Origin of the sequence: Pseudomonas sp. P1.31, assembly GCF_001269815.1 — a bacterium.
Taxonomy (GTDB): domain Bacteria; phylum Pseudomonadota; class Gammaproteobacteria; order Pseudomonadales; family Pseudomonadaceae; genus Aquipseudomonas; species Aquipseudomonas rustica.
The window spans coordinates 1-56,330 of record NZ_LHVN01000033.1 but is presented as its reverse complement, the minus strand read 5'-3'; the positions used below and the strand labels follow the sequence as shown (position 1 = coordinate 56,330).

53 protein-coding genes (1 of these 53 running past the window's edge) are annotated in these 56,330 nt (G+C 58.5%); 24 read left to right on the top strand and 29 right to left on the bottom strand.

Annotated features, from left to right (window positions below):
- Both AD669_RS21425 and argF read right to left on the bottom strand, forming a co-directional pair.
- On the bottom strand, positions 1-1,013 hold the 5' portion of the coding sequence (locus AD669_RS21425) for an ABC transporter ATP-binding protein (protein WP_053123423.1). Its footprint begins 97 nt before the window's first position; only the first 1,013 of its 1,110 coding nucleotides appear in the window; the start codon lies at positions 1,011-1,013; the stop codon falls past the left edge of the window.
- Positions 1,010-1,930, bottom strand: coding sequence for an ornithine carbamoyltransferase (argF, locus tag AD669_RS21420; RefSeq protein ID WP_045123046.1), 921 nt, complete (start codon positions 1,928-1,930; stop codon positions 1,010-1,012). Before argF ends, AD669_RS21425 begins: the two co-directional genes overlap by 4 nt.
- A gap of 403 nt (positions 1,931-2,333) precedes the next feature.
- Between argF and AD669_RS21415 the strand changes: the two genes are divergently transcribed.
- The 3 genes from AD669_RS21415 to grxD all read left to right on the top strand — a co-directional run bounded on the left by AD669_RS21415 (position 2,334) and on the right by grxD (position 5,303).
- Positions 2,334-2,624, top strand: coding sequence for a hypothetical protein (locus tag AD669_RS21415; RefSeq protein WP_053123421.1), 291 nt, complete (start codon positions 2,334-2,336; stop codon positions 2,622-2,624).
- Between the two features lie 134 nt (positions 2,625-2,758).
- A complete protein-coding gene (locus tag AD669_RS21410) occupies positions 2,759-4,864 on the top strand; it encodes a molybdopterin oxidoreductase family protein (protein ID WP_053123418.1) in 2,106 nt (701 codons plus the stop codon).
- Positions 4,865-4,961: 97 nt separating this feature from the next.
- Positions 4,962-5,303 carry a Grx4 family monothiol glutaredoxin gene (gene grxD / locus AD669_RS21405; protein ID WP_007916674.1) on the top strand — a complete coding sequence of 114 codons (342 nt, stop codon included), beginning with the start codon at positions 4,962-4,964 and terminating at the stop codon, positions 5,301-5,303.
- Between the two features lie 213 nt (positions 5,304-5,516).
- On the opposite strand, the gene bfr is transcribed toward grxD, so the two are convergent.
- The gene (gene bfr, locus AD669_RS21400; RefSeq protein ID WP_042560739.1) at positions 5,517-5,990 is read right to left on the bottom strand and encodes a bacterioferritin; all 474 of its coding nucleotides are present in this window, start codon (positions 5,988-5,990) and stop codon (positions 5,517-5,519) included.
- Between the two features lie 201 nt (positions 5,991-6,191).
- Entirely contained in the window at positions 6,192-6,410 is a 219-nt protein-coding gene (locus tag AD669_RS21395) for a bacterioferritin-associated ferredoxin (RefSeq protein WP_003227725.1), read from the bottom strand.
- 314 nt (positions 6,411-6,724) lie between these two features.
- Between AD669_RS21395 and AD669_RS21390 the strand changes: the two genes are divergently transcribed.
- On the top strand, positions 6,725-7,327 hold the full coding sequence (locus AD669_RS21390) for a peroxiredoxin (RefSeq protein WP_003227723.1): 603 nt from the start codon (positions 6,725-6,727) through the stop codon (positions 7,325-7,327).
- 74 nt (positions 7,328-7,401) lie between these two features.
- Here the strand turns inward: AD669_RS21390 and rnt are convergent, their stop codons facing one another.
- A complete protein-coding gene (rnt, locus tag AD669_RS21385; protein ID WP_007916667.1) occupies positions 7,402-8,079 on the bottom strand; it encodes a ribonuclease T in 678 nt (225 codons plus the stop codon).
- A complete protein-coding gene (pyrC, locus tag AD669_RS21380; protein ID WP_008079419.1) occupies positions 8,076-9,122 on the bottom strand; it encodes a dihydroorotase in 1,047 nt (348 codons plus the stop codon). The genes rnt and pyrC overlap by 4 nt, the downstream gene beginning before the upstream one ends.
- Before the next feature lie 160 nt (positions 9,123-9,282).
- Between pyrC and AD669_RS21375 the strand changes: the two genes are divergently transcribed.
- The gene (locus AD669_RS21375) at positions 9,283-10,191 is read left to right on the top strand and encodes an OmpA family protein (protein WP_053123416.1); all 909 of its coding nucleotides are present in this window, start codon (positions 9,283-9,285) and stop codon (positions 10,189-10,191) included.
- A gap of 129 nt (positions 10,192-10,320) precedes the next feature.
- Entirely contained in the window at positions 10,321-11,538 is a 1,218-nt protein-coding gene (locus tag AD669_RS21370; protein ID WP_053123414.1) for an argininosuccinate synthase, read from the top strand.
- Positions 11,539-11,651: 113 nt separating this feature from the next.
- Here the strand turns inward: AD669_RS21370 and AD669_RS21365 are convergent, their stop codons facing one another.
- Positions 11,652-12,296 carry a hypothetical protein gene (locus AD669_RS21365; protein WP_053123412.1) on the bottom strand — a complete coding sequence of 215 codons (645 nt, stop codon included), beginning with the start codon at positions 12,294-12,296 and terminating at the stop codon, positions 11,652-11,654.
- 474 nt (positions 12,297-12,770) lie between these two features.
- On the opposite strand from AD669_RS21365, the gene AD669_RS21360 reads away from it, so the two are divergent.
- A complete protein-coding gene (locus AD669_RS21360; RefSeq protein WP_053123410.1) occupies positions 12,771-13,397 on the top strand; it encodes a response regulator transcription factor in 627 nt (208 codons plus the stop codon).
- An 88-nt stretch (positions 13,398-13,485) separates the two neighbouring features.
- Here AD669_RS21360 and AD669_RS21355 read toward each other — a convergent pair whose 3' ends face one another.
- From AD669_RS21355 to metG, 8 genes are all read right to left on the bottom strand, one after another.
- Entirely contained in the window at positions 13,486-13,668 is a 183-nt protein-coding gene (locus AD669_RS21355; RefSeq protein WP_053123408.1) for a PA3496 family putative envelope integrity protein, read from the bottom strand.
- A 107-nt stretch (positions 13,669-13,775) separates the two neighbouring features.
- Complete coding sequence (gene nth, locus AD669_RS21350) at positions 13,776-14,414, bottom strand: endonuclease III (RefSeq protein WP_053123406.1); 639 nt, start codon at positions 14,412-14,414, stop codon at positions 13,776-13,778.
- Positions 14,411-14,980 (bottom strand): Rnf-Nqr domain containing protein, encoded by a 570-nt coding sequence (locus AD669_RS21345; RefSeq protein WP_053123404.1) that lies wholly within the window; start codon positions 14,978-14,980, stop codon positions 14,411-14,413. The genes nth and AD669_RS21345 overlap by 4 nt, the downstream gene beginning before the upstream one ends.
- Positions 14,977-15,582, bottom strand: coding sequence for an RnfABCDGE type electron transport complex subunit G (locus AD669_RS21340; protein WP_053123402.1), 606 nt, complete (start codon positions 15,580-15,582; stop codon positions 14,977-14,979). Before AD669_RS21340 ends, AD669_RS21345 begins: the two co-directional genes overlap by 4 nt.
- Positions 15,579-16,562 carry an RnfABCDGE type electron transport complex subunit D gene (locus tag AD669_RS21335; RefSeq protein WP_053123401.1) on the bottom strand — a complete coding sequence of 328 codons (984 nt, stop codon included), beginning with the start codon at positions 16,560-16,562 and terminating at the stop codon, positions 15,579-15,581. Before AD669_RS21335 ends, AD669_RS21340 begins: the two co-directional genes overlap by 4 nt.
- Positions 16,549-17,754: an electron transport complex subunit RsxB gene (gene rsxB / locus AD669_RS21330; protein WP_053123399.1), complete on the bottom strand. Its 1,206-nt coding sequence runs from the start codon at positions 17,752-17,754 to the stop codon at positions 16,549-16,551. Before rsxB ends, AD669_RS21335 begins: the two co-directional genes overlap by 14 nt.
- A complete protein-coding gene (locus tag AD669_RS21325) occupies positions 17,751-18,320 on the bottom strand; it encodes an electron transport complex protein RnfA (RefSeq protein WP_053123397.1) in 570 nt (189 codons plus the stop codon). The genes rsxB and AD669_RS21325 overlap by 4 nt, the downstream gene beginning before the upstream one ends.
- A gap of 114 nt (positions 18,321-18,434) precedes the next feature.
- Entirely contained in the window at positions 18,435-20,486 is a 2,052-nt protein-coding gene (gene metG, locus AD669_RS21320) for a methionine--tRNA ligase (protein ID WP_053123395.1), read from the bottom strand.
- Between the two features lie 322 nt (positions 20,487-20,808).
- Here metG and apbC point away from each other — a divergent pair, with 322 nt between their 5' ends.
- Positions 20,809-21,903, top strand: a complete 1,095-nt coding sequence (gene apbC / locus AD669_RS21315; RefSeq protein ID WP_053123393.1) for an iron-sulfur cluster carrier protein ApbC — start codon at positions 20,809-20,811, stop codon at positions 21,901-21,903.
- 130 nt (positions 21,904-22,033) lie between these two features.
- Here the strand turns inward: apbC and AD669_RS21310 are convergent, their stop codons facing one another.
- Positions 22,034-22,792, bottom strand: a complete 759-nt coding sequence (locus AD669_RS21310; protein ID WP_053123391.1) for an SDR family oxidoreductase — start codon at positions 22,790-22,792, stop codon at positions 22,034-22,036.
- A 164-nt stretch (positions 22,793-22,956) separates the two neighbouring features.
- Here AD669_RS21310 and AD669_RS21305 point away from each other — a divergent pair, with 164 nt between their 5' ends.
- From AD669_RS21305 to groL, 4 genes are all read left to right on the top strand, one after another.
- Complete coding sequence (locus AD669_RS21305; RefSeq protein ID WP_053123387.1) at positions 22,957-23,688, top strand: HugZ family protein; 732 nt, start codon at positions 22,957-22,959, stop codon at positions 23,686-23,688.
- 65 nt (positions 23,689-23,753) lie between these two features.
- Entirely contained in the window at positions 23,754-24,230 is a 477-nt protein-coding gene (locus AD669_RS21300; protein WP_053123385.1) for an FxsA family protein, read from the top strand.
- 259 nt (positions 24,231-24,489) lie between these two features.
- On the top strand, positions 24,490-24,783 hold the full coding sequence (locus tag AD669_RS21295; protein ID WP_007916610.1) for a co-chaperone GroES: 294 nt from the start codon (positions 24,490-24,492) through the stop codon (positions 24,781-24,783).
- A 50-nt stretch (positions 24,784-24,833) separates the two neighbouring features.
- Positions 24,834-26,480: a chaperonin GroEL gene (groL, locus tag AD669_RS21290; protein ID WP_053123383.1), complete on the top strand. Its 1,647-nt coding sequence runs from the start codon at positions 24,834-24,836 to the stop codon at positions 26,478-26,480.
- A 174-nt stretch (positions 26,481-26,654) separates the two neighbouring features.
- Here groL and AD669_RS21285 read toward each other — a convergent pair whose 3' ends face one another.
- Positions 26,655-27,398, bottom strand: coding sequence for a phosphatase PAP2 family protein (locus AD669_RS21285; protein WP_053123381.1), 744 nt, complete (start codon positions 27,396-27,398; stop codon positions 26,655-26,657).
- A gap of 221 nt (positions 27,399-27,619) precedes the next feature.
- On the opposite strand from AD669_RS21285, the gene AD669_RS21280 reads away from it, so the two are divergent.
- The 5 genes from AD669_RS21280 (at position 27,620) to AD669_RS21260 (ending at position 31,343) form a co-directional block, all read left to right on the top strand.
- Positions 27,620-28,291: a response regulator transcription factor gene (locus AD669_RS21280; RefSeq protein WP_053123379.1), complete on the top strand. Its 672-nt coding sequence runs from the start codon at positions 27,620-27,622 to the stop codon at positions 28,289-28,291.
- The gene (locus AD669_RS21275; protein WP_053123377.1) at positions 28,291-29,565 is read left to right on the top strand and encodes a HAMP domain-containing sensor histidine kinase; all 1,275 of its coding nucleotides are present in this window, start codon (positions 28,291-28,293) and stop codon (positions 29,563-29,565) included. Before AD669_RS21280 ends, AD669_RS21275 begins: the two co-directional genes overlap by 1 nt.
- Positions 29,566-29,726: 161 nt before the next feature.
- Complete coding sequence (locus AD669_RS21270) at positions 29,727-30,395, top strand: class I SAM-dependent methyltransferase (protein WP_053123376.1); 669 nt, start codon at positions 29,727-29,729, stop codon at positions 30,393-30,395.
- Between the two features lie 4 nt (positions 30,396-30,399).
- On the top strand, positions 30,400-31,113 hold the full coding sequence (locus tag AD669_RS21265) for a lipopolysaccharide kinase InaA family protein (RefSeq protein WP_053123374.1): 714 nt from the start codon (positions 30,400-30,402) through the stop codon (positions 31,111-31,113).
- Between the two features lie 2 nt (positions 31,114-31,115).
- Positions 31,116-31,343: a hypothetical protein gene (locus AD669_RS21260; RefSeq protein ID WP_053123372.1), complete on the top strand. Its 228-nt coding sequence runs from the start codon at positions 31,116-31,118 to the stop codon at positions 31,341-31,343.
- Between the two features lie 137 nt (positions 31,344-31,480).
- Here the strand turns inward: AD669_RS21260 and AD669_RS21255 are convergent, their stop codons facing one another.
- The 7 genes from AD669_RS21255 to AD669_RS21225 all read right to left on the bottom strand — a co-directional run bounded on the left by AD669_RS21255 (position 31,481) and on the right by AD669_RS21225 (position 43,430).
- A complete protein-coding gene (locus AD669_RS21255; protein WP_053123370.1) occupies positions 31,481-34,507 on the bottom strand; it encodes a multidrug efflux RND transporter permease subunit in 3,027 nt (1,008 codons plus the stop codon).
- Positions 34,508-34,520: 13 nt separating this feature from the next.
- Positions 34,521-35,669: an efflux RND transporter periplasmic adaptor subunit gene (locus tag AD669_RS21250; RefSeq protein ID WP_053123368.1), complete on the bottom strand. Its 1,149-nt coding sequence runs from the start codon at positions 35,667-35,669 to the stop codon at positions 34,521-34,523.
- 246 nt (positions 35,670-35,915) lie between these two features.
- Positions 35,916-37,016 (bottom strand): DUF1513 domain-containing protein, encoded by a 1,101-nt coding sequence (locus AD669_RS21245; protein ID WP_053123366.1) that lies wholly within the window; start codon positions 37,014-37,016, stop codon positions 35,916-35,918.
- 14 nt (positions 37,017-37,030) lie between these two features.
- Positions 37,031-38,095, bottom strand: a complete 1,065-nt coding sequence (locus tag AD669_RS21240) for an imelysin family protein (RefSeq protein WP_053123364.1) — start codon at positions 38,093-38,095, stop codon at positions 37,031-37,033.
- 28 nt (positions 38,096-38,123) lie between these two features.
- Positions 38,124-39,551, bottom strand: coding sequence for a di-heme oxidoredictase family protein (locus AD669_RS21235; protein WP_053123362.1), 1,428 nt, complete (start codon positions 39,549-39,551; stop codon positions 38,124-38,126).
- Positions 39,552-39,812: 261 nt separating this feature from the next.
- Positions 39,813-41,159 (bottom strand): imelysin family protein, encoded by a 1,347-nt coding sequence (locus tag AD669_RS21230; RefSeq protein ID WP_053123360.1) that lies wholly within the window; start codon positions 41,157-41,159, stop codon positions 39,813-39,815.
- Positions 41,160-41,378: 219 nt separating this feature from the next.
- Positions 41,379-43,430 (bottom strand): bifunctional diguanylate cyclase/phosphodiesterase, encoded by a 2,052-nt coding sequence (locus AD669_RS21225; RefSeq protein WP_053123358.1) that lies wholly within the window; start codon positions 43,428-43,430, stop codon positions 41,379-41,381.
- A 491-nt stretch (positions 43,431-43,921) separates the two neighbouring features.
- Between AD669_RS21225 and AD669_RS21215 the strand changes: the two genes are divergently transcribed.
- The gene (locus AD669_RS21215; RefSeq protein WP_156316181.1) at positions 43,922-45,253 is read left to right on the top strand and encodes a hypothetical protein; all 1,332 of its coding nucleotides are present in this window, start codon (positions 43,922-43,924) and stop codon (positions 45,251-45,253) included.
- A 109-nt stretch (positions 45,254-45,362) separates the two neighbouring features.
- Positions 45,363-46,157 carry a hypothetical protein gene (locus AD669_RS21210; RefSeq protein WP_256218905.1) on the top strand — a complete coding sequence of 265 codons (795 nt, stop codon included), beginning with the start codon at positions 45,363-45,365 and terminating at the stop codon, positions 46,155-46,157.
- Between the two features lie 68 nt (positions 46,158-46,225).
- Here the strand turns inward: AD669_RS21210 and AD669_RS21205 are convergent, their stop codons facing one another.
- The 3 genes from AD669_RS21205 to AD669_RS21195 form a co-directional block, all read right to left on the bottom strand.
- Positions 46,226-46,822 (bottom strand): superoxide dismutase, encoded by a 597-nt coding sequence (locus AD669_RS21205; protein ID WP_007918933.1) that lies wholly within the window; start codon positions 46,820-46,822, stop codon positions 46,226-46,228.
- A 176-nt stretch (positions 46,823-46,998) separates the two neighbouring features.
- The gene (locus tag AD669_RS21200; protein WP_053123351.1) at positions 46,999-47,601 is read right to left on the bottom strand and encodes a LysE/ArgO family amino acid transporter; all 603 of its coding nucleotides are present in this window, start codon (positions 47,599-47,601) and stop codon (positions 46,999-47,001) included.
- 5 nt (positions 47,602-47,606) lie between these two features.
- Positions 47,607-48,008, bottom strand: coding sequence for an ACT domain-containing protein (locus AD669_RS21195; RefSeq protein WP_053123349.1), 402 nt, complete (start codon positions 48,006-48,008; stop codon positions 47,607-47,609).
- 96 nt (positions 48,009-48,104) lie between these two features.
- Here AD669_RS21195 and AD669_RS21190 point away from each other — a divergent pair, with 96 nt between their 5' ends.
- The 4 genes from AD669_RS21190 (at position 48,105) to AD669_RS21175 (ending at position 52,188) form a co-directional block, all read left to right on the top strand.
- Positions 48,105-49,004: a LysR family transcriptional regulator ArgP gene (locus AD669_RS21190; RefSeq protein WP_053123347.1), complete on the top strand. Its 900-nt coding sequence runs from the start codon at positions 48,105-48,107 to the stop codon at positions 49,002-49,004.
- Positions 49,005-49,101: 97 nt separating this feature from the next.
- Positions 49,102-50,094: an NAD(P)-dependent oxidoreductase gene (locus AD669_RS21185; protein WP_053123345.1), complete on the top strand. Its 993-nt coding sequence runs from the start codon at positions 49,102-49,104 to the stop codon at positions 50,092-50,094.
- A 116-nt stretch (positions 50,095-50,210) separates the two neighbouring features.
- On the top strand, positions 50,211-51,065 hold the full coding sequence (locus AD669_RS21180; RefSeq protein ID WP_053123343.1) for an ATPase: 855 nt from the start codon (positions 50,211-50,213) through the stop codon (positions 51,063-51,065).
- 274 nt (positions 51,066-51,339) lie between these two features.
- Positions 51,340-52,188, top strand: coding sequence for a cache domain-containing protein (locus AD669_RS21175; RefSeq protein WP_053123341.1), 849 nt, complete (start codon positions 51,340-51,342; stop codon positions 52,186-52,188).
- Between the two features lie 84 nt (positions 52,189-52,272).
- Here AD669_RS21175 and AD669_RS21170 read toward each other — a convergent pair whose 3' ends face one another.
- The gene (locus AD669_RS21170) at positions 52,273-53,790 is read right to left on the bottom strand and encodes an MDR family MFS transporter (RefSeq protein WP_053123339.1); all 1,518 of its coding nucleotides are present in this window, start codon (positions 53,788-53,790) and stop codon (positions 52,273-52,275) included.
- Positions 53,791-53,869: 79 nt separating this feature from the next.
- Positions 53,870-55,063, bottom strand: coding sequence for a 4-hydroxybenzoate 3-monooxygenase (gene pobA, locus AD669_RS21165; protein WP_053123337.1), 1,194 nt, complete (start codon positions 55,061-55,063; stop codon positions 53,870-53,872).
- 178 nt (positions 55,064-55,241) lie between these two features.
- Here pobA and AD669_RS21160 point away from each other — a divergent pair, with 178 nt between their 5' ends.
- Complete coding sequence (locus tag AD669_RS21160; RefSeq protein ID WP_053123335.1) at positions 55,242-56,126, top strand: helix-turn-helix domain-containing protein; 885 nt, start codon at positions 55,242-55,244, stop codon at positions 56,124-56,126.
- Positions 56,127-56,330: the final 204 nt, after the last annotated feature.

Sequence of the window (56,330 nt, the reverse complement as noted above, 5' to 3'; positions counted from 1 at the left end):
GCAACCCGAATCCCTACTTCCGCACCGACCTGATGATCAGCATGGCTCGGGAAAATCGATTCCAGCTGCGCCCCCGTCGGCAGTTGCAAGCGATACAGGGTCGAGGCCCCGAGGAACGTCTTGCCGACAATCCGCGCTTTCAACGAACTGTCCGGTGCATAAACAATGTCATCCGGACGCAGCAACACATCCACCGCCCCGCCAATCGGCCAGGTATAAGCCCGATTGCCGCGCAACTCACCCAATTCAGTCTGCACCGATTCCGGGCTGTCGAGCTGACCGCGAATGAAGTAACCCTGACCGATAAAACTCGCCACAAATGGCGTCGCCGGTTCGTGATACAGGTTGTACGGCGTGTCCCACTGTTCCAGGCGACCTTCCTTGAACACGCCAACGTGATCGCTGACGGCGAAAGCTTCTTCCTGATCGTGGGTGACCAGAATCGCGCTGGTGCCACGGGCCTTGAGAATGTCGCGCACTTCGTGGCTGAGCTTGCGGCGCAGTTCGCCATCGAGGTTGGAGAACGGCTCATCGAGCAGCAGCAATTGCGGCTCTGGCGCCAACGCACGGGCGAGGGCGACACGTTGTTGCTGACCGCCGGACAACTCGTGCGGGAAACGCTTGCCGAGATTTTTCAGGTTGACCAGTTCCAGCAGCTCTTCGGTCACGCGCTCTTTGTTCGGATGCTTGCGAATACCAAAGGCAATGTTGTCGGCGACGCTCAGGTGCGGGAACAGCGCGTAGTCCTGGAACACCATGCCGATCCGGCGTTTCTCCGGCGCCAAGGTGAAACCGGCGCTGGAAATGGTCTCGCCGCCAAGGGTGATTTCACCTTCGTGCACCGGTTCAAAACCGGCGATGGCGCGCAGGGTGGTGGTCTTGCCGCAGCCGGACGAGCCGAGCAGGCAGCCGATGTCACCGGCGTTGAGGTGCAGATTGAGGTTCTGCACCACGCGTTGATCTTGATAGCCGCAAGCGAGGTTGCGCAGGTTCAGCAGTAATTCATGGCTCATGCGTGGTGATATGCCGGTTCAACGAGGAACTCGAGCAGGGCCTTCTGTGCGTGGAGACGGTTTTCTGCCTGATCCCAGGCGACGGAGCGCGGGTCATCAAGCAGGTCGAGACTGATTTCTTCGCCACGGTGCGCCGGCAGGCAATGCATGAACAACACGTCCTCGGCAGCGAGGTCGAGCAGCGCACGGTTGACCTGAAACGGCGCGAACAGCTTGAGGCGCTTGGCAGTTTCCTCTTCCTGACCCATCGAAGTCCAGACGTCGGTGCTCACCAGATGCGCGCCGCGCACGGCGTCTTGCGGATCACGGACGATGGTCACGCGATCGCCGGCCTTGGCGACGAATTCCGGGTTCGGCTCGTAACCTTCCGGGCACGCGACGCGCAACTGGAAGTCGAACTGGATCGCCGCTTCTATATAGCTGTTGCACATGTTGTTGCCGTCGCCGATCCAGGCCACGGTTTTGCCCTGGATCGAACCGCGATGTTCGAGGAACGTCTGCATGTCGGCCAGCAACTGGCACGGGTGCAGGTCATCGGACAGGCCGTTGATCACCGGCACGCGCGAGTTGGCGGCAAATTCGGTCAGGGTGCTGTGGGCAAAGGTTCGGATCATCACCGCATCGAGCATGCTCGACATGACGATGGCGCAGTCACCGATCGGCTCGCCACGGCCCAATTGGGTGTCGCGCGGCGAGAGGAAGATCGCCTGACCGCCGAGCTGGATCATGCCGGCCTCGAAAGAGATCCGGGTGCGGGTCGAGGATTTTTCGAAGATCATGCCCAGCACGCGGTTTTTCAGAGGCTCGAACAGTACGCCGCGGTTACGCAGGTCCTTGAGCTCAACGCCTCGACGGATCACGCTGACCAGCTCTTCGGGCGTGCAATCCATCAGGGAGAGAAAGTGCCTTGCGCTCATCATTGACTACCTTTTTGCTACAAACCGCAGATGCTCAAAGCCTTGTTTAACGGAACAACGGGCGAGACCTGCGGCGTAAGCCGCACGGGGCGACGAAATAGGGGGAGGCGCGATATTGACACTAAATGTCGCGTTTTTCCAATAGGCTACGGTTTTGCAGGATTCGGAGAGCGGACAGGATGTTGCAGTCGCGCATTTGAAGCCGGGTTCAGGACAGCAGCGAGTCCCTTTGTACACTGGCCTCGCGGGGCTTGGCAATCCGCCGTGGCGGGGATCGGGTCGCTTGAGTCGGTTTACGACCGTGGCGGCATGCCATCACTTGGTCGGATGCTCAGGTTGAAACATTTGCTAAAGCAAAGTGCTGGGTTATAAATAAGTTTCGAGCGACGCAGGAAGCCTCCGCATGGAATCGAAAGAAAAATTGTTAATGGAATTGCTGGGCCACACGGCTCGCTCTCTGACCCATCTCACCGCGTCAATGACCTCAATGTCCTTTGAGCTGCTGCGCAGCGAAGACGACGTGGTCAAATCCGCCGGCCGCCATATGATTGACCGCATGGCGACCATCAGTGCCGGGCTCGACGAGCATTGGCGATTGATCGGCGAGCTCACCGGCGTACACGTCGCTCACGAGCAGATCGAAACCATCCAGGAAATCCAGCTGGCCGCGCCGCCGCAACTGCCCTCCAGTTGAGTGAGGCGGTCTATCGGCGCACCTGATAGCCGTCGATTCACAAGACGAACGTCGCTGGCGCCTGACCCGCGACGGGGCCATAGTTTTGTTCCCCCGGGCGTCATTGCCCGTCCAGAACAAGACAGAGACTGGCCATGACCAAGACTCTCCATCACCGAGCCTGCCACCTGTGTGAAGCCATTTGCGGCCTGACCATCGAGACCACTGAAACCGATGGCCACGTGGCGATCACCTCGATCAAGGGTGATGCGCTCGACACCTTCAGCCGTGGCCATATCTGCCCCAAAGCTGTCGCGCTGCAAGACATCCAGAATGATCCGGATCGCCTGCGTCAGCCGATGCGCCGCGTGGGTAGCGAATGGTTGCCGATCGACTGGGACGAGGCGTTTGCGCTGGTGGCGGAGAAACTCGCAGCGATTCAAGAGCGTCATGGGCAGAACGCGGTGGCGGTCTATCAAGGCAACCCGAGCGTGCACAACTACGGGCTGATGACCCACAGCAATTATTTCCTTGGATTGCTGAAAACGCGCAATCGCTACTCGGCGACCTCAGTCGATCAGTTGCCGCATCACCTGAGCAGCTATTTGATGTACGGCCACGGCTTGCTGCTGCCGATTCCGGACATCGATCACACCGATTTCATGTTGATTCTCGGCGGTAATCCACTGGCCTCTAATGGCAGCATCATGACCGTGCCAGATGTTGAAAAACGTTTAAAAGCGATCCAGGCACGCGGTGGTAAAGTCGTGGTCGTTGATCCACGGCGCAGCGAAACGGCGGCGATGGCCGATCAGCATTTGTTCGTGCGCCCCGGTGGCGATGCCGCATTGTTGTTTGGTGTGCTCAACACATTGTTCAGTGAAGGCCTGACACGCGACAGTCATTTGCCGGTCGATGGATTGGACGACGTGCGCGCTGCGGTGGAGACGTTCACCGCCGAGGCCATGAGCCCGCTGTGCGCCGTTCCCGCCGAGCAGATCCGCCAACTGGCGCGTGATTTTGCTGCGGCGCCGAGTGCGGTTTGCTATGGCCGGATGGGCGTTTCGACTCAAACCTTCGGCACTCTGTGCCACTGGGTGGTGCAACTGATCAATCTGGTTACCGGTAACCTCGACCGGGTGGGTGGTGCGCTGTGCACCGAGCCGGCCGTGGACTTGGTGGCGTCGACGTCGGGCGGGCATTTCAATAAGTGGCAAAGCCGTGTTTCCGGGCGTCCTGAATACGGCGGAGAGCTGCCGGTCTCGGCACTGGCCGAAGAGATGCTCACCGAAGGCGAAGGCCAGATCCGCGCGCTGATTACCGTGGCGGGTAACCCGGTTTTGTCGACGCCGAACGGGCGACAACTGGAGCAGGCGCTGGATGGCCTGGAGTTCATGGTCAGCATTGACCTCTATATCAACGAAACCACGCGTTACGCCGACCTGATCCTGCCGTCGACGTCGGCACTGGAGAACGATCACTACGACACCACGTTCAACTTGTTCGCGGTGCGTAATGTCACTCGCTTCAACCGCGCGATCCTTGCCAAGCCTGAGGGCGCGCTGCATGACTGGGAGATCTTTGTCGGTCTGGCCAAAGCATTCGCCGAGAAAACCGGCAAGGAGCTGAAACCGACCATGCCACCGGCGAAGATGATTGATATGGGTTTGCGGATGGGCATGTACGGTGACGCCTCCGAGCAGAAACTCTCGTTGGCGACACTGTTCGATCATCCTCACGGTATTGACCTGGGCGCGTTGAAAGCCAATCTGGCGCCGCGCCTGAAAACGCCGAACCAGCACGTGCAGGCCGCGCCGCCAGAGATCCTCGCTGACCTCGCACGGTTTGCCGCGCTGCAAGCTCCGGCCGCCGACGAGTTGTTGATGATTGGCCGCCGACATGTGCGCAGCAACAATTCGTGGATGCACAACTATCACCGGCTGGTGAAGGGCAAGCCGCGCCATCAGTTGCTGATGCACCCGGACGATCTCGCCAGTCGTGGGCTCAACGATGGTCAGTGGGTGCGCGTCAGTTCGCGGGTCGGGCAGATTGAAGTGGAAGTGCTCGGCAGTCTGGACATGATGAAAGGCGTGGTCAGCCTGCCGCACGGTTGGGGCCATGCGCGCCCGGGTGTGCAGATGACGATTGCCAGTGGCCAGCCAGGTTCGAGCGCCAATGACCTGACCGATGAGTGCCAGCTCGACGAATTGTCCGGGAATGCCGCGTTGAACGGCGTGCCGGTCACCGTGGCGGCGGCTTGAACGTGACCGTCGGGGAGACCGAGCATGGCGCTCGGGATTCCGTTACAATGCGTCACCGTGCCGACCCGTGAGTCGGAAAGTTCAGCCGAGGTGCTCCATGGATATCATCGAAACGATTAAAGAGCAGATTGCCAACAACACCATTCTGCTTTACATGAAAGGCTCGCCGAATGCCCCGCAGTGTGGCTTCTCCGCGAAAGCTGCGCAGGCTGTCATGGCGTGTGGCGAAAAGTTTGCGTACGTGGACATCCTGCAGAACCCGGAAATCCGCGCCAACCTGCCTAAGTACGCCAACTGGCCGACTTTCCCACAACTGTGGGTTGGCGGTGAGCTGGTCGGCGGTAGCGACATCATGACCGAGATGGCTGCAGACGGTTCGCTGCAAACCACCATCAAGTCGGCTGTTGAAGCGGCAGCGGCGAACAAGTCCGAAGCCTGATGCTTTTGTTGTAGGAGCAAAGCTTGCTCGCGAAAAACGATAACGCGGTGTGTCTGTAGCACCGCGGCGCTTTCTTCGCTGGCGAGCCATGCTCCTACAGAAAAGCCAATAAAAAGCCCCGCACCTCGAAAGAGGGCGGGGCTTTTTAGTGCGTCCGAAAAGTTATTGCGAGTTGCCGGTGCAATCTAAAAAGATCGCAGCCTGCGGCAGCTCCTACTCTTCGCCCATCTGCGATTGCAGATAGTTCTCAAGACCGACTTTGCCGATAAGACCCAATTGGGTTTCCAGCCAGTCGATATGTTCTTCTTCGGATTCAAGAATGTCTTCGAGCAGTTCACGGCTGCCGAAGTCACCGACGGTTTCGCAATGTGCGATCGCAGCTTTCAAGTCAGCGTGGCCGGTCTTCTCGATACGCAGATCGCACTCCAGCATTTCCTGGGTGTGCTCGCCGATGTGCAGCTTGCCCAGATCCTGCACGTTCGGCAGGCCTTCGAGGAACAGGATGCGCTTGATCAGCTTGTCCGCGTGCTTCATCTCGTCGATGGATTCTTTGTATTCGTGCTTGCCGAGCTTGTTCAGACCCCAATCTTCATACATGCGCGCATGCAGGAAGTACTGATTGATCGCGACCAGCTCATTGGCAAGGATCTTGTTGAGATGCTGGATGACTGTAATGTCGCCTTTCATGATCGGAGTCCTGCCCTGTATTCGCTGTATATACGGCAGAGTTTGAGCTTCGTATTTATAAGTGTCAAACCTAAGTTATTGAATAATATATGAAAATTAATCGGAATAAGAATGTTTGTGTTCCGCGTCTGGAGCCTAAGCAATTGATTTACAGGCATAAAAAAACCGGACATAAGTCCGGTTCTTTGAAATGGGGTGTTATTACGCGGCAGTAAATTCCACCGGATAGGGGATCGCAGCCTGAGCGGTTTGCAGCTTGGTCAAGGTTTCGCGAACGACTTCCTTGGCAAGGCAGGCACATTTGCCGCATTGGCTGGCGACGCCGGTGGCCTGGCGAACTTCTTTATAGCTGCAGCAACCTTCATAGATCGCTTCGCGGATCTGTCCGTCGGTGACGCCAGTGCAGAGACAAACATACATAAGTGAGAACCGTCGCTGGTTGTGACTCAATTGCGATGGATCTTAATGTTAACGAGAATGATTGTCAAAGTGCTTTCCGACCGCTTCAGCGGATTAACAGCTACGACTGACGAACGGTATTTACTGGCTATTTGCCTGGCCCTGTAAATGCAGCACGGTTCTGCGCCTGCTTTAAAAAACCGTTAAGGACAGGCCAAATTCGCAGTGTATGATGGTCGGCCCTTGCGAAGGGGGTTCGTGTCACAGGGCTGTCGTCTGAGGATGGCAGGCTGGCGCAAACCCTGAACTTCAAGTTTCTACACCAGGAGATATCAATGAGCGTACTCGTAGGCAAACAAGCCCCTGACTTCACCGTCCCGGCCGTACTCGGCAATGGCGAGATCGTTGACAGCTTCACCCTGTCCTCGGCCATCAAAGGCAAATACGGCCTGGTGTTCTTCTACCCACTGGACTTCACCTTCGTCTGCCCGTCCGAGCTGATCGCTCTGGACAACCGCATGGCTGACTTCAAGGCCCGCAACGTTGAAGTGATCGCTGTGTCGATCGACTCGCACTTCACTCACAACGCATGGCGCAACACTCCAGTGAACAATGGCGGCATCGGCCAGGTGAAATACACCATGGCTGCCGACATGAAGCACGACATCGCCAAGGCTTACGACGTTGAATCCGAAGGCGGCGTAGCGTTCCGTGGCGCGTTCCTGATCGACGACAAAGGCGTTGTCCGCTCGCAGATCATCAACGACCTGCCGCTGGGCCGTAACATGGAAGAGCTGATCCGTCTGGTCGACGCTCTGCAATTCCACGAAGAGCACGGCGAAGTTTGCCCTGCCAACTGGAAAAAAGGCGACAAAGGCATGAACGCTTCGCCAGAAGGCGTTGCGGCATACCTGACCGAGAACGCTGCTGCCCTGTAAGGCGCAACGTCGAGGTACAAAAAAACCGGCTCATTGAGCCGGTTTTTTTATGCGCGGGATTTACTCAGCGAGGATCAGTCGTCGAAATCTTCCCAGCCGCCCATCTGTTTCCAGCGGTTGACGATGCCGCAGAACAGCTCTGCGGTTTTCTCGGTGTCGTAACGCGCGGAGTGCGCCTCACGGCCGTCGAAGTCGATGTCGGCTGCCTGACAGGCTTTCGCCAGTACGGTTTGACCGTAGGCCAGACCGGCCAGTGTCGCGGTGTCGAAGCTGGAGAACGGGTGGAACGGGTTGCGCTTCATGTCCAGTCGCGCGACCGCAGCGTTGAGGAAGCCGAGGTCGAAGCTGCTGTTGTGGCCGACCAGAATCGCGCGCTTGCAGCCGTTGGCCTTCAGCGCTTTGCGAATGCCACGGAAGATGTCGGTCAGCGCGGTTTCTTCGCTGACGGCCATGCGCAGTGGGTGATCGAGCTTGATCCCGGTGAACTCCAGCGCTGCTGCTTCAATGTTGGCGCCTTCGAACGGCTCAACGCGGAAGAAGTAGGTGTGATCCGGGTAAACAAAGCCCTTTTCATCCATGGCGATGGTGGTCGCAGCAATTTCCAGCAACGCGTCGGTGGCCGAGTTGAAGCCACCGGTTTCTACGTCGACGACAACCGGCAGGTAGCCGCGAAAGCGTGCTGCCATCGGGTGACGGGAACCGCCGCCGCCACTTTGACCGTCCAGTTCGTCGTCGAAATGGTCTTCACTCACGCGTGTTCCTCCAGCAGGCGCCAGCGCAGTTTTTCACCGGCGCGCAGCGGGATTACGGTCAGCTCGCCGAAGGGCAGGCTGGTCGGGGCGGTCCATTCTTCACGAACCAGGGTGATGCGATCAGTGTTCGCCGGCAGGCCGTAGAAGCGCGGGCCGTTGAGGCTGGCGAAAGCTTCGAGTTTGTCTAGGGCGTTACGCTGTTCGAAGGCTTCGGCGTACATTTCGATGGCGGCGTACGCGGTGTAGCAGCCGGCGCAGCCGCAAGCGGCTTCCTTGGCGTGCTGGGCGTGCGGTGCCGAATCGGTGCCGAGGAAGAACTTCGCGCTGCCGCTGGTGGCGGCGTCGAGCAGGGCTTCCTGATGCGTGTTGCGCTTGAGGATCGGCAGGCAATAGAAGTGCGGCCGAATCCCGCCCACCAGCATGTGGTTGCGGTTGTAGAGCAGGTGGTGCGCGGTGATGGTCGCGCCAACGTTGGCCGAAGCCTCGTTGACGAACTGCACGGCGTCGGCGGTGGTGATGTGCTCAAACACCACTTTCAGTGTCGGGAAACGCTCGACCACGCGGCGCATGTGCTCATCGATGAAGATCTTTTCGCGATCGAACACATCGACGTCGCCACGGGTGACTTCACCGTGGATCAGCAGCGGCATACCGACTTCGGCCATGGCTTCGATCGCCGGCAGAATCTTGTCGATGCTGGTCACGCCGGAGTCGGAGTTAGTGGTTGCGCCGGCCGGGTACAGCTTGGCGGCGTAGACAAAACCACTGGCCTTGGCTTCACGAATTTCTTCGGGCTGGGTGCGGTCGGTGAGGTACAGCACCATCAGCGGCTCAAAGCGACTGCCGGCCGGGCGGGCAGCGAGAATCCGCTGGCGATAGCCGTCGGCTTCAGCGGCGTTGCGCACCGGAGGTACCAGGTTGGGCATGATGATCGCGCGGCCAAAAGTGCGCGCAACATCGGCAACGGTATTGGTCAACACGGCACCATCGCGAAGATGAATGTGCCAGTCGTCGGGACGCAGCAGGGTCAGGCGGTCGGACATGAGGGGATTCCAGGCGGGTCAAACTGAGGCGAATGCTACCGGAAAAGACTCTTGCAGGCACTCGCTATCAAGTTTTGCGGGAACCTTCCGATATCCCGTAGGTATGCCGTAAACATCGTGTGAATCGGTCTTTGTGTTTCAGAAGCCAATGGAGCCTCCCGTGCGCCAGCGTTATTTAGCCTTGCTCAGTGTGTTTGCCAGCCTCCCCGCGATGGCGCTCACGTACCAGACACGTCTGGAGAACATTGAGTGGACGGTCGCCGGCGACAAGTTCGAATGCCGCCTGACACAGCCGATTACAGATTTCGGCTCGGGTGAGTTCGTGCGCAAGGCCGGCGAGCAGGCGATATTCCGTCTAAACGCCTACAACGCCATGCTGGGCGGCGGTTCGGCGACGTTGCTCGCAGCGGCGGCGCCATGGCAGCCGGGACGCGGCGATATCAATCTGGGCAGCGTCAGGATTGGCAGCGGTAATGTCTTGTTTAACAGTTCGCAGTCCCAGGCCGGCGGTTTGATCAGCGGTCTGCTGGACGGTCGCAGTCCGGTCGTGCGTCGCGCGTCGAGTGATGGTCGGGTCTCGGAAGTGCGCCTGTTGCCGGTCAAATTCAGCAAAGCGTTTAACGACTATCAAACCTGCGTGGCGAAATTGTTGCCGCAGAATTTCGATCAGGTTAAACAGTCGCAAATCGGTTTTCCCGGCGAAGGCACCGATCTCGACGCCGCCGCCAAAGCCAAACTCGCGGTCATGCTGGAGTACATGAAGGCAGATCCGACGGTTAATCACATCGAGCTCGACGGCCACTCGGACAACAGCGGCAACCGTCTGACCAACCGTGAACTGTCGCGCCGCCGGGCGCTGGCGGTGGTCGACTACTTCAAGGCCAATGGCATTCAAGAGTCGCAGATCACCGTGCGGTTCCACGGTGAGCAGTATCCGGTGGTGCCCAACACCAGTGCGGCGAACCGGGCGAAGAACCGGCGGGTCAATGTGCACCTTGCGCGGGTTACGCCAGTCGCGGCTCCGGCGCCGCAAGCGAGTACACCAGCGAGCACTGCAGCAACTTCCTGACCCGCCGGTCATCGTCGCGCTCTCGACAGATTCTGTCGCTTTGTCGTCTTAAGCTGTCGCGCCTCTGTAAATTATCGCGTTTGGGCGGTAGACTCCTCGGCTTTCCGTAGAACCCCGTGGAGTGATGGCATGGCGGACGTAAACAAGGTCGTTCTGGCGTATTCCGGCGGCCTGGACACTTCGGTGATCCTCAAGTGGCTGCAGGATACTTATAACTGTGAAGTGGTGACTTTCACCGCTGATCTCGGTCAAGGCGAAGAGGTCGAGCCGGCCCGCGCCAAGGCTCAGGCCATGGGCGTCAAAGAAATCTACATCGACGATCTGCGCGAAGAATTCGTGCGTGATTTCGTGTTCCCGATGTTCCGCGCCAACACCGTTTACGAAGGAGAGTACCTGCTGGGTACCTCCATCGCACGTCCGCTGATCGCCAAGCGTTTGATCGAAATCGCCAACGAAACCGGCGCTGACGCCATTTCCCATGGCGCCACCGGCAAGGGCAACGACCAGGTACGTTTCGAGCTGGGTGCCTACGCACTCAAGCCGGGCGTAAAAGTGATTGCCCCTTGGCGTGAGTGGGATCTGCTGTCCCGCGAGAAGCTGATGGACTACGCCGAGAAGCACGCGATCCCGATCGAGCGTCACGGCAAGAAGAAATCCCCGTACTCGATGGACGCCAACCTGCTGCACATCTCCTATGAAGGCGGCGTGCTGGAAGACACTTGGACCGAGCACGAAGAAGACATGTGGAAATGGACCGTCTCCCCGGAGAACGCTCCTGACAAACCACAGTACCTGGAACTGACTTACCGTAACGGCGACATCGTTGCGCTGGACGGCGTCGAAATGACCCCGGCCACTGTTCTGGCTACGCTGAACAAGATCGGCGGCGAGCACGGCATCGGTCGTCTCGACATCGTTGAAAACCGTTACGTCGGCATGAAATCCCGTGGCTGCTACGAAACCCCGGGCGGCACCATCATGCTGCGCGCTCACCGCGCCATCGAATCGATCACTCTGGATCGAGAAGTCGCTCACCTCAAAGACGAGTTGATGCCGAAGTACGCCAGCCTGATCTACACCGGTTACTGGTGGAGCCCTGAGCGTCTGATGCTGCAACAGATGATCGACGCGTCGCAGGTCAACGTGAACGGTGTTGTGCGTCTGAAGTTGTACAAAGGCAACGTGATCGTTACTGGCCGCAAGTCCGACGATTCGCTGTTCGATGCCAACATCGCAACCTTCGAAGAAGACGGCGGTGCTTACAACCAGGCCGACGCGGCGGGCTTCATCAAGCTCAACGCGCTGCGCATGCGTATTGCTGCCAACAAGGGCCGCAAGCTGTTCTAAGCCCCTCGGGCCTGGAATGAAAGGGCAGCCTTGTCATCGCGACAAGGCTGCCACTGTTCAAACCCTTCCTGCTTTTTGCGTTATCTGTGTTCTTCACGATATTCGCCCGCCTTTTAATCTCCTCTCAAAATTGTCGTGATCTGCTGGCTGACGTTGTAGGCGATGTAGAGCGTGTTCGCTGTGCCTTTTTTCGTCTGTTTGCCGGGGCTGAGCCTTATTTGCTTGAGCAAGGCCTCTGACGCGGGATCAGTTAGAAATACCATGAACCTTACCAATGGCCTGCTGGTGACTGTGAGACTTGCCTGCAACTGATCGAATTGCGCCTTGCTGTTCATCGGTCGTACATCAATTACCCGCAGCGCGTTCATGGGTTTGGGCAAATGCACGTGATGTTCGATCCACGGCGGCGTCGCCCAATCGCTGGGAGTGGGTGGATCGGGTACGTTGCCGGTACGCTCGGACGTTTTCGAAAGAGGATCGAGTTGATGGTCGCCGGATCTAAGGTCTTCAAACGCTTTCAGAAAGTTATCATCCTTGTCGAAGTCAGACGGCGCGTAAAGCGATCGGTAGTTGAAGTTCAAGGTAATAAAAAACAAAAACAACAAATAAAATGGAAAGCTGATTAAAAACCATATGTAAATTTCACGCTCATTGTTATCCAGAAAGGGTAGTGATACCGCTGCGGAAGTTTCCGAAATAAACGCGAAGATCGCGATAATCGTCATTGGGTTGGAGATTTTCTTTTTAAAGTTCCGCATGGTGTTGGCTCTATTGATTTTGAGGTCGCTGATTTTATTAAGTGTGTGGTTAAAGTTTTGCGGCTTTAATGTTTATATTAAAAATTGCCGTGTGGGTAGAAGTGTCTTGTTTCAGATTTTTTGCAAAGCGAAGTTAGTTGCCGATATTCTCTGAAGCGCGAGAGCAAGCAGCTTTTCCGAGCTGTATCCGCATGCCCAATGGCTTGGACGGCGGCGTATTTTTCGGGCAGGCAACGGATCTGTATGAAAATTTTGTACTAAAAATATCAGCGGGTTAAGACGCGCCTGAATGAAGTGAAGAATGCACGTACAGCCCATTCGATAGCAGCAAGTGTATTTCTTGTAGGAATAATCCTCATTGGTTGTAGGGAATGTCTTGCGCTGCAAGTGCAAGAGAACTGCGCTGTGCCACGAGTGAATTGACTAGGCTATTGTGCGGGCTCTAAAAATCGAACAGCGAAATTGGACCTGCCCATGAATAAAGTGCTGATCGTGGATGATCACCCCGTCATTCGTCTCGCGGTACGTATGCTGATGGAGCGTCATGGCTACGAAGTGATTGCTGAAACCGATAATGGTGTCGATGCATTGCAACTGGCTCGCGAACAAATGCCGGATATCGTGATTCTGGACATTGGAATTCCAAAACTGGACGGCCTGGAAGTTATTGCACGGCTAAGTTCGGTGGCCATGCCGATGAAGGTACTGGTGCTGACTTCACAGGCCCCCGGACACTTCTCCATGCGTTGCATGCAGTCGGGCGCGGCGGGTTATGTGTGTAAACAACAGGATCTGACGGAGTTGCTCAGCGCCATCAAAGCCGTACTCTCCGGTTACAGTTATTTTCCGAATCAAGCGCTGCATACCGTGCGTACCAGTCTGGGCAATGCCAGTGAAGCCGATATGGTCGATCGCCTTTCCGGACGAGAGATGATGGTGTTGCAACAGTTGGCGCGGGGCAAAACCAACAAGGAGATCGCCGACGGCATGTTTTTGAGCAATAAAACGGTCAGTACGTACAAGACCCGTTTATTGCTGAAACTCAATGCCCGCTCACTGGTTGACCTCATCGAGCTGGCGCAACGCAACGGACTGGTTTGAGCATGACCAACGCTGACGTAATCATGGGCGATCGAATTCAGCGACCAGTGGAAAGTAAAAAGCCTCCGTTTCGGGAGGCTTTCAAGTGTCAGTCATCAAAATCGTACTCGGCCAATTGCTTTTGCAGTCGGCGCTCCTCCAGCAGGTTATCGATGGTGCGGCGTTTACTCAGATTGGTCTTGGCGACCTCGACTACCGGTTCGGCATCATCAGCGTCCACGGCTACAAAATCTTCGTCAGCTTCTTCCAGTTGCTCTTTGCTGGTACTCATAGGTTAACTCCAGGCTAAGAGGGGCCTTTGGCGCTCCTTATATCGACAATCCTGCGGCGGGTAAAAAAGATTTTTTCAATCGACGAATCGATAAACCCAATAGCCAGTCAATCGTCGGACGTTTTGGCTTTGTATTCGCACAGATCTTCGATTCGACAGCTGCCACAGCGCGGCTTGCGGGCCAGACACACATAGCGTCCGTGAAGAATCAGCCAGTGATGGGAATCGAGCAGGAATTCCTTGGGTACAAATTTCATCAGCTTGTTTTCCACCTCAACCACATTTTTGCCGGGGGCGATGCCGGTGCGGTTGCTGACGCGGAAAATGTGCGTGTCGACGGCCATGGTCAATTGGCGAAACGCGGTGTTGAGCACCACGTTGGCGGTTTTACGGCCAACGCCGGGCAGGGCTTCGAGCTCTTCGCGGGTCTGCGGGACTTCACCGCCATGAAGTTCGACCAGCATGCGGCAGGTCTCGATGACGTTTTTCGCTTTGCTGTTGTAGAGGCCGATGGTCTTGATGTATTCGGACAGGCCTTCAACCCCCAAGGCATGAATGGCGGCGGGCGTATTGGCGATCGGGAACAGTTTCGCCGTGGCCTTGTTGACGCCGACGTCGGTCGACTGCGCCGAAAGAATCACCGCAATCAGCAGTTCGAAAGGCGAGGAGTAGGCCAGTTCAGTCTTCGGCTCGGGATTGTCTTCATGCAGTCGGCGAAAGATCTCAAGACGTTTTGCAGCATTCATGGGCGATGCGTTTCCTTGGAAATAGAGTTCGGGCGCGTCCACGCCTGACGGGCCGCGAGCAGCAGCCCCAATACAATAAAGGCGCCAGGCACCAGGGTTGCCAGATGCAGCCCTTCGCCGAATAAAACAAGACCTGAGCCATGCGCGGACAACCCACGGCCAAGGCTTCCCTGCCCGATGAGTTCACGCAGCGCGGCGAGCACCAGCATCAAACCGCCAAACAATGCGCAAAGCTTGAAGCGCTGCGCCAGCGGTTGGCGGAAGAAGCCGTTGCGCTCGAGCACCACGCACTGCAAGGCGATCAATCCGCCATAAAGGCCGAACGACTGATGCCACGCCAGGAACCAGCGTTGCGCCAATAGATCGGCACAACTGGCCAACGTTGCAGCAAGCAACACACCGGCCAGCAAGGCACTTCCATCTGTCAGGCGCGAACGCAGCGGTGACATGCCCAAAGCATAAATGCCGACCACAACGACGAACATCAACATCGTGCCCAACGCACCGGCCAAAGAATCGGTGGTGCCCAGCAATAGCACCAGTATCAGCGAGTTGGACAGGCTCATGGTGCGCTCCCCAGCAATGCGCTTCGATGCTCGTCAAAGTAGCGCAATGCATCGTGGATCGCGTTGATGGCTGCGCGGGAAGTAATGGTCGCCCCGGCCATTTGGTCGAATTGCCCCTGATCTTTTTTCAATGCCCAGCCAGCGTCATTCGGTTCGCCGCGTGATTTGCCGATGAACGCTTGCAGCCAGCGGTTCGGCCAATCGCCAATGGGCCCGCCGAGTGCCGGGGTTTCGTTTTGCTTGAGGGTTTTCACGCCGAGCAATTTGCCGTTGGTATCGATGGCGATCAGCAATTCGATGGCAGCGGCGTAACCTTCGGTCTGATTGCGCAGTAACACTGCAACGGTCTGGCCATTCCTGGTTGCACGGTAACCCGCTGTAAGCGTGCTATGGCTCAGACTCATCTCGGTCAGTGTCAGCGGCTGTTCCAGCGGTTGGTTGTCGTAGCTGTCGGCGGGCAGCATGTCGAGCAGTTTGCGGCTGTCGGCCAAACGGTGCTCGGCAGCGATCTGCGGCGCACTATCACGTTGCAGCAGATACGTCGCGCCGATGCCGATCACCGCCAGCAGCAATAACGTCAGTGCGCTGCCCGTGCGGTTCATGGGCTCACCTGTGGCTGACGACTCGCGGCAAACCGTTCCAGCGCCGGCACGCAAAGGTTCATCAACAGCACGGAAAACGCGACGCCATCGGGGTAACCGCCCCACGTGCGAATCAGATAGGTCAGCAGGCCGACGCCGACACCGAACAGCAGTCTGGCAAGCGCCGTTCTGGCGCCCGAGACTGGCTCGGTGATGATGAAGAACGCACCGAGCATGGTCGCGCCGCTGAGCAGGTGAAATAGCGGCGATCCATGGGAGTCCGATCCCGATCCGTTCCAGCACAGCAGGCTGATCACAAAAAGGCTGGCGAGCATGCCGACCGGCGCGTGCCAGGCGATCACTCGCCGCTGCAGCAAAAACAGCCCGCCGGCGAAAAACGCCAGATTCACCCATTCCACGCCGCGACCGCCGAAACGCCCGAAGGCCGAATCACTGGCGAACAGCTCATCCATGGTCAGGCTTTTGTTGATGCGCAGACTGTCCAGTGCGGTGGCCTGCACCCAGGCATCCGGCGCCTGACCGATGTAGAAAACCTGTTGAAAGCTTGTCGTCAGATCCAAGCCATGGGCCGGCCAATGAGTCATCGGCTGTGCAAACATCACCATCGCCAAAGCAAAACCGAGCATCGCCGGGTTGAACGGATTTTTGCCGACACCGCCGTACAAATGCTTGCCGAACAACAGCCCCGCAGCCACCGCCGTCACCGTCAGCCACCACGGGCAATAGGGCGGCAGCGCGACGGCGAGTAATGTTGCACTGACGATCGCGCTGCCATCACTCAGCGTCGGCTGTAAGGGCTGACGGCGCAGTCGAGTGGCAATCGCCTCGACGATCAACGCCGTGGTAACAGCCAGAATCAGGTTGATCAACACGCCCCAACCGTACAACCAGAACAACGCCAGCAGCCCCGGCAACAGGGCCAGCAGCACAAGCTTCATCGCTTGTTGCAGGCGCTCGTCGGGTGCCTCAAGGGGCGACATGGTCTTGCACCTGGCGCTCGGCGGTTTGCAGGCGGGCGCGGGCCTTGTCGAGGATGTCGTCGGGCGTGTCGGCGCGGCGTTCGAGTTTGTTGAGGTCGGCGCGGGCGTAGGCCAATTCGGTTTTTAACTGGCGAAGTTGGCTGTCGATCGGGCGTTTTTCGACGCGCACCAAGTCAGGCGCAGGCTGATCGCTTGTGGCTTCGGCGTCGTGCAACGCTTGTTCGGCGTCGCGCAGTGCGTGTTCCAGTGCGGCGATCTGCTCCGGTGAAGCTTCGGCGGTTTGCGCTTTTTTCAGCTCGGCGCGGCGCATCGCCAACTGGATTTTCGCGCGTTTCAGGTCGGCATCTTTCGCGGGGGCTGGTGCCGCAACTGCCGGGGCGTTGCTTTCCAGTTGCGCCAAGGCCTGTTCCGCCGCTTCAAATTGTTGCTGGAGCACGATCAATTGCGACTGTTGCTCGAAGGTCGGCGGATGGCCGAAAGCTTTCAGCGATTTGTGCAGTTGCGCACGGCTCATCGCCACATCGATCTTGGCTTTTTTCAGTGCGGCATCGGCGGTCGCAGTTTTCTGGGCGCGCACGCGCTCCAGCGCAGCCTGCACTGGATCCGACGCGGTCGCCTCAGGCTGAGCAGCACGTTTGGCGCGGGCTTCACGTTCGGCCTGCTTTTGCTGTTCTTCGCGCAGCAACCGGTCATTGCGGCGCTCGAATCGCAGACGTGCGTGATCGCGTTTGGAGGCGCGCGCGCGTTGTTCTTCAAGACTGAAGGCCAAGCCGCCGACCACCGGCAACGTGCTCAAAGGCAAAGGATGCATTTCAATGCAATCGACGGGGCACGGCGCGACGCACAGGTCGCAACCGGTGCATTCATCGATGATCACCGTGTGCATCAATTTCGCCGCGCCGACGATGGCGTCGATCGGGCAGGCCTGAATGCACTTGGTGCAGCCGATGCATTCGGCTTCGCGGATATAGGCGACTTGCGGCGGCGCCGAACCGCGACTGATATCCAGTTCCAGCACCGGCACTTTCAATAATTCAGCCAGCGTCGCGATGGTTTCATCGCCACCGGGCGGGCACTTGTTGATCGGCTCGCCGTCAACGATGCCTTGCGCATAGGGTTTGCATCCGGGATGGCCACACTTGCCGCATTGGGTCTGCGGCAGAAGGGCGTCGATGCGTTGAATCAGACTCATGTTTTGATCAGTCCACTGAATCCGAGAAAAATCACTGCGATCAATCCGGCACCGATCAGGTCGATCGGCAGGCCGCGAAAGGGCAGGGGAATATCGTTGTCGGCGGTGCGCTCACGCAAATCGCAGAACAGGCTCAGTATCAGCCAGAATCCCAGCCCGGCACCGAGGCTCAGCGCTGTCGCGTGGAGCAGGCCTTGATCGTTTTGCGCATTGATCAAGGCCAGTCCAAGCACACCGGCATTGCCCAACAACAGCGGCCATAACCCTTCGAAATGCAGATTTGGCAACCCGCGCGCCAACCGTTTCAACAGCGGCGCGATCAACAAGACGCTCAACGGCAGAAACACCAACAGGCGCAGCGCCTCAAGTTGCAGCGGCACCAGTAAAAAGTGCCAGATCGCGTAACCGATGACGCCGACGATCAACGTCAGATACAACGTCGCCAGCCCCAGCGCATGCACCTGCCGGCGACTTCCCGCCAACAGCGGATCGACGCCCAGCGGCCAGTGCAACACGAAGTTGTTGAGCAGCGCAGCACTGATGAGCGTAAGCACAAGTTCGGTCATGGTTTTGCCAGCGAAACGGGCGGCTGTCTCTTAAGGTTAGGCATTATCCGGCCAGATATGAAAAATCCCACAGGCATGCCGGGCACGCCTGTGGGATCGATTCACCGCCGAGTGTTACTTGATGCGTTGACCCGGCTTGGCGCCGCTGTCAGGGCTCAGCAGGTAGATCTCGTCACCGCCAGGGCCGGCCGCCATGACCATGCCTTCGGAAATACCGAACTTCATTTTCCGCGGCTTGAGGTTGGCGATCATCATGGTCAGACGGCCGTCGAGTTTGGACGGATCCGGATAAGCGCTCTTGATCCCCGAGAACACGTTGCGTTGCTCGTCACCGATATCGAGGGTCAAGCGCAGCAGCTTGTCGGCACCTTCCACGTGTTCGGCTTTAACGATCAGCGCGACGCGCAGGTCGATCGCGGCGAAAGCATCGAAGTCGATTTCCGCCGACAGCGGATCCTTGGCCAGTTCGCCATTGCCCGCAGGGGCGGCGGCACCGGTGTCGGTCTGGCTGGCGGTCAGGTCTTCTTTCGAGGCGTCGGTCATCGCTTGGACTTTTACCGGGTCGATGCGGGTCATCAACGGCTTGAACTCGTTCAGTTGATGATTGGCCAGCAGGGTCGCGTGGTCGTTCCAGGTCAGCGGGGCGACGTTGAGGAACGCCTCGGCATCGGCGGCCAGCAACGGCAGCACCGGTTTGAGGAAGATCACCAGTTGGCGGAACAGGTTGATGCCGGTGGCGCAGATCGCCTGGACTTCATCGTGTTTGCCTTCCAGCTTGTTCAACGACCATGGTGCCTTGTCGGCAATCCAGGCGTTGGCGCGGTCGGCCAGACCCATGATTTCACGCATGGCGCGGGCGAAATCGCGGGCTTCATAGGCGTCGGCAATGCTTGGCGCGGCGGCGAGGAAAGCCTCGGTCAGCTCTGGCGCAGCATTGTTGTCGACCAGCAGGCCGGCGTTGCCTTTTTGAATGAATCCGGCGCAACGGCTGGCGATGTTGACGACCTTGCCGACCAGGTCGGAGTTGACCTTCTGCACGAAGTCTTCGAGGTTCAGGTCGAGGTCGTCAACGCCACGACCGAGTTTGGCCGCGTAGTAATAGCGCAGGTATTCCGGCGACAGGTGATCCAGATACGTGCGGGCCTTGATGAACGTGCCGCGGGATTTGGACATCTTCTGGCCGTTGACGGTCAGGTAGCCGTGCACGTTGATGCCGGTCGGCTTGCGGTAGCCCGCGCCTTCAAGCATGGCTGGCCAGAACAGTGCGTGGAAGTTGACGATGTCCTTGCCGATGAAGTGGTACAGCTCGGCGCTGGAGTCCTTGGCCCAGAACGCGTCGAAATCCAGCTCCGGCGTACGGTCGCACAGGTTTTTGAAGCTGGCCATGTAGCCGATCGGTGCATCCAGCCACACGTAGAAGTACTTGCCAGGCTCGCCCGGAATCTCGAAACCGAAGTACGGCGCATCGCGGGAGATGTCCCACTGTTGCAGGCCGGCGTCCAGCCATTCGGCGATTTTGTTGGCGACGGCGTCTTGCAGGGTGCCGCTGCGGGTCCAGGTTTGCAGCATTTCCTGGAAGTCCGGCAGTTTGAAGAAGAAGTGCTGGGAATCCTTGAGCACCGGGGTGGCGCCAGAGATCGCCGACTTCGGATCCTTCAGATCAGTCGGGGCGTAGGTCGCACCGCATTTTTCGCAGTTGTCGCCGTACTGGTCTTCAGTGCCGCATTTCGGGCAGGTGCCCTTGATGAAGCGGTCGGCCAGGAACATTTTCTTTTCCGGGTCGAAATACTGGGTGATCGAGCGTTGAGCGATGTGCCCGGCGTCACGCAGCTTCAGGTAGATCTGGCTCGACAGCTCACGGTTTTCTTCAGCGTGAGTGGAGTGGAAGTTGTCGAAATCAACCAGGAACTCGGCAAAGTCGGCGCTGTGTTCAGCCTGCACGTTGGCGATCAGTTGTTCCGGGGTGATGCCTTCCTTTTCCGCGCGCAGCATGATCGCCGAACCGTGGGCGTCGTCGGCGCAGACGTAGATGCATTGATTGCCGCGATGCTTCTGGAAGCGCACCCACATATCGGTCTGGATGTATTCCAGCATATGGCCAAGGTGAATCGAACCGTTGGCGTAGGGCAGGGCGCTGGTGACGAGGATCTTGCGTGGTTCGGACATGTGGGGCTTCGCTACTTGATGAAACGGAGGTCGGCCACTATAAAGCGCTGGCGCATATTTTTCACCCCTGCGCCGCTGGGTACTTTGAGTGCATTTGTGGCGAGGGGATTTATCCCCGTCCGGCTGCGTAGCAGTCGTAAAACCAGAGAGCTCGGTCTACCTGATACACCGAGCTTTGCGATTTTGGGGCGGCTTCGCCACCCAGCGGGGATAAATCCCCTCGCCACAATGGTTTTTCAGCTCAAGTAATCTGTTCGCCTCAAATCGGTGTCCAGCGTACGATACCCACCATCTTTTCCCAGTCTTGTTATCGGAGTTGCCCATGAGCGCCGTCACTCGCGCAGCGGTGGAAGCCGTCCTCAGCCAATACACCGACCCTTACCTGAATCAGGATCCGGTCAGCGCCGGTTGCGTGAAGAACATCGAGATCGTCGGTGATCGCGTCAATGTGCAGCTGGAAATCGGATACGCCGCCGGTCTGTTCAAGAGCGGCTGGGCGCAATTGCTGCAACTGGCCATCGAAAACCTCGACGGCGTGGTGATTGCCAGGGTTGAAGTCAACACGGTGATCGCCGCGCACAAGGCGCAGGCGCAGATCCCGGGACTGGCCAACGTCAAGAATGTGGTTGCCGTGGCCTCCGGCAAGGGCGGTGTGGGCAAGTCGACCACCGCCGCAAACCTCGCGCTGGCGCTGGCCCGTGAAGGCGCCAAGGTCGGTATTCTCGACGCCGATATCTATGGCCCGAGCCAAGGCATCATGTTCGGCATCCCCGAGCGTACCCGCCCAGAGGTCAAGGATCAGAAGTGGTTCGTGCCGCTCAAGGCCCACGGTGTCGAAGTCATGTCGATGGCGTTCCTCACCGACGACAACACGCCGATGGTCTGGCGCGGCCCGATGGTTTCCGGCGCGTTGCTGCAACTGGTCACGCAAACCGCGTGGGGCGATCTGGATTATCTGGTCATCGACATGCCGCCAGGCACCGGCGATATCCAGCTGACCCTGGCGCAGAAGGTTCCGGTGGCCGGTGCGGTGATCGTCACCACGCCGCAGGATCTGGCCCTGCTTGACGCGCGCAAAGGCGTGGAAATGTTCCGCAAGGTCAACATTCCGGTGCTGGGCGTGGTGGAAAACATGGCCGTGCACATCTGCTCGAACTGCGGGCATGCCGAGCATCTGTTCGGTGAGGGCGGCGGTGAGAAACTGGCGACGCAGTACGGCGTTGAGCTACTGGCTTCGCTGCCGTTGTCGATGCTGATCCGCGAACAGGCCGATGGCGGCAAGCCAACGGTGATCGCCGAGCCGGACAGCCAGATTGCCATGGTCTATCAGGAACTGGCCCGCCACGTTGGCGCGCGGATTGTGTTGCAGGAAGCGGCAACGCCGGCGATGCCGAACATCACCATCAGCGACGATTAATACATCCGCAACACCCTGTACTTGTAGGAGCTGAGCTTGCTCGCGAAGGGGCCGTGTCAGGCAACATTAATGTTGTATGACATGCCGCTTTCGCGAGCAAGCTCAGCTCCTACAGGTTTTGCGGTGTGGGTCAGATACGCAGGCCGCCATCCATCTCCAGAATCCGCCCGGTGTAGTAGTCGTTCTCGAAGATATACGCCGCCGAATGCGCGATCTCTTCTGGCTTGCCCATACGCTTGAGCGGAATCCCCGAGGTCATCTTCTCCAGCGCTTCCGGCTTCATGCCCAGGGTCATCTCGGTTTCGATGAAGCCCGGCGCAATCCCCGCCACACGAATCCCGTAACGCGCCAATTCCTTAGCCCACGTCACCGTCGCCGCTGCCACACCAGCCTTGGCTGCGGAATAGTTGGTTTGGCCAACGTTGCCCGCCCGCGAGATCGACGAGATGTTGATGATCGCGCCGCTGTTCTTCAGCTCGACCATTTTCGCCGCCACTTCACGGGTGCAAAGGAACACGCCGGTCAGGTTGACGTCGATCACCGCCTGCCACTGTGCCAGGCTCATCTTGGTCATTTCGCCGTCCTTGACCTTCAACAGCAGGCCATCGCGGAGAATCCCGGCGTTATTGATCAGGCCGTGGATCGCACCGAAGTCGGCGGCCACCTGAGCGACCATGTGCTCCACCTGTTCTTCATTGGCGACGTTGCACAGATAGCTGCGCGCCTCGACGCCCTTGGCTTTACACGCCGCGACCGCGTCGTCGAGTTTTTCCTGATTGAGGTCGACGAGCGCAAGCTTCGCGCCCTTGCCGGCGAAATACTCGGCCATGGAGCGGCCCAAACCCTGGCAACCGCCAGTGATAATGATTACTTTGTCGTTGAGTTGCATTCGCATGCCCCGATAGCAGGTCTGAGTAGTTTTTATTGTTAGCGACTCCCGATCTGCACCGGCCGTGGCTGGTTTGCACATGAGAATTGCCCGATGGCGTGACCGAAACTTTCTTCCGGGCGCCTGTCCGTTTTTTCGACGGATTCTATTTAAGGAGTCATAAATTGAGCGTTGAAGTGGCCAAGAATGCCCGAGAATTGCTTCTCAAGGAATACCGTGGAGTGCTGTCGACGCACTCCAAATCGATGCCCGGTTTTCCCTTTGGCTCCGTGGTGCCGTACTGCCTGGACGAGCAGGGCCGCCCGCTGATCCTCATCAGCCGCATCGCCCAACACACCCACAACCTGCAGAAAGACCCGAAATGCTCGCTGTTGGTGGGTGAGCGTGAAGCCGACGACGTGCAAGCCGTTGGTCGCCTGACCTATCTCGCCGAAGCGCAAAAGCTCGAAGACGGCGCTGCGATTGAAGCCGCCGCCGAGCGTTACTACCGCTACTTCCCGGATTCGCAGAACTACCATAAAGCTCACGATTTCGATTTCTGGGTGCTGACCCCGGTGCGCCATCGTTACATCGGCGGTTTCGGCGCGATTCACTGGATCGATCAAGTGACGCTGGCCAACCCGTTCGCCGGCAAGGGCGAAATCAGCATGGTCGAGCACATGAACAGCGACCACGCCAAAGCCATCGCGCACTACGTCGACCTCGCCGGTCTGCCGAAAACCGTGCCGGCGCAATTGGCGGGCATCGACACCGAGGGCATGCACCTGCGCATCGGACAGGCGCTGTACTGGCTGCCGTTCCCAGCACCTTGTAATACGCCGACACAAGTGCGCGAAGCCTTGGTTTCTCTGGCTCACGCCGAGGTCTGGCCAAAAAATGAAGTGGCCGACGCTTGAATTCACGAAAGGCCGACGTCATCTAAGGCTTACTGCAAGGCATTTCTTGCGTTGAGGAAACTTTGATGCGCCCTTTTCTGTTGCTCTTTCTGCTGTTTCCGGTGCTGGAGCTGTTCGTATTCGTCAAAGTGGCAGGGGCTATCGGGTTTTTCCCGGCCCTGCTGCTGATCATTGTCGGCTCGATGTTCGGTGTGTTCGTACTGCGCGTCGCCGGTCTGGCCACGGCACTGCGTGCCCGTGAAAGCCTGAACCGCGGCGAACTGCCTGCGCAAACCATGCTCGAAGGCCTGATGCTGGCACTGGCCGGTGGTCTGTTGATTCTGCCGGGCTTTATCAGCGACGTCGTCGGTCTGGTCATGCTGCTGCCGTTCACGCGTCGTTTGCTGGCGAACAAAATGCGCCAGCGCGCCGAAGAACAGGCGATCCGCCAGCGCCCCTTTGCTGACGACCTGCAACCGCGTGGCGGCCCTGCGCCACGTCAGCCTCTGGGCCGCGAGGGTGATGTGATCGAAGGCGAGTTCGAACACCGCGACCCGAAGTAACGTCTGTATCGACACGGCACCTTCGGGTGCCGTGTTCGTTTGGGGCTGATTTTGTCCGCAGAATCCGCGAAATTTTTTTCGCCTCGCCCTTGTAATAAGCTTATGCGCCCTTATGTATCGGTCACCGAAAGGTTTCTGGCATTTGCGCCAGTCAGTCTTCCGCGTCTCGCTCGACGAGGCGCAACCGGCGAAGGCCGGATTTGTTAAACCCGCCGGGACTACACCGGCCGATGAAAACCACAATTAGGAGAGATCGACAATGAAGCTTCGTCCTCTGCATGACCGCGTCGTAATCCGTCGCAGCGAAGAAGAAAAGAAAACCGCTGGCGGTATCGTCCTGCCAGGTTCGGCTGCTGAAAAAGCCAACCACGGTGTGATTCTCGCTGTAGGCCCGGGCAAAGCTCTGGAAAACGGCGAAGTGCGCGCACTGTCCGTTAAAGAAGGCGACAAGGTTGTGTTCGGTCCTTACTCCGGCAGCAACACAGTGAAAGTCGACGGCGAAGACCTGCTGGTAATGAGCGAGAACGAAATCCTCGCTGTTATCGAAGGCTGATACCCCCGTTCATTTTCCCGCTACTACAAAGTATTTAAGGAATATCGATCATGGCTGCTAAAGAAGTTCTGTTTGGCGATTCCGCCCGTAAAAAAATGCTCAAGGGCGTCAACGTCCTGGCTGACGCAGTAAAAGCGACCCTGGGCCCGAAAGGCCGTAACGTGATCATCGAGAAGAGCTTCGGCGCTCCGACCATCACCAAGGACGGCGTTTCCGTCGCCAAAGAAATCGAACTCGAAGACCGTTTCGAAAACATGGGCGCGCAGCTGGTCAAAGACGTTGCCTCCCGTGCCAACGATGACGCTGGTGACGGTACTACTACCGCTACCGTTCTGGCTCAGTCGATCGTCAACGAAGGCCTGAAAGCCGTCGCTGCCGGCATGAACCCGATGGACCTGAAGCGCGGTATCGACAAAGCGACCATCGCTATCGTCAAAGAGCTGAAGAACCTGTCCAAGCCTTGCGCTGACACCAAGGCAATCGCTCAGGTCGGCACCATCTCCGCCAACTCCGACAGCTCCATCGGCGACATCATTGCCGAAGCCATGGAAAAAGTCGGCAAAGAAGGCGTGATCACCGTTGAAGAAGGCACTGGCCTGGAAAACGAGCTGTCGGTTGTTGAAGGCATGCAGTTCGACCGTGGCTACCTGTCCCCGTACTTCGTCAACAAGCCAGAAACCATGGTTGCCGAACTGGACAGCCCGCTGATCCTGCTGGTCGACAAAAAGATCTCGAACATCCGCGAAATGCTGCCAGTACTGGAAGCCGTTGCCAAAGCCGGCCGTCCACTGCTGATCGTTTCCGAAGACGTTGAAGGCGAAGCCCTGGCGACTCTGGTTGTGAACAACATGCGTGGCATCGTTAAAGTCGCAGCCGTCAAGGCTCCAGGCTTCGGCGACCGTCGCAAGGCCATGCTGCAGGACATCGCTGTTCTGACCGGCGGTACCGTTATCTCCGAAGAAATCGGCCTGAGCCTGGAAGCAGCAACCCTGGAAAACCTGGGTAGCGCTAAAAAGGTCAGCATCTCCAAGGAAAACACCATCATCGTTGACGGTGCTGGCGTTGAAGCAGACATCCAGGCGCGCATCACTCAGATCCGTGCCCAGGCTGCTGAAACTTCCTCGGACTACGACCGTGAAAAACTGCAAGAGCGTCTGGCCAAGCTGTCCGGCGGCGTTGCAGTGATCAAGGTTGGCGCTGGTTCCGAAGTAGAAATGAAAGAGAAGAAAGCCCGCGTTGAAGACGCCCTGCACGCAACCCGTGCAGCCGTTGAAGAAGGCGTGGTACCTGGCGGTGGCGTTGCGCTGATCCGCGCTCTGCAAACCCTGAACGACCTGAAAGGCGACAACGCTGATCAGGACGTCGGTATCGCAGTTCTGCGTCGCGCTGTTGAAGCACCGCTGCGTCAGATCGCTGCCAACAGCGGCGACGAGCCAAGCGTTGTAGTCAACGAAGTCAAGAACGGCACCGGTAACTTCGGTTACAACGCTGCAACTGGCGAATACGGCGACATGATCGAAATGGGCATCCTGGATCCAACCAAGGTGACTCGTTCCGCTCTGCAAGCTGCATCGTCGATCGGCGGTCTGATCCTGACCACCGAAGCTGCGGTAGCTGACGCGCCGAAGAAAGACGGCGGCGCTGGCGGCGGCATGCCAGACATGGGCGGCATGGGTGGCATGGGCGGCATGATGTAAGCCAGCCTTACCCCCGTAACGAAAAAACCCCGCTGACGCGAGTCAGCGGGGTTTTTTATTGCCTTCGATTTAGTGTTGGCTTCAGACCGAGGTGCGGCCTTCGCGGGCAAGCCTTGCTCCTACGGGATTTGCGTGATCCTTGTAGGAGCATGGCTTGCCAGCGAAGGCGTTTGTTCAGGCACTGACTGGTTGTGTTTTGACGACTGCCTCAGCCCTCACCGCCGGGCGATACAGCACCCAGTAATACGACCCCAGACAAATCAGCCAGCAGAAAATCGCCGTCCACACGTTGTGCGAAAAGAAGTGCGCACCCTGCATCATCCGGCTGATCGAAAACACTGAACCCAACGCAAAGGCAAAGATAAACGCCTGCCTGGCCAAACGCGGACGACGATCACGCAGCACGAAAAACAGCGCAAACAAGGTAAAACCGGTAGCCGCATGCCCACCCGGCCAGCAACGCCCCGGCTTGTCGGTCTGCGGACGGTGTTCCATGAGCTTGCTGTAAGTCTCATGGCCGCCAAACTGTTCAAGGCTCCATGGGCATTGCACTGCCGTCATGGCTTTGACCGGCGTGACAAACGAAGTCGCCAGACCCAACGACAGCACCAGACAGCCCAGTTCGCGCTTGAACGGTTTCAGCCGCTCTATAAAGAACGCGCCAATGAAACCAAAGATCGCAAACACCGAAAACGCAATCACCACCTCCTTGGCGCGGTCATGCAGGATGTCTTCGAGAAAGTAACTGTGTCGCCCGATGAAATCACCCGCGACCGGGTCGTAAAACAGTTGAGCCAGGTACATGTCCAGATCGGTGAGTTCGAGCAGTACCAGAATGATCGCGGCAACAGCGGGTATTCCCAGGCACCACCAGAAATTCAGCGGCCGGGGAGTGGGGCGGGCAGAGGTCGACACCATGGGTAATTCCTTGGTCGTTAAGTGTGTTCTGAGGAGCGCAACCGCGGGGAGTCTGCGCGCGCTGGCGTCGCTGATTTGTTAATCGAAAGTGAAAAAAACGTTGGCGGCCACAATGAACGTTTTTCTCGCAAAACAACCCAACACACGCCTAGCCGTCAGCCACACTTGGCCTTAAGCTGCGCGGGCCAAGACGGCCATTACTGTGTACGGAAGAGGTGCCCATGCGAATTCTGGTGGTCGAAGACAACCGCGATATCCTCGCCAATCTGGCCGATTATCTGGGCCTCAAGGGCTATACCGTCGATTGCGCGCAGGACGGTCTGTCGGGCCTGCATCTGGCCGCGACCGAACATTACGACCTGATCATTCTCGACATCATGTTGCCGGGCATCGACGGCTACACCCTGTGCAAGCGCCTGCGTGAAGATGCGCGCCGCGACACTCCGGTGATCATGCTCACCGCTCGCGATCAACTCGATGACCGTTTGCAGGGTTTCAAATCCGGTGCCGACGATTACCTGATCAAACCGTTCGCTTTGTCCGAACTGGCTGCGCGGGTCGAAGCGGTGATGCGCCGCGCGCAAGGTGGCGGACGCCGGGCGTTGCAGGTTGGCGAGCTGAATTACGACCTCGACACGCTGGAAGTGACCCGCGAAGGCAAGTTGCTCAAGCTCAACCCGGTGGGCCTCAAGTTGCTCGCGGTATTGATGCAGAAGAGCCCGCACGTACTGCGTCGCGAGGTGCTTGAAGAAGCGCTGTGGGGCGACGACTGCCCGGACAGCGACAGCCTGCGCAGCCATGTGCACCAGTTGCGTCAAGTGATCGACAAACCGTTCGCCAAACCACTGCTGCATACCGTGCACGGCGTGGGTTACCGCCTGGCCGATGCGTAATGGAGTTTAGACAGAGCCTTTCGCAACGGATCATCATCGCTTTTGCATTGATGAGTGCGCTGGTGGCCGGCGCATTTGCCATGGGCATTGTCGCCACGGTGCATCTTGTCGAGGAGAAACTGATTTCGGCGGGCCTGGGCGGCGACTTGCAGCGCTTGCTGTTGATGGACAACGTTTCGGACTGGAGCCATCGGCCTGAGCCGGATCAATTGTTCTATTTCAGCGGCGGGCCGGGCGATTTCGAGTTGCCGAAAGATCTGCGTCACCTTGATTCCGGTTTCCACGAAGTGTTCCGCGAGCAGCTGTCGTATCACGCGATGGTCGAGATCGTCGACGGTCGGCGTTACGTGTTGCTGCAGGATCAAAGTGATTTCGAAGAGCGCGAGCGCGTGCTGTTCGCCGTGGTGCTGGTGGGCTTTGTGCTCAGTCTGGCGCTGGCGGTGTTCCTCGGCTGGGTGCTCGCGCGCAAGGTAATGGCACCGGTGGTGCGCCTGGCGCGCCAGGTTCGCCATCGCGACCAATTACTCGGGCTGGCGCCACCGTTGGCGCCGGATTATGCCGCTGACGAAGTCGGGGAACTGGCGGTGGCATTTGACGCCACGCTGGGGCGCCTGCGTCAGGCCCTGACCCGTGAGCGGCTGTTCACCAGCGACGTCAGCCATGAGCTGCGCACGCCGTTGATGGTTCTGGCCAGCTCCTGTGAGCTGCTGCTGGAAAACCCGGCGATCGACGCACGCGGCCGTTCGCAGGTCGAGCGCATCGCCCGCGCCAGTGAAGAAATGCGCGAACTGGTGCAAACCTTCCTGATGCTCGCCCGAGCCCAGCGTGAAGACGCGGGTGCAGCACCTCAGCAAAGCCTCTCGCAAGTCGCTGAAGGGTTACTGTGTGTGTGGCGTGAGCCGATTGAATCCAAGGGCTTGAGGCTGGATTTTGCCGCCGGCCAACCCACGCAGACCCGTTTCAATGCGACCTTGTTGGGGGCGGTGATGGGTAACCTGCTGCGCAACGCCTGCCACTACACCGAAAAAGGTTTTATTCGCCTGACGCTGACCGGCAACGGCTTTATCGTCGAAGACTCCGGCGTGGGCATTCCGGAGGAAAAACGCGAGGCGATGTTTCAGCCTTTCGTGCGCGGGGCCGAGAAACGCGGCGAAGGTCTGGGACTCGGATTGTCGCTGGTGCAGCGCATCTGCGAGAACGAGGGCTGGAGCGTCAGTTTGAGTACGATGGAACCCAATGGCTGCCGCTTCGAAGTGGATCTTGGCAAACTTTGAAGCCCGTAGTGGCCCCGCGCTACTCCCGCTTACCTGTCTAAATCCTGTATAACTCTGAAATAGTTTGGCGGTTTACCCAACGAAATTTTCACAATTGGATGACCTGACACTGACACCCCCATCCCTAAGGTGGGGGCATCAGTAATTCAGGAGTCCTGGTGATGGCCGGCCCGATCAAGCTCGATTTTTCCGAAAAGTACGACGACAACCATGCGCAGAAATATCTGCACAAGCATCAAGCCAATCTGGGGCGCCGCTTGTCTCATTGGCGCGATGTTCAGTTGGCTCGCAAGGCGCTGACTTTGGCCGGCGAGCCGGGGCTGGTGCTGGATTTGCCCTGCGGTGCTGGTCGTTTCTGGCCGATGCTGGCGGAAAAATCGAATCGGGTAATTATCGGTGCGGACAACTCCGAATCAATGATCAAGACCGCGATGCAGGCGCAACCGGCTGATGTGGTGAAAAGGGTACAACCCTTGCACACCTCCGCGTTCGACATCGCTTTACCGGACAACGCCGTCGACAGCATTTTCTGCATGCGCCTGCTTCATCACATCGGTGAAGCCGAGCATCGGATGGCGATCCTGCGTGAATTCGAGCGTGTGACCCGTGACAGCGTGATTATTTCGCTGTGGGTGGATGGCAATTTCAAGTCCTGGAAGCGCAAGCGCTCCGAGGCAAAACGTGGGCAGGAAGGTTACCAGAACCGTTTTGTGTTACCGGCCGCTACGGTCGAGAAAGAATTCGAAGCCGCCGGTTTCCGCATTCAGGAACAATTGGATTTTATCCCGCTATATGCGATGTGGCGGGTCTACGTATTACGCAAGAGGTAGCAGGATGGCAGTGCAATTTGCAGCAGAGACGGACGTCGCTCCGCAGGATCGTTTCGACTACTACTGGAACCAGCAAGGCGAATGGGTAGAAGAACCCAATGTCCGCCGTGGTGGCCAAAGTGGTGTTCAGCGAGTCGTGGGGCGTGATGGTCAACTGCTGTATGCCAAGCGCCAGACCGGACACATTTATCGTAGCTGGCTGCACCCGTTTGGCCGTCCGACCGTATTGCGTGAGCTGGATGCCCTGACCGGCGTCAGCAAGCTCGGTGTGCGTGTGCCGGAGATCGTCTTCTGCGGTGCCCAGCCGGATCCGCAATACAAGTGGCGTGCGCTGCTGGTGACCAAATCCCTGGACGGCTTTGACGAGCTGGAAAAGTGGGAAGCCGCCGGTGGTCGTGCGCAGTACGGCGAAGCGGTGTATGAGCGCGTGCTCAAAGACCTCGCCGAGAACATGGCGCGCATGCACAAGGGCCGTTGGCAGCACAGCTGCATCTACATCAAGCACGTTTTTGTACGGGTAACCGGCGAAGGGGATTCGGCCAAGGTTGAAGTGGCCTTGATCGATCTGGAGAAGTGTCGTCAGCGTCTGACCGCCTATCGCGCCGCCTCCCATGACCTGAAACAAATGCGCCGCCATTCGTCGTTCAGCGATGCTGACTGGAAGAAACTCGTCTACTTTTACGAGACGGCGTTTGGCAGCGCTATCAAAGGTTTATAGCGATGAAACTCGAAATTGCACGAGGTTTGTTTCTGGTTGGCGCCTTGGCAGTTGCTTCATTGGCGGTGGCTGCCTGGGAGCAGCCACGCATGCAGGTCATCGGTGCGTCCGTAGAGGGCGAGCACTGCGCAATACCACGGGTGGCGAAAGCCTCCGTGGCGACCAAACCCGACCATGATTTATTGCTGTTCATGTTCGGGATGGCACAGGGAATGAGGCCGCAAAGTTGAACCGATTGAAGCCAAAATAAAAGGCCTCGCAGATGCGAGGCCTTTTTTTTTGAGAATCAAAAGATCGCAGCCTTCGGCAGCTCCTACAGAAGATGCATTGCAATGTAGGAGCTGCCGAAGGCTGCGATCTTTTGATCTTAAGCTTTGTCAGGTTTTGCCAGCAGGGTGTAGATGCATGGCAATACAAACAAGGTAAACAGCGTGCCGATCGACATCCCCGTCGCGATCACCATGCCGATATCGAACCGGCTGACCGCGCCCGCACCGGTCGCCAGAATCAGCGGCACCATGCCAAACACCATCGCCGCCGTGGTCATCAACACCGGGCGCAAACGAATCGCCGCCGCTTCCTCCACCGCCTCGCGCGCGGTCAGGCCTTTGTCCTTGCGTAACTGGTTGGCGAATTCGACGATCAAGATCCCGTGTTTACTGATCAAACCGATCAACGTCACCAACCCGACCTGCGTGTAGATATTCATGCTCGACCAGCCAAGAAACAGCGGAATCAACGCGCCGCAGATCGACAACGGCACCGTCACCAGAATCACCAGCGGATCACGGAAGCTCTCGAACTGTGCCGCGAGCACCAGAAAAATGATCGCCAGTGCCAAGGCAAACGTCACCCACAACGCGCTGCCTTCCTGCACGAACTGCCGCGAAGCGCCGCCATAGTCAAAGGCAAAACCGGCCGGCGCTTCTTCGCGGGCGATCTGTAACACGGTGTCGATGGCTTCGCCCATGCTGACCAGCGGGAAACCGGAAATCTTCGCCGCGTTGAGTTGCTGGAACTGGTTGAGTTGTCGCGGTCGCGCACGATCGGTGACTTTGATCAGCGTCGACAGCGGCAACAGCTCGCCTTGGGTGTTCTTCACGTAATAGTTGTTCAGCCAGTCCGGGTTGTCGCGGTACGGCCGTTCAACCTGCGCGATGACCTTGTAGCTGCGCCCTTCAATGGTGAAGCGATTGATTTCCGCCTCGCCCAGCAGCGTCGCCAGCGTGCTGCCCAAATCGAGCATCGACACGCCCATCTGCGCGGCTTTGGCGCGGTCGATGTCGACCACCACTTCCGGTTTATCGAACGCCAGATCAAGGTCGACGAAGGCGAACTTGCCCGACTCCATCGCGCGTTTCTTGATCCGGTCGGCCACCTGTAACAGCAGTTCGTAATCGTTGGCGGTGTTGATCACGAATTCAAACGGCAAGCCTTCGCCAGTGCCTGGCAGGGAGGGCAGGTTGAAGCCGAAAATCTGCAGGCCTGGAATGCCTTCGAGTTTGCCCTGCACCTCGGGAAGAATTTCCATCTGCGTGCGGCTGCGCTCGTTCCACGGTTTCAGCAGGAAACCGCCGATGCCCGCCTGCACGCCGTTGTAGCCGTTGATCTGGAACGAAGAGTAGTACTCCGGGAACTCCTTGAAGATCTTGATGAATTCGTCGGTGTAAGTGCTCAGGTAATCGAGGTTGGTCGGTTGCGGCGCGTTGGCCATCATGAAAATGATGCCCTGGTCTTCGTCCGGCGCCAGTTCCGATTTGGTGAACTTGAGGAACACCGGAATCAGGCACAGTACGATCACCGCAAACACCAGCACCACCGGCCGCGTGTTCAGCGTGCCGTGCAGCGTGCGCTGGTAACGGCGCTTGAGGCCGTCGAAGATGCGGTCGAGACGATGGGCGAGGCCGCTGGGGTTTTGTTCGTGGCGCAGCAGATAGGCGCACATCATCGGCGACAGGGTCAGGGCAACGACCCCGGAAATCACCACCGCCCCGGCCAGCGTCAGCGCGAACTCCTTGAACAACGCGCCGGTGAGGCCGGTGAGGAAACCGATCGGCGCGTACACCGCCGCCAGAGTGATGGTCATCGACACCACCGGCATGGCGATCTCCCGTGCGCCCTCAATGGCTGCATCAAACGGCGTTTTGCCTTCCTCGATGTGCCGGTGGATGTTTTCCACCACGACAATCGCATCGTCGACCACCAGACCAATCGCCAGCACCATCGCCAGCAACGTCAACAGGTTGATCGAGTAACCCATCATCTGCATGAAGAACATCACGCCGATCATCGACAGCGGAATGGTCACCACCGGGATCACCACCGAGCGCAACGCGCCAAGGAACAGGAACACCACGACGATCACGATCAACACCGCTTCGAACAGGGTTTTCACTACCTCGTCGATGGAGGCCTGAATAAACAGCGTGGCGTCGTAGGCGATCTCGCTTTTCAGGTTCGGCGGCAGCTGCGCTTCCAGTTCCGGCATCAGCTTGCGCACTTCCTTGATCACGTCCAGCGGGTTGGCCCCCGGCGTGGCTTTGATGCCGATGTACACCGACGGCGTGCCGCCGAACGAGCTGATTGAGTCGTAGTTTTCCGCGCCCATTTCTACCCGCGCGACATCGCTGAGCAGCACGCGGCTGTCGCCACTGACCTTGAGCGGAATCGCGGCAAAAGCCTCGGCGGATTTCAGTTCGGTGTTGGCGTTGATGCTGGTGACCACGTATTCGCCTTTCACTTCGCCGGCGGCGGAGAGGAAGTTGTACTGGCGCACGGCGTTGGTCACATCGGCGGCGCTGAGGCCGAAACCGGCGAGCTTCACCGGGTCGAGCCACAGGCGCATGGCGAACACCTGATTGCCGAGAATCTCCGCTTCGGCCATGCCCGGTAGCGTTGCCAGTTTTGGCTGGATCACCCGCGACAGGTAGTCGGTGATCTGCGGGTTGCTCAAGTCCTTGCTGAAAAAGCTGATGTACATCAGCGCCGAAGCGTCGGCGGATTCTTTGCTCAATACCGGGTCTTCGGCGTCTTGCGGCAGCTTGTTTTTCACCTCGTTGGCCTTGGCGAGCAACTCGGTGAACAAGCGGTCGGTGTTCGAGCCGATACGCGCGTAAATCGAGATCACCGAGAAGTTCTGCCGGCTGACCGAGGTCATGTAATCGATGCCCTCGGCGCTGGCCAGGCTCTGTTGCATCGGCTGGGTGATGTAGCCCTGAATGGTTTCGGCGTTGGCCCCGGGGTAGGCGGTGGTCACCGTGATCAGGGCGTTTTCCATTTGCGGGTATTGGCGCAGCGGCAACTTGCTCCAGGCCTGGAAGCCGAGCAACACAATCAACAGGCTGACCACGGTGGCGAGCACCGGGCGGCGGATGAACGGATCGGTAAAAGCCATGGGAATTCCTTGATCAGTCGGCGCGAGGCGGACTGTTCTGCTCGCCGAGGGTCTTGTCGTCGCTGATGGCGATGCGTGCACCGTTGTCCAGTTTGATCTGGCCAGCCGTCACCACTTGTTCGCCGCTCTGCACGCCCTTGTTGATCATCACCAGGCCATCGCGGCGCTCACCGGTTTCGATGAAACGCCGCTCGGCGATCAGTACTGGTTGGCCCTTGTCATCCTTTTCGACGGTGCCGTCCTCGGCTTTCTTCTGCCCGACCACATAGATCGAGTTGCCGTAGAGGGTGTAGGTGATCGCGCTTTCCGGCACGACGATGTGTTTTTGCGGATCGGGCAGCAACACTTCAAGGCTGGTGAACATGCCCGGCAATAATTTGCCGTCCGGGTTGGCCAGGGTGGCGCGGATCAGAATGTTGCGCGTGGTGCTTTCAACGATCGGGTTGATCGCGCTGATTTTGCCGGCGAAGTTTTGCCCCGGATAAGCCGAGACCGAGATTTGCACCGGTTGGCCGATCGCCAGTTTCGGCACCGATTGTTCGGGCAGGTAGAAGTCGGCGTAGAGGCTGCTCAAATCCTGCAGCGTGGCGATTTTGGTGCCGCTGGCGAGGTAGTCGCCGATGTCGACCTGACGGATGCCGATGGTGCCGCTGAACGGCGCGACGATGCGTTTTTTCGCCAGCGAGGCGTTGAGCTGATTGACCGTGGCTTTGTTCTTTTGCAGCACGGCGGAGAGGCGGTCGTACTCGCCTTTGGAGATGGCGCGGCTGTCGACCAGTTGCGCGCCACGGCCGAAGTCCAGTTGCGCGAGGCCCAGATCAGCCTTGGCGGTTTCCAGCAGGGCGGTTTCGACGGCGCTGTCGAGTTGCAGCAACGGTTGCCCGGCTTTGACCTTTTGCCCGGATTCGAATTTGAGTTCAGTGACAGTGCCGGCGACTTCCAGGCTCAGCTCGACGCCTTGCAGTGCCTTGAGCGTTCCGACGGTGGGCAAGCGCATCTGCCACGGGCGCTCGGCGGCGGTGGCCACGGCAACGCTGATCGGCGGTTTCGGTTTGGAGAAGCCCTGGATCATTGTGTAGATCGAAAAGGCTTTGTAGCCGCCCAAGACCAGGACGATCAACAAGACAACACCCAACATGATCAGCATGCGGCGACGCAGCATATTTCCATTTCCTTGGATAAATCAGGTGAGACAGGCCCGAACATTACTCCGAGAGCGGCAGGGAATCCAACTGCCACTTATTACCATTGCTATGAACACAAATCCCTCACCACAATGGGTGTTTCCATCAATGGAGGGCTTGTAGGAGCAAAGCTTGCTCGCGAAAGCGGTGTATCAGTCACCAGGGCGTCGGGTGTGAGGCCGTCTTCGCGAGCAAGCTTTGCTCCTACTGGGGTTGCGTTGGGTTCAGGCCATCAGGTGCAGATGGTTGTCCCAGAGCCCTGCCGGTAATTCCAGCGGCTTGGCCAGCAACTCATCCTGACGGCAATCGTAGTAGCGGCAACGGCCCTGACCAGACGTCACAACGAATCCATCCTGCACCGCACCGACACCCGCGCAATCCGGCAATGGTGCATCGAGGCGCACTTCGCCGCTGTCCAGGTCCCAGATAAAGAAGCGATTGCCTCGCGGCGCCGTCAATGCGACCAGACGCAACTCGCTGTGCACGGCAACGCTGGCGGTGTAATGCCCCATCGACTGCAACTGATGCTCAGGCACCGGGAACGCCACAAATGGCTGACCCGGACGCTTGATCGCCAGCAGCTCCGAACGCTCGTGAGAGGCGCCCATAAACTGCTGACCGGCAACGATGGTGCCGTCGCTGGCGATACCCAAATGGCGCACGCTGTTCATCTGCTGGGCGAGGGTTTCCTTGCTCAGCAACGTACCGTCGCGTTGCATCAATACCAGGCTCGGCTCCATGGCGCTGAGGTTCATGTCGACGCGACTTTCCGCTTCGGTACGAATCCCGCCGTTGGCCACCACCAGCGTCTCGCCGTCAGGCATCCACGACACCTGATGCGGGCCGAGACCGTGGGTGGAAATCTCGCCGCTGTGCACCAGCCGCTCGCCTTCGAACTTGTACACACCGAGCAAACCACGGCCAGGATCGGTCGTGTCGTTCTCGGTGGCGTACAGGTATTCGCCGTCCTTGTGTACCACGGCGTGGCCGTAGAAGTGTCGGTTCGGCTGCGAGGTCACCGTCTGCAACAACTTACCGTCACGCAGGTCGATCAGGTAACTCTCGGTACCCGGACGCCGCGCGACGAACAGCGCCATCGGCTGCGTCGGATGGTTGATGATGTCGTGGCAACGTTGGCCGACTTCGGTGGCGAACACCCGCGTGCCGTCCAGCCGATAGCCGACGGCGTAATGCTTGCCGTCGGTATCGTCGCGCGCCGACAGCAGCAGCGGGCTCTGATCCTTGCGTTTGAACAGCGTCCAGCCGCCCAGTGTCACTGCTCCCAGCAGCGTACTAGCTAAAGTCAGAGCCTGGCGTCGCAGCATGGCACTTGCCCTCATCAGTCACCGTCGTTGGCGTTAAAGCCCAGTTGGATGCCCAGCGCCTTGGCCAGTTCGCCTTCGTGCAGGCGATGGACGACGTTGAGGCTGTCGTAGATGTCGTTGAGTTGCTGACGACCGGCGTCGTCTTCGAGCATTTCGCCGAGCGAGCGCTGAGTGCTGTCGAACAGTTTCAGCGAGGCAGCGTAGGCAGCATCGATCTTGTCGGCCAACGGCTTTTGCTCAGCCGGCAACAGCCCACGCAGGCCTTTGTTGTCGACGCCTTCCCACACGGTTTTGGCCGCGGTGAGGCTGGCTTCCAGCGCGGTCAACGAAGACTGGCTGCGCCATGCATCGGCCTGGAACGGCTGTGGCACGCCTTTGCTCTGGCGGCCCATTGGCGTGCCGAGTTTTTTCTTCAAGGTGTCCAGCGCGGTGACTTGTACGCGCAGCAGATCGGCGATCGCTTCGTGGGAGTCGGCATAGCGCTGGTTAGGGAACTTGGACATCTGCGCGAGCATACCGTCGGTGTTGTTCCAGCTCTGCAAAATCTCTTCGGCCAGTTGCTTCTGACGCTCGCCGATGGCGATCAGCAGTGGGCAATATTTGGCCTTCTGCTCGTCGTTGGCGACATCAGGCTTGGCGTCGAACAGGATGTATTCGTAGGCCGACAGGCCCTGAACGACAACGCTCGATTTGGCCAGCGCGGCGGCATCGATCTGCGGCTGCGCGACGACCAGTTGCTCGACCTGACGACCGACCAGGTTCTTCTTGTCTGGCCAGAACTGGACTTGCCAGGCGCGGTTGCCTTCAGCCAGCGGCCCGATCAGCAGCGGTTGCAGCTCGGCCCAGGCTTTCTGCGCGTGCAGGAAGTCGGCGCGGGCGGTTTCCAGGGTTTCTTTGCCCTGGCAGTAGGCGAGGGCGCTGACCGCCAGTTGCTTGTCGGCTTCGACCCAACGGGTGTACGTCGGCAGGATCACCGATTTGGCGATGGCCGCCGAGGTGACCGCTTGCGGATCCTGCGGCGAGCAGGCGCCGAGGGCGAGCGCGGCAAGGCTGGTGAACAGTAGCTTGGGACGGAACATGTCGGGCTCCCGATTCTTTTATCAGTGTTTAAAGTGAATTCAGAAACGCCAGCAGCGCAGCACGCTGCTCGGCATTGAAAGATAAAACCTGTTGCTGCGCCGCCGTCGCTTCGCCGCCGTGCCAGAGCACCGCTTCGAGCAGATTGCGTGCGCGACCGTCATGCAAAAACTGCGTGTGACCGCTGACCGCTTGCGTCAGGCCAATCCCCCACAACGGCGGCGTGCGCCAGTCGCGGCCGGAGGCCTGGAATTCCGTGCGGTTGTCGGCCAGACCGTCGCCCATGTCATGCAGCAGCAGATCGCTGTACGGGCGAATCACTTGATTGGCCAATTCAGGTTCGGCGGCGTTGGCGGCGGTGGTGTATTTCGGCGTGTGGCACGAGTCGCAACCGGCCTGGAAAAACAGGTTCTTGCCGGCGATGACGTCTGCATCGTTAACGCCACGGCGTGCCGGCACCGCGAGGTTGCGGCTGTAGAACAGCACCAGACGCAGGATGTTGTCGCTGACTTCCGGTTCGCCGTCCGGCCCATTGCCGCTCGGCGCCTGCTTGCAGGCGGTTTGCGCGTCGGTGCAGTCATCGAACGGTCTCAGGCTGGTCGTGAGGCCCATATCACCCGAAAACGCGTGAACATTCTGTTGATTGAGGTTCGGTTGTCCGGCTTTCCAGCCAAATCGGCCCATGACGGTTTTTTGCAGTTCGTCATTCCAGACCTGGTTTGGCCGGCCATTGATGCCGTTTTTCGCTTTGGCCTGTGCGGCGGCGTTGGCGAGGATGGCTTCTTCGGGGATCGCTTCGAGCAGGCCGAGGCCGATCATCGGTGGGGCGACGCGTGCGGAAAAACGCGTGTCCGGGTGCATCGGGCCGTAGCCGAGTTGAGTGATCTGCAACAGCGGTTTGCGCAATTCGACTTCGGTGCCGTCCTTGAAGCGTACCGGCACTGGCGTGTAATCGACACGCACCTTGCCTTCCGGGGTGACGCCGGGGATCGCCATGTCCTGAAACTGCCCGCCATACACCGGCTCCGGCACGATGCCGACCTGCTCGATGAGTTTGGCGTAGGCCGGCGTGTCAGGAATCGACAGGCGCACCAGCATCGACACGGCGTTCGACGCACCGGGCGTCGGCGGATGTCCGCGACCGTCCTTGATGTGGCAGTTCTGGCAGGCGTTGGTGTTGAACAGCGGGCCGAGGCCATCGCGGGCGGTGGTGGTCGCCGGGGCGATCACCCACGGATTGCGGAAAAAGCTGTTGCCGACGCTGAAATCGACGCGGCGCGACGGCGGCAGATTGGCCGACGGCAGGGAAAACGCGTTCTGATCAGTCTTGCGCACAGTCGCCGCCCCGCCGGATCGCGCTTCACCGGGCTCAGCCTTGGTGAAACGCGGGGCGTCATCGCAGGCACTCAGGCCCAGGGCCATGAACAGTGCGAACAAGCGAAGAGGCAGCGAGGGCATCAGACATCCTGCGGACGAGCGAAAATAAAGGCGCAAAGTCTAACAGGGCGAGGGGGTTTGAATAAGAGGAATTATCGTTTGCTTGATACAGCGCAAATGCAAAACCCTGTAGGAGCTGCCGAAGGCTGCGATCTTTTGACCTTGCTTTTAAAAAGACAGGTCAAAAGATCGCAGCCTTCGGCAGCTCCTACATGGGACTGTGAACATCAGGGATGAAAAAGGCGACCCGAAGGTCGCCTTTTTTTGATGCGGACGTTGTGATCAGAACTCGTGATCAGCGTTGTCCGGGTTCAGGTCGCTGATGCCCAGTTTGCCGGCAGCGGCTTCGATCGAACCGGTCTGTTTGACCAAGGAGGCGATGGCGTCGCGAACGATCTGGTTGCCAGCGGTGTTACCGGCCGCGATCAACTGGTCGTAGTGCTCACCCTTGTTGGCGTGATCAACGATGACCTGCATCTTCGCTTCGGTGGCAGCCAGGTCGGCTTTCAACGCGGTGTCGGCAGCCGGGTCGGCTTTGACCACCAGCGACGACAGGCTCGCGCCGGTCATCTTGGTGCCGTCAACGCGGGTGTATTCGCCCAGGTAGACGTTACGAATGCCCTTGGCATCGTAGAACTGCGAGTTGTGCGTGTTATCGCTGAAGCAGTCGTGTTCGTCTTCCGGCGAGTTGGCTTCCAGGGAAACCTTCATGCGCTCGCCCGCCAGTTCACCCAGCGACAGGCTGCCCATGCCGAACAACATTTTGCGCAGGCCGCTTTCGCCTGGCTCGGCTTCCAGCGTGGCGCGGTAGTTGTCAGCCACGTTCGGCTTCCAGTTACCGACCATTTCTTCCAGATCGCTGACCAGCAGTTGGGTCACGGCTTTCAGGTAAGCGCGACGACGATCGTTGTGACCGCCAGTGGCGCCGGCGCCTTCGAGGTAGTCGGAAGCCGGACGGTTACCAGCGCCAGGGCCGGTGCCGTTCAGGTCCTGGCCCCACAGCAGGAATTCGATGGCGTGGTAGCCGGTGGCAACGTTGGCTTCGGAACCGCCCAGCTCATTGAGGCTGGCGAGTTTTTCCGGGGTGATGTCTTTGACATCGACCTTGTCTTCGCCGACCTGGATTTCAGTGTTGGCGATGATGTTGGCGGTCGCGCCCGGGTTACCCAGTGCGTGCTCGTAGGATTTGTCGACGTAGTCGATCAGACCCTCGTCCAGTGGCCAGGCGTTAACCTGACCTTCCCAATCGTCAATGATGGTGTTGCCGAAGCGGAACACTTCGCTCTGCAGGTAAGGAACGCGAGCAGCGATCCAGGCTTCGCGAGCGGCTTTCAGCGTGTCGGCGTTCGGCTTGGCGAGGAAAGCGTCGACGGCGGTTTGCAGGGTTTTCGCGGTAGATTCGGCATCGCTGTAAACGGCGAAGACCATGTCGGCGTAGTGCGCGACCACAGCCTTGGCGGCGGCTTCGTCGACTTTACCGGCAGCGGCAGGAGCAGCCGCAGGTGCGGTGGTGCTGGCGGCTGGAGTCGGCGTGGCCGGTGCGGCGGCCTTGTCTTTACCTTCGCCGCAACCGGCGAGGGAAATAGCGATGGCCAGCAGACTGGCGGTAGCCAGAGGCATACGAATCATGGCGAACATCCTGCTTCGGTGGTTTATGGGACAGGCGCGGGGGTGCGCAAAACTGCGACATAATGCAAATCTTTCGCATTATGTGTAAAGGGTTGTGGCTGGAAATATTTCTTATTTACGCAGGGATTGGTGTAGATCAAAAGATCGCAGCCTGCGGCAGCTCCTACAGGGGAAGCGCATTGCAAATGTAGGAGCTGCCGCAGGCTGCGATCTTTTGCTTTATAAAATGGCCGCGTTACTGCGCTGCGCCTGTTTGAGGTAAACGCTCAACTCACGCGCCGGCAGCGGCTTGCTGTAGAAGTAACCCTGACCTTCGTGGCAGCCTTCGGAAATGATGTAGCTTTCCTGTTCGGCGGTTTCAACGCCCTCGGCAATCACCTGCATGCCAAGGCTTTTACCCAATTGAATGATCGCGCGAACGATGGTCGCGTCGTCGTCGTCATCGAGCAGATCCTGGACGAAGCTCTTGTCGATCTTGATCTTGTCCAGCGGCAGACTTTTCAGATAACTCAGCGATGAATAACCGGTACCGAAGTCGTCGATGGCGATCAGCGCACCGGAACGGCGCAGGCTCAGCAAGTGTTGCGCAGCAGTGCTGATGTCTTCCATCAGGCCGGTTTCGGTGACTTCCAGTTCCAGACTGCGCGGCGGCAAGCGGTACATCTGCAGCAGGTTGTTGACCACGCGCGGCAGCTCGGCGTGGTGCAATTGCACGGTGGACAGGTTCACCGCCATGCGCAGGTCGGCGAAACCCTGATCGTGCCAGTCGCGCAATTGCTTGCAGGCTTGATCCAGTACCCACTCGCCAATCGCGATGATCGTGCCGTTCTGTTCCGCCAGTGGAATAAACAGATCCGGCGGCACCAGACCGTGTTCCGGATGTTGCCAGCGAATCAGCGCCTCGACGCCGACCACGCGGTGGTCGCGATAGCTGATCTGCGGTTGATAGACGAGGTAGAACTGGTCGCGCAGCAAGGCATCGCGCAGGTCTTTTTCCAGCTCGCGGCGACGGCGCATCTCGCTGTCGACGCTGGCGATGTAGAACTGATAACGGTTGCGCGAGCGGGTCTTGGCCAGGGTCATGGTCTGCTCGGCTTTCTGCAACAGCTTCTCGGTGCTGTCGCCATCCTCCGGGAACAGCGTGATGCCGATGGTCGCGCGCAGGCGGATTTCCTGATGGTCGAGGGCGAACGCCGCTTCCAGATCATCCAGAATGCTTTGCGCCAGTTCCGCCGCTTCGTAAGGCTGTTCGATATCGGCCTGTACCAGCGCGAACTGGTCGCCACCCAGACGGGCGAGGGCGCCGAGGCGGCCGCTGTGGGCGCGCAAGCGATCGGCCAGCGCCAGCAGCAGTTGGTCGCCGGTCTGGTAGCTGAATTGTTCGTTGATGCCTTTGAAATCGTCCAGTCCTACACACAGCACCGCAACGCGGCGTTGCAGCTTACCGGCGTCGACCAGGATTTTGTCCAGTTGCTGCTGCAATTGCTGACGGTTCGGCAAACCCGTGAGGAAGTCGTATTGGGCCATGCGCAGCAGGCTGTTTTCCGCTTCGTGGCGCAGGTGTGTATTACGTTCGATCGATTCCAGTAACTGGTTAGCGGTGTTGATCCAGAGGCCCAGCTCGTTTTTCTCGTGGCCCTTGAGTTGCGGAATCTTGTGTTCGCTGGGGCGATCGGGGTTGATCTCGGTGAGGTGCTCGATGATCCGCGACAGCGGTTTGGTCAGCAGCCAGTGATAGACCAGATACAGCACCAGACCCATGGCCAGTGCGCGCAACACGCCGGAGATGAAAATGATCACCGAACTGACGATAAAACCTTCGCCATAGGTGGCGGTGTCGAGGGTGATGCTCAAGTCGCCGTAATACTCGCTATAGGGCCCGCGCCCCACCAGTTGCGTGGTGAAGGTACGTTCCTGACCGAGGATCAGGTCGGTCAGCCAACGGCTGTTGGAATGCTGCAAGTCGCGGGATTTCTGCGCGAGCATGGCTTCGTTGGGATGACCGATGGAGGCCTGGCGCACGGCGTCGTCCTGAAACAGGCCCTCGATCACCTGCATGCCCATCTCCCGATCGAGGCTGTAAACCGCCTGGGTCGAGGGGTCGCGGAACATGTCGAGGATGCGCTCGGCGTCGCCGGCAACCGCTTGACGTGTTTTATAGGCATCGAAAACGATCTGCGCGCAGCTCAAGACCACGCCGACGATCAATGCCGACAGGAGCACGACCCGGAGCAACTTCACCGACAAGCTGTTCTTGAGTTCCAGCTTCAAAGGGTTATTCCTTAATCCGTGCGGGTAGCGTCAAGTTGCCATGAGTATTGGCAATCCCGTGTTGGCAGTCAAAGGGACAATCAGGCCCCGAATGAATTACCCGTGGCGTTGGCCGAAATGCTGCTCTGTGGCGTCTTCGCCCGATTAGTATTGTGTCGGTTGTATTGGCCCTCAACTTGAGTGCTGTCTGACAATTTTTCCTTTGATTGATGTTAGCCCTCTGCGCCACGGCAGCAAGCGGCGTGAGGCTGCATTTTCTGTGGGAGAAACGCCATTTTCACGTAGGAGCTGCCGAAGGCTGCGATCTTTTGATCTGAAATACCATCCGGCCAATGAGTCGCGGTCATCAAGGGCTCGATTTCCCCACAGTTCAGCAAGTCTCTCCCGCCAAAGAAAAGTCGGAATTTCCCTACGCACAATGCGGAATCGGCCTGCATCCGTGCTTGAGTTCGCTCGTCAAAGTCCGCTGTTTTGCAGAACAGTGCACGGACGTGACCAGACTTATCCCTCAACGCGAACTCCACGGCCAGCAGGTACTCGACACCCATCAAGCCATGGACATCTTTCGAGAGGCACTCAACCGCCCAGATGAATTGCCGGGCTTCGACAATCTGCTCGATGCAATGAATCTCAATCATTCCAATTACCTGCAAGGCGCCAACCAGAGAAAACTCGGCGAAGCCGTCAGTAATGGTGAGTGGGTTGTGGTGAAACCACGTGTTGTCGCGAATAACAGCGGTGCTTCCTGGAACGCCTTCAAACCCAAATCAGAACCACCACCCGCCGAGCATCTGGTGGAAGACCACGCCTACACCTTGCCGCCACCGGCTGAGTCGGGCTTTCACATTGTCCAGAAGCCCATGAGCCGCGAAGCGCTGGAGCGAGCGCTGTATGAAACGACGCCTGGCGATGCATTGCGCCGCGAGTTCCGTTCGCTAAACCGTCATTTAAGTGAACAGGTCAAACCGGGGCAAATGGTCATCTTCAGTGACTCGCGCAACTACATGTGCCGACGCGAAGAGGCGCAGATGATGGCGGCAGCGGAGAAGGTGAATGAAGCGCTGAAGGATCTGACGGATGAAGAAGCTTCTTTCATGGTAGAGCATCATCAGGTGATTGAGCCGTTTTTGGGTGTTTCTTCCGGAGCATTGGGCGTTGCATCGTTCATGGTGGGGCAGCACATGGAAACGCTCAATAACACGCTTAAAGAACTGGAGCGCTTACACATCGAGCAATACCGCCAGTATGGCAATCTCCATTCCGTGGGTTTTTTTGCGCAACGCAAAAGGCTGATGAAGAAGCTTGATGTCGGTTTGGGGACGTTGGTTCGAAAGACAACAGGCATTCCGGATCACCCGAAGCTTAAACGCGCACTAGGGTTGTCCACGCAAAGAATCGTGCACAACTGGAACAAAGCTGGAGCATCAACTCAACTGCCGGGGTATGCGACACATATTGAAGGCGTGGCGCGTGCATCGAAATACATGAAAGCCGGTGGTTATGTAGCAATTGGTCTGGGAGCTGGATCTGCGGCGATGAAAATTCACGAAGCGTGCCGAAGCGGGCGCGAAGAGGAATGTCGCAGGGCGAGATTCATAGAGGGAGCGAAGCTGTCTGGAAACGTTCTAGGCGGAATACTAGCGGGCAAGTTAGCGACAACCATTGCTCCGATGACATGTGTCGCGATAGGCGTAGGAACCGCCGGAGCAGGAGGAGTCGCTTGCATGTTGGTTGTAAGTGGCATGCTCGCAGCGCAAATAGGAGATGGGGGTAGCCAGACAGGGGAACTTCTCGGCGAAAAACTATACGAGATGAACGAATAATGAGCTTCTACCGAATTTTAAGCTTGCCCACCACTTCACTTCTTAAATTGAGCCAAGTACTTCTTGCTAAAGGGGCCTGGATGCTGGGAATCAACGTTAAGGATCCATCGTGATCGCCCCACATTTTGATCTCGTCTATCTCTATTCATGGGCCGTGGTACTTCTGCTTTTCTTCCTCAGCGGGGCATTCGTGTTGTTCGCCGCCTATTTCCGGCTGGATCAGATGGAAGACCATTTCATTGCCTCCCACATTGTGGGCATTAATAGCAGAATATTTGGAAACGGCCCATTTGGGCGAATGAGAAGAGTCAGAGAAATAGGGACATTGACGGGCCGTTTGACCCATTTTCAAATGCTGGATCCGCATGCAGTCATGGAAGCAGAAATTATCCCGGAGTATCTGAAAAAGTGGGTGAGAATTCCAGACTACCTCTTCCAGCTGAGTGTGATCGGTGGCGGGTTACTCTTGCTTTGGTTGAGTACTGGTTGGATATGCGTGACTCTTTCCAGACCAGCGAGTGATCTGCAATTAATCGGTGTTGCCGGGTTAATTGCCTGTTTTTCCTTGGGCCTGATCGCTGTATTTGCAAAAGTATGGATCAGCTTTTTCAGACTGGCGCAGCTTGAGTCTCTCCTGAAAACATCGTACTTCGTCGCTCGCAATCAACGAGTGTTGGGAAACGGCGTCTACGGTCGCTACTGTCGTTTGTCTCACATTTCACAGATGCTTTTAATCGACGATGATTTTTTGTCAAAAAGTGATCCCTATGCGATGGATGAGATCGCTGCTTTCCCCTCGCATCTACGACGCCTGGTTGTTATTCCTGCGCAAATAATTGCTTATTCTTTTCTTGGATTTTTGGTCATCCACCTCGGTGGGAAAACTTTTGGAGTATTTGCCTGATACTGCTGCCGCAAATCACAGGCATAAAAAAACCCGGCCGAAGCCGGGTTTTTTGACTGGCGCGCAGCTTAAGCGGTGAAGGTTTTGCCTTCGAACTGCTCAGCAACGAACTTCCAGTTGACCAGGTTCCAGAACGCTTCGACGTACTTAGGACGAACGTTGCGGTAGTCGATGTAGTAAGCGTGTTCCCAGACGTCGCAGGTCAGCAGCGGGGTGTCGCCGCTGGTCAGCGGGTTGCCGGCGCCGATGGTGCTGGCCAGGGCCAGGGAACCGTCAGCCTTTTTCACCAGCCAGCCCCAGCCGGAACCGAAGGTGCCGATCGAGGTTTTGCTGAACTCTTCCTTGAACTTGTCGAACGAACCGAAGGCTGCGTTGATGGCTTCAGCCAGCGCGCCGGTTGGTTGACCGCCGGCGTTTGGCGCCAGGCAGTTCCAGTAGAAAGTGTGGTTCCAGACCTGAGCGGCGTTGTTGAAGATACCGCCCGAGGAAGTCTTGACGATTTCTTCCAGGGTCTTGCCTTCGAACTCGGTGCCTGGCACCAGGTTGTTCAGGTTCACGACGTAGGTGTTGTGGTGCTTGTCGTGGTGGTATTCCAGGGTTTCCTTGGAAATGTGCGGCTGCAGGGCATCGTGTGCGTAAGGCAGCGGCGGCAATTCGAAAGCCATGATGATTCTCCTAATCAGGTCTGTTGCGGTGAGCGCAAGGCCGATCACGGGCGGCCAGAAATGCACCGGCGAGTTTTTACTCTTTGCGGCGCAGGGGTTGGATCATAGCACCGGGGTTGCGCCATAACCACGCAACAACTGTGTGGGATAGAGGTTCCAGAGCCTTTTGGAATAAATCAGCTGGCGATAATTAATTGCCCGGCCACGGTGAACATCATCAACGCCACCACCAGATCGAGAATTCGCCACGTGCTCGGCCGTGCCAACCACGGTGCCAGCCATGCCGCGCCGAGCGCCAAGGTGAAAAACCACAACAGCGAAGCACTCGCAGCACCGACCACATAAGCGCCTGGCACCGATTGCTGCGCGCCCAGCGAACCGATCAGTAAAACCGTATCCAGATAAACGTGCGGGTTGAGCAACGTCACCGCCAACGCGCTGAGCATCACCGCGCGTAGCGAACGTACCGTCTGATTCTCGCCCTGATTCAGGCTCTGTTTCGAGCACGCCCGGCGCAGCGCCTGGCTGCCGTACCAGATCAGAAACGTCGCGCCGCCCCAACGGGCAATCGCCAGCAGCGTCGGGTTCTGCGCCAGAATCGTCGCCAGCCCGAACACGCCGGCGGCGACCAGCAGCGCATCGCAAACCACGCACAATGCCGCCACTGGCAAGTGATGCTCGCGCCGCAGGCTCTGCGCCAATACAAACGCGTTCTGCGTGCCGATCGCCATGATCAGCCCGAACGCCACCAGCAGGCCGTTCACATAGCTTTGCCACATAACAATTACTCCGCGTTGGCCGCCAGATCGCGCAGCACCTGCATCGCGCGTTCGGCGTCGGCCTGACCGACAAACAAATGATCGTGGTAGTAGCCGGCAATCACGTTGCAACTGATCCCGGCCTTGCCCAATGCCGTGGCAAATGCGGCGGTGAGTCCGACGGCTTCCAGCGCTGAATGCACGTTGAGGGTGATCCACGCGGCGACGTAGTCGAAGCTGAAACCAGCCTGTTCAGCGTGGGAACGTTCGAGAATCATCGTCAGACCTTCCTGCTCGCGGAAGCTGCCGACGGTCTCCAGACCTTCCGGCAATTTGTTGTCGCGCAGGGTGCAGAACACGTATTCGCCGGCGTTGAGTTGCGGGCTCATGCTGCGCAACAAGGTTGTGAGAGAGGTTTCGCCAGCCATTGCAGTGTTCCTTGATAAAGAGTGCTTGCTGGCTATTCTCCGGCCGAAACCTGTATAAGAAAAACCAATAGTGCTGATCGCTCATTAGGAAAACTGATGTTCGACTACAAATTGCTGTCTGCTTTGGCCGCCGTGGTCGAGCAAGCCGGATTCGAGCGCGCCGCGCAGATTCTCGGGTTGTCGCAATCGGCGATCTCGCAACGGATCAAACTGCTGGAGGCGCGGGTCGGCCAGCCGGTGCTGGTGCGCGGCACGCCGCCGTCGCCCACGGAAATCGGCCGGCGTTTGCTCAACCATGTGCAGCAAGTGCGTTTGCTTGAGCGCGACCTGCAAACCCTCGTCCCGGCCTTGGACGAAGAGGGTTTGCCGGAGCGCCTGCGCATTGCGCTGAACGCCGACAGCCTCGCCACTTGGTGGGCGCAGGCAGTCGGCGATTTCTGCGCCGAGCAACATTTATTGCTGGATCTGATCGTCGAAGACCAGACCGTCGGCCTCAAACGCATGCGCGCCGGTGAAGTGGCCGCGTGCTTGTGCGCCAGCGAACGACCGGTGGCGGGTGCGCGTAGCGTGTTGCTCGGCGCGATGCGTTATCGCGCGCTGGCCAGCCCGGCGTTTATCGAGCGGCATTTCCCCGATGGCGTGCGCGCCGAGCAACTGCCGCGCACCCCGGCGCTGGTGTTCGGCCCGGACGATTTTCTTCAGCATCGCTATTTGGCGTCGCTGGGTGTCGACGGCGGATTCGAGCACCATTTGTGTCCGTCTTCGGAAGGTTTTATCCGTCTGACCGAAGCCGGATTGGGTTGGGGACTGGTGCCGGAGCTGCAAGTGCGCGAGCAACTGCAACGCGGCGAATTGCGCGAACTGTTGCCAGATAAACCGATCGACGTGCCGTTGTACTGGCATCATTGGCGCAATGGCGGTCAGTTGCTGGGGTTGCTGACCGAGCAATTGGTGCGCGCTTCAGCACAATGGCTAGTGCCTTGGAAACAGCTGTAAGCGTCAAGCTGCAAGCGGCAAGTTGTGGGCTTGCGCACCGTTTTTACTTGTAGCTCGAAGCTTGACGCTCGCAGCTGCTTTTCTGTTGGAGTTGTGCATGAAAATTCTGGTCACCGGCGCAAGCGGCTTCATTGGCGGACGCTTTGCGCGTTTCGCTCTGGAGCAGGGCCTGGACGTGCGGGTCAACGGGCGCCGGGCCGAAAGCGTCGAGCATCTGGTACGCCGTGGCGCCGAGTTTGTGCCTGGCGATCTGAGCGATGCCGAGCTGGCGCGCGAACTCTGCAGCGATGTCGAAGCCGTGGTGCACTGCGCCGGGGCTGTCGGGCTGTGGGGGCGCTATCAGGACTTTCATCAGGGCAACGTGCAGGTCACAGAAAACATCGTCGAAGCCTGCCTGAAGCAGCGTGTGCGGCGTCTGGTGCACCTGTCGTCGCCGTCGATCTATTTCGACGGCCGCGACCACCTCAACCTGACCGAAGAGCAAGTGCCCAAGCGCTTCAAACATCATTACGCCGCGACCAAGTATCTGGCCGAACAAAAGGTTTTTGGCGCTCAGGAGTTCGGTCTGGAAACCATCGCACTGCGCCCGCGTTTCGTCACCGGCGCCGGCGACATGAGCATCTTTCCGCGTCTGCTGAACATGCAGCGCAAGGGCCGTCTGGCGATCATCGGCAACGGCCTGAATAAAGTCGATTTCACCAGTGTGCAGAACCTCAACGAAGCGATGCTCAGCAGTCTGCTCGCCGCCGGTTCGGCGCTGGGCAAGGCCTACAACATCAGCAACGGTGCGCCGGTGCCGTTGTGGGATGTGGTCAATTACGTGATGCGCAAGATGGAAGTCCCACAGGTCACCAAGTACCGTTCCTATGGGCTGGCCTACAGCGTCGCGGCGCTGAATGAAGGCGCGTGCAAACTTTGGCCCGGACGTCCGGAGCCAACGCTGTCGCGGTTGGGCATGCAAGTGATGAAGAAAAATTTCACCCTCGACATCAGCCGCGCGCGGCATTATCTGGACTACGATCCGCAAGTCAGCCTGTGGACGGCGCTCGATGAGTTCTGCGGCTGGTGGAAAGCCCAGGACATTCGTTGAGTTCACTTGGTCGGCCAGCACTGAACCGCGCCCTCGGTCGAGGGTCAATGCCTGCGGCTGAGCGGGTTATACTTCGCAGCATTTAGCCATCACCGCGTTTTACAAAGGTTGCCTCAATGTCCATGCGTAATGATGCCCACGACGATTTCGATGATGTGCCGAGCCTGCGCGCCGACACCTTCGACGACGATGACATTCCGACCACCGCCCGCACCACCGTGCATTCGCGCACACCGCCAGTGGTCAAGGTCAAAGCCGCCAGCACCGGGCCGCTCTGGGCTTTGGTCGGCGCGTTGTTTTTTGCTTTCATCGGCCTGGCCTGGTGGAGCTTTCAGCAGATTTCCTTGATGGAGCAGCAACTGGTCGCGACTCAGGAAAGCTTCGCGCGGATCAGTGAAGAAGCGGCGGGGCGCTTGCAGGATATTTCCGGCAAAGTCGTCGCCAGCCAGAGTAACGTCACCAGCGACAGCGAAGCCTTGAAGTTGCAGATCAAGCAACTCGAAGAAAAGCTGCTCGATCAGAACAAACAGCAGCAAGGCGTCGCGGGGCAGGCCAGTGATCTGGACAAGCGTCTGGCGCAGATGACCGCGCAGACCACCGAACAGCAGACCGCCAATACCCAGTTGCAGGCGCAGGTCAAAGCCTTGAGCGCAGAACTGGCGACGCTGAAAAGCACCCCGGCGGACACCAGCAAGGTCGATACGCAGTTGAAGGCCTTTGATGCGCAGTTCAAGAGCCTCGGCGCTGATATTGCGGCGTTGAAGAAGCAAGGCAATCCGAGCGCGGCCATCGAGCGTCTGGAACAGGACATCGTTGTGCTCAAAAGCGAGCAGGACAATCGCCCGGCAGCGCCACAGGGCGGCGGCAACACCGCCGAGTTCGACGCATTCCGTGGGCAGATGACCCGCACCATCAACACCTTGCAGGCGCAGATCCAGAACTTGCAGCAGCAGATCAATTCCCGGCCATAAACGCCGATCCCTCGTCGAGTGGGCTTTTGTGGTGAGGGGATTTATCCCCGATGGGTTGCGAAGCAGCCCCAAAGCCTGAGAACTCGGTGTCACTTTAGAAATGCAGGGGAGCGCTTCGCACTCCAACGGGGCGGTGCGACGTTTCGCTAAATCCCCTCGCCACAGGGAGCGTTTAGCCACAGGGCTTTGCAATCCCCTGCATCATTCTGAATATCCATACATCCGCGCAACCCGTCTACGCTCTTGAAACACCAACAAGAACGAGGGATGCGTCATGGGGTTTGTGCAAAAATTCGCCTGGCTCTGTTTGCTGGTATTGGCCGGGTTCGGTCAGGCCAGCGCCGCGACCGCCGCAAAAGATGACAGCCAGGCGGCAATCGCCCTGCTGGAAAAAGCGCTCGCTTACTACCACGACAACGGCGACAAGGCCTTCGCAGCCTTCAGTCGTCAGGGCGAGTTTGTCGACAAGGATCGCTACGTGTTTGTGGTCGACACCAAAGGCGTGATGCTCGCCAGCGGTGGGCCGTCGTCAGCGCTGATTGGCCGCGATGTCAGCGAAGTGCTCGGGCCGGATTTGCAGAAAGCCTTCAAGCAGGCGTTGCTGGTGCCGGAAGGCAATGGCATTCAGCAGGCGGAGTACCGCTGGCAGAATTGGTCTGACGGCAAAGTCGAGCGCAAGCACGTGTTTTACCAGCGCATCGGTCAGCGGATTCTGGCCGTCGGTTACTACCTGCCTCGCGCCTCCGCTGAACAAGCCAAAGCCCTGCTGGATAAAGCTGCGACGGATCTGAGCAAAGACGAGAAGGGCACGCTGACGGCGATCAACTCGCTCAAGGGCGGGTATTTGCAGGATGACCTGTATGTCTTCGTGGTCGATTTGAATACCCAGCGCTATGTTGCCCACGGCACCAATCTGCGGCTGATCAATACCGACTTCGGCAAGGTCAAGGATCCGGAGGGCAAACCGGTGGGCGAGCCGATTCTGGCGCTGATCGGCAAGCAGGATGACGGCGAGTATGAGTATCGCTGGAAAAACCCGGTGACCGGCAAGATCGAGGATAAGCATGCCTACCTGAAGAAGGTCGGGCATTTCCTCGTTGCGGTCGGTTACTACAGCCCTTGAAGATCAAAAGATCGCAGCCTGCGGCAGCTCCTACATGGGGCCCGTCATCCTGTAGGAGCTGCCGAAGGCTGCGATCTTTTGCTGTTATTTTGCGCCGTGCTCACGCCCGCGCAGCAGGTTGTTCGGCATCGCAATCGCCGCCGCCAATCCAAGCAACGACACCGCGGCACTCACCCACAACAAATGCCGAAACGTCACCAGCAACTCCGCGCGCAAGGCATTCTGCGCATCCCCCGGTGCCGCGTTGAGGCCGTCCAGCAAGACGTTCCCGGAGTGCCCCTCACTCATCAGCGAACTGCTCGCCAAATGAGCGAAACTGGAATCCTGCAACAACGCCAGCAGCAGCGCCGACATCAACGCCACCCCTACCGCGCCGCCCAGCGAGCGGAACAGGTTGGTGGTGCTGGTGGCCACGCCGATGTCGCGTTGTTCCACCGAGTTCTGCGTGCCGACCAGCGAGGTCGGGAACTGCATGCCGCTGGCGATCCCGCAGAGCAACATGAACAATCCACTGATCAATGTGGCTTCAGGCGGACTGAAGGCCATGCCCAGCACGGCAATCGGCATCAGAATCGCGCCGGTCAGAATTTGCGGTTTGTAGCGCCCGGTCACCGATGTGCGGCGACCGGCGAAGTACGCACCGATCGGCAGACCCATCGCCAGCGGTAGCAAGTGCAACGCCGCACTGTCCGCGCCGGCGCCGGTGACGCTCTGAAAGCGCAACGGCATCAGCACGATCAAGGAAATCGCCTGGAAACTGGTGAAGAAAATCGTGCACCAGCACAGCAGCGCATTACGGTTGGCGAACAGGTGCATCGGCAGCAACGGCTCTCGTGCCCGACGTTCGTGCCAGACGAAAATCGCCAGCACCACTACCGCGCAGGCAAACAACCCGAGCACTTCAGCGCTGCGCCACGCATGACCCTGACCCACCTGAGTGATGCCCAACAGCAGCGCGGTCAGGCCGATGATCATCAGCACGGTGCCGACATAATCGATGATCGGTTTGCGTTGCGGAATCGGCAGCCCGCGCAAGTTGCGGTGCGCGACCCAGTAAGCGCCAAGCCCCAACGGCAGGTTGATCAGAAACACCCAACGCCACGACAGGTATTCGGTCATGTAACCACCGAGCACCGGCCCGGCGACGCTGGCCACCGCGTACATGCTGCTGAAGTAACCCTGATAACGTCCGCGTTCGCGCGGCGGCACGATGTCGCCGATGATCGCCTGGCTCACCGAAATCATCCCGCCGGCGCCGATGCCCTGAAGGATCCGCGCCAGCACCAGTTGTTCCATGCTTTGCGCCATGCCGCAGAACAGCGAGGCCAGGGTGAACAGGCCCATGCCGAACAGCATCAGTTTGCGTCGCCCGTACAAGTCGCCGAGCTTGCCGTAGATCGGCACCGCCACAGTCATCGCCACCATGTAGCCGGAAATCACCCAGGCCAGCAGGCTGACGTCTTTGAATTGGGCGGAGATGGCCGGCATCGACACGGCGACGATGGTCTGATCCAGCGCACCGAGAAAGATCGCCATCATCAGCGCCACCAGCACGCTGCGAATGGCCGGTTTGGGCGTTTCAGGGTGATTGAGATTGGTCACGGGCAAAACCTGCGGGCAGTGAGAGTCCCGCAGTTCGTCAGGCGAGCGGGGATGCTCGCCAGTGTAAGTCGGTAGCAGGCTATTCGATAGCCTCATAAGGAAGTCCGACGTAATTTTCTGCAATAGTTTTTCGGCCCGCTTCTGAACTGACAAAGTAGTCCAGTTCCGAGGCACTGATGCGCTGACTGAACGCATCGTGATCATCAAAACGGTGCAACATCGAAGTCATCCACCAGGAAAACCGCTCGGCTTTCCACACGCGGCGCAGGCAGATCTCCGAGTATTTCTCCAGCAGGTCGTTACGCCCCTCGCGGTAAACCTTCAGCAGAATATTGAACAGCGTGCTGACATCGCTTGCCGCCAGATTCAGACCTTTGGCGCCGGTGGGCGGGACGATGTGCGCGGCATCGCCGACCAAAAACATCCGCCCGTATTGCATTGGTTCAACGACAAAACTGCGCAGCGGCGCGATGCTTTTTTCGATCGAAGGGCCGGTGACCAGTTTCTCGGCCAGTGCAACTGGCAGGCGGTTTTTCAGTTCATCCCAGAAGCGCTGGTCGCTCCAGTCAGCGACGTTTTCTTCCGCCGGCACCTGCAAGTAGTAACGCGTGCGCGTCGCCGAACGCATGCTGCACAAGGCAAAACCGCGCTCGTGGCGGGCGTAGACCAACTCGTCATGCACCGGCGGCGTGTCGGCGAGAATGCCCAGCCAGCCAAACGGATAAACCCGTTCGAACACCTGCAGACAATCCTCAGGAATCGACTGCCGAGCGACGCCATGGAAGCCATCGCATCCGGCGATGTAATCGCAATCGACGCGCCAGGTTTCTCCGTCCTTTTCGAAGGTGACAAAAGCTTCGTCGCTTTTCATGCCGTGGGGAACGACATTGCTCGCGGAATAAATTGTCTGCGCGCCAGCCTCCCGACGAGCGGCCATCAGGTCGCGAGTGACTTCGGTCTGGCCGTAGATCATCACGGTCTTGCCGCCGGTCAACGCGTGCAGATCGATGTGCACCTGACGCCCGTCGAGCGCCAGTTCGAAACCGCCGTGAACCAGCCCTTCAGCGTCCATGCGCTGACTCACCCCAGCCTGACGCAACAGCTCTACCATGCCTTGTTCAAGCACGCCGGCGCGGATGCGGCTGAGCACATAATCGGGTGTCTGACGTTCGAGGATGAGGGTGTCGATGCCGGCGTTGTGCAGCAACTGGCCGAGGAGCAAACCGGACGGGCCGGCACCGATGATGACAACTTGGGTTTTCAGCGTTTTCATTGTTTTTATGACTCGCAAGCTTCGCGCGACAATCGCCGCTGATTTATTTTTATGGATCGAGTGCTTGCATTTTTCCCTTGCGGGTCTGTCAATTGAAGGTGAAAACTGAGCCGATACCTGTACATTCTGCCAATCGGTGCGATTATCGCCCGCAAACCTCGAGGCCTGGATTGAAGTGATGAACAAGCCTGACCTGCCTTCGATTCCAGTGTTCAAGCTCTACGGTGAAAGCCTGGATTGGCCGACCCCTGACTTGCTGCACTGTGAAACCATTTCCTCCCGCAGCCGCGAACATCAATGGGAAATCAAACCCCACCGCCACGCCGATTTGTGCCAGTTACTCTTCGTTTTCAAAGGTCAGGCAGAGCTTGAAATCGAAGGCCATCGCACTCAGTTGCAGACCCCGGCGATTCAGGTCTTGCCGCCGTTATCGGTGCATGGCTTTCGTTTTTCCGAGGACGTTGAAGGCTTTATCGTCACCCTCGCCACACCGCTGATCAATCATTTGCAGGCGCAACTGGGCGACTCGGTGCACGCTTTGGCGCAGACCGAGAATTATCCGGCGGGCAAGGACGGCGATTACCTCAACAGTTTATTCACCGCGTTGCAGGCCGAGTACAACGGCCATCAACCGGCGCGGGAAATGCTCATGCATTCGCTGGTCAGCGTGATCATGGTCTGGGTCAGTCGCCAGGCAATCGTGCGGCATAACGCGAGTCAAAGGCCGCAGCGTCAACGCGAATACCTGAACGGGTTTATTCAGTTGGTGGAAGAGACTTACCGTCAGCACGTGAAGGTCGAGGATCTGGCGCATCGGCTGGGGATCTCGGTGTCGCACCTTAATGGCACGTGCCGTGAATTGGCGGGGCAACCGGCGTTGCAGATCATGCACGAGCGTCAGTTACTGGAAGCCAAGCGTTTGCTGACGTACACCAGCATGACCATTTATGAGATGTCGGAGTTGTTGGGGTTCTCTGATCCGACCAACTTCACGCGCCTGTTCCGGCGCCGGGTGGGGATATCGCCAAAGGCCTTCCGCGATCGCTTGAAGACCGAGCAGTAACCCGAAAACACCACAATCCCCTGTAGGAGTGAGCCTGCTCGCGATAGCGGTGTATCAGTCAAAATTTATCTGAATGACACACCGCTATCGCGAGCAGGCTCACTCCTACAAAGTCAGCGCAGTGCGTTCAGCGACGCATTGTGCGGAATGCAGCGCTCGAAATTGCAGCTCGCGTATTCACGCGGCAGCTGTCGCAACTGCTCG

What these genes read in the sequence shown, in the direction of transcription:
- AD669_RS21345 (WP_053123404.1), bottom strand. Translation starts at nt 14,980, where the DNA reads ATGAGCCTGTCCAACTCGCTGATACTGGTGCTATTGCTGGGCACCACC.
- AD669_RS21395 (WP_003227725.1), bottom strand. Translation starts at nt 6,410, where the DNA reads ATGTATGTTTGTCTCTGCACTGGCGTCACCGACGGACAGATCCGCGAA.
- rsxB (WP_053123399.1), bottom strand. Translation starts at nt 17,754, where the DNA reads ATGAGTCTGATTCAACGCATCGACGCCCTTCTGCCGCAGACCCAATGC.
- pobA (WP_053123337.1), bottom strand. Translation starts at nt 55,063, where the DNA reads ATGAAAACGCTGAAAACCCAAGTTGTCATCATCGGTGCCGGCCCGTCC.
- AD669_RS21360 (WP_053123410.1), top strand. Translation starts at nt 12,771, where the DNA reads ATGAATAAAGTGCTGATCGTGGATGATCACCCCGTCATTCGTCTCGCG.
- AD669_RS21185 (WP_053123345.1), top strand. Translation starts at nt 49,102, where the DNA reads ATGAAAATTCTGGTCACCGGCGCAAGCGGCTTCATTGGCGGACGCTTT.
- grxD (WP_007916674.1), top strand. Translation starts at nt 4,962, where the DNA reads ATGGATATCATCGAAACGATTAAAGAGCAGATTGCCAACAACACCATT.
- AD669_RS21275 (WP_053123377.1), top strand. Translation starts at nt 28,291, where the DNA reads ATGGAGTTTAGACAGAGCCTTTCGCAACGGATCATCATCGCTTTTGCA.
- AD669_RS21250 (WP_053123368.1), bottom strand. Translation starts at nt 35,669, where the DNA reads ATGCTGCGTCGCCGCATGCTGATCATGTTGGGTGTTGTCTTGTTGATC.
- apbC (WP_053123393.1), top strand. Translation starts at nt 20,809, where the DNA reads ATGAGCGCCGTCACTCGCGCAGCGGTGGAAGCCGTCCTCAGCCAATAC.
- nth (WP_053123406.1), bottom strand. Translation starts at nt 14,414, where the DNA reads ATGAATGCTGCAAAACGTCTTGAGATCTTTCGCCGACTGCATGAAGAC.
- AD669_RS21295 (WP_007916610.1), top strand. Translation starts at nt 24,490, where the DNA reads ATGAAGCTTCGTCCTCTGCATGACCGCGTCGTAATCCGTCGCAGCGAA.
- AD669_RS21365 (WP_053123412.1), bottom strand. Translation starts at nt 12,296, where the DNA reads ATGCGGAACTTTAAAAAGAAAATCTCCAACCCAATGACGATTATCGCG.
- AD669_RS21285 (WP_053123381.1), bottom strand. Translation starts at nt 27,398, where the DNA reads ATGGTGTCGACCTCTGCCCGCCCCACTCCCCGGCCGCTGAATTTCTGG.
- AD669_RS21245 (WP_053123366.1), bottom strand. Translation starts at nt 37,016, where the DNA reads ATGCTGCGACGCCAGGCTCTGACTTTAGCTAGTACGCTGCTGGGAGCA.
- AD669_RS21300 (WP_053123385.1), top strand. Translation starts at nt 23,754, where the DNA reads ATGCGCCCTTTTCTGTTGCTCTTTCTGCTGTTTCCGGTGCTGGAGCTG.
- argF (WP_045123046.1), bottom strand. Translation starts at nt 1,930, where the DNA reads ATGAGCGCAAGGCACTTTCTCTCCCTGATGGATTGCACGCCCGAAGAG.
- AD669_RS21195 (WP_053123349.1), bottom strand. Translation starts at nt 48,008, where the DNA reads ATGGCTGGCGAAACCTCTCTCACAACCTTGTTGCGCAGCATGAGCCCG.
- AD669_RS21200 (WP_053123351.1), bottom strand. Translation starts at nt 47,601, where the DNA reads ATGTGGCAAAGCTATGTGAACGGCCTGCTGGTGGCGTTCGGGCTGATC.
- AD669_RS21175 (WP_053123341.1), top strand. Translation starts at nt 51,340, where the DNA reads ATGGGGTTTGTGCAAAAATTCGCCTGGCTCTGTTTGCTGGTATTGGCC.
- groL (WP_053123383.1), top strand. Translation starts at nt 24,834, where the DNA reads ATGGCTGCTAAAGAAGTTCTGTTTGGCGATTCCGCCCGTAAAAAAATG.
- AD669_RS21410 (WP_053123418.1), top strand. Translation starts at nt 2,759, where the DNA reads ATGACCAAGACTCTCCATCACCGAGCCTGCCACCTGTGTGAAGCCATT.
- AD669_RS21335 (WP_053123401.1), bottom strand. Translation starts at nt 16,562, where the DNA reads ATGTCGCCCCTTGAGGCACCCGACGAGCGCCTGCAACAAGCGATGAAG.
- AD669_RS21355 (WP_053123408.1), bottom strand. Translation starts at nt 13,668, where the DNA reads ATGAGTACCAGCAAAGAGCAACTGGAAGAAGCTGACGAAGATTTTGTA.
- metG (WP_053123395.1), bottom strand. Translation starts at nt 20,486, where the DNA reads ATGTCCGAACCACGCAAGATCCTCGTCACCAGCGCCCTGCCCTACGCC.
- AD669_RS21270 (WP_053123376.1), top strand. Translation starts at nt 29,727, where the DNA reads ATGGCCGGCCCGATCAAGCTCGATTTTTCCGAAAAGTACGACGACAAC.
- AD669_RS21310 (WP_053123391.1), bottom strand. Translation starts at nt 22,792, where the DNA reads ATGCAACTCAACGACAAAGTAATCATTATCACTGGCGGTTGCCAGGGT.
- pyrC (WP_008079419.1), bottom strand. Translation starts at nt 9,122, where the DNA reads ATGTCCGACCGCCTGACCCTGCTGCGTCCCGACGACTGGCACATTCAT.
- AD669_RS21370 (WP_053123414.1), top strand. Translation starts at nt 10,321, where the DNA reads ATGGCGGACGTAAACAAGGTCGTTCTGGCGTATTCCGGCGGCCTGGAC.
- AD669_RS21235 (WP_053123362.1), bottom strand. Translation starts at nt 39,551, where the DNA reads ATGCCCTCGCTGCCTCTTCGCTTGTTCGCACTGTTCATGGCCCTGGGC.
- AD669_RS21340 (WP_053123402.1), bottom strand. Translation starts at nt 15,582, where the DNA reads ATGAACCGCACGGGCAGCGCACTGACGTTATTGCTGCTGGCGGTGATC.
- AD669_RS21255 (WP_053123370.1), bottom strand. Translation starts at nt 34,507, where the DNA reads ATGGCTTTTACCGATCCGTTCATCCGCCGCCCGGTGCTCGCCACCGTG.
- AD669_RS21280 (WP_053123379.1), top strand. Translation starts at nt 27,620, where the DNA reads ATGCGAATTCTGGTGGTCGAAGACAACCGCGATATCCTCGCCAATCTG.
- AD669_RS21325 (WP_053123397.1), bottom strand. Translation starts at nt 18,320, where the DNA reads ATGACCGAACTTGTGCTTACGCTCATCAGTGCTGCGCTGCTCAACAAC.
- AD669_RS21190 (WP_053123347.1), top strand. Translation starts at nt 48,105, where the DNA reads ATGTTCGACTACAAATTGCTGTCTGCTTTGGCCGCCGTGGTCGAGCAA.
- AD669_RS21180 (WP_053123343.1), top strand. Translation starts at nt 50,211, where the DNA reads ATGTCCATGCGTAATGATGCCCACGACGATTTCGATGATGTGCCGAGC.
- AD669_RS21205 (WP_007918933.1), bottom strand. Translation starts at nt 46,822, where the DNA reads ATGGCTTTCGAATTGCCGCCGCTGCCTTACGCACACGATGCCCTGCAG.
- bfr (WP_042560739.1), bottom strand. Translation starts at nt 5,990, where the DNA reads ATGAAAGGCGACATTACAGTCATCCAGCATCTCAACAAGATCCTTGCC.
- AD669_RS21390 (WP_003227723.1), top strand. Translation starts at nt 6,725, where the DNA reads ATGAGCGTACTCGTAGGCAAACAAGCCCCTGACTTCACCGTCCCGGCC.
- AD669_RS21240 (WP_053123364.1), bottom strand. Translation starts at nt 38,095, where the DNA reads ATGTTCCGTCCCAAGCTACTGTTCACCAGCCTTGCCGCGCTCGCCCTC.
- AD669_RS21230 (WP_053123360.1), bottom strand. Translation starts at nt 41,159, where the DNA reads ATGATTCGTATGCCTCTGGCTACCGCCAGTCTGCTGGCCATCGCTATT.
- AD669_RS21265 (WP_053123374.1), top strand. Translation starts at nt 30,400, where the DNA reads ATGGCAGTGCAATTTGCAGCAGAGACGGACGTCGCTCCGCAGGATCGT.
- AD669_RS21160 (WP_053123335.1), top strand. Translation starts at nt 55,242, where the DNA reads ATGAACAAGCCTGACCTGCCTTCGATTCCAGTGTTCAAGCTCTACGGT.
- AD669_RS21260 (WP_053123372.1), top strand. Translation starts at nt 31,116, where the DNA reads ATGAAACTCGAAATTGCACGAGGTTTGTTTCTGGTTGGCGCCTTGGCA.
- AD669_RS21415 (WP_053123421.1), top strand. Translation starts at nt 2,334, where the DNA reads ATGGAATCGAAAGAAAAATTGTTAATGGAATTGCTGGGCCACACGGCT.